Source organism: Marinobacter daepoensis DSM 16072, from assembly GCF_000421165.1.
Classification (GTDB): domain Bacteria; phylum Pseudomonadota; class Gammaproteobacteria; order Pseudomonadales; family Oleiphilaceae; genus Marinobacter; species Marinobacter daepoensis.
This window is the reverse complement of record NZ_ATWI01000009.1, coordinates 1-57,671: the sequence shown is the minus strand read 5'-3', so window position 1 is coordinate 57,671 and position 57,671 is coordinate 1. Positions and strand designations below refer to the sequence as shown.

The window sequence follows — 57,671 nt, the reverse complement described above, 5'->3', positions numbered from 1 at the left end:
GATTCCCCCGATGAAATCACAGAGCTTACTGAGCTTCGCCAAGCCAACAGCCGTGCGAATAACTATGGCACTCTGATTCGAGGCTTTATTGAGCCACCGCAAACAGGCGAATACACCTTCCAGATCAGCGGGGATGACCAGACCTTATTCCTGTTGTCCGACTCCGAAAGCCCCGAAGGCGCTATTCAGATCGCCGCTACCATGTCGACTCCGCTTGACAACTTTACCCGCTACGCCTCACAAACATCGGGGGTACAGTACCTGGAAGCCGGTAAAAGATACTACTTCGAACTCCGACACAAGGAGGGCGGATGGGACGATCATTTCACTGTAGCTTGGTCTGGCCCTGGCTTTTCGCGCCGGGTGATCGGAGGAAATGCGCTTCATAGCTGGGCTACGCAAGCCACCGGCACAACACCTGAACTGACATCCGAAGAGGCCTACCACCTCGGGTACCGGATTGGCTTCTTCGACGCCGAACAGGGGCTCTCATTCAGCAGTACCTATCCCCCACTGGATGTGGATGGGGACAAACTCTACGACAATTGGGAAATCGTCTACGGTCTGGACCCGTCAAACCCTGGCGACGCGGCCTCCGACAGTGACAATGATTTATTAACGGCACTGGATGAATTCTGGGCTCGTACAAACCCGGAAACAGACGATACCGACAATGACGGTCTGCCGGACGGCTATGAGTTCGCCTACGGCCTTGACCCCACTAACCCGGGCGATGCCAATGCGGACCCAGATGATGACGGCTACACCATGCTCCAAGAGTACGAAGCTGGGACTGACCCAACAGATCGGAACGACTTTCCGGAGCCCCAGGAAATTTACGCCTCCGGTTTTGTAGGTCAGTATTTTACCGGAACCGAATTTGACAACTTTATTTACAGCCAACGGGATGCCCAGATCGACTTTAACTGGGGCAACGGCAGCCCCTCGTCAGAGATTCCTAAGGACCGGTTCAGCGTTCGATGGCAGGGTTGGTTTACCCCACCCCATGCCAGCGGCTCACGGGAATATACGTTCTCAACAACTACGGACGATGGGGTCAGACTTCTTGTAGATAACACCGTGCTGATCAACCAATGGAAGAACCAGTCCCCCAGCAGTTATTCAGCCTCAGCCGACCTTGAGGCTGGAACTCCGGTTGCGATCACCATGGAATACTTTGAATTTGGGTGGGGCGCCACCGCCAAGCTGGACATCCTGGATTCCATAACCGGAGAAACACTCGTTACTTCGGAAGCTATCCAGCACCTGTCGCTGGACAGTGACTACGCTAACAGTTCACTAAGTGATGGGATAGACGACCTATACAAGCTGCGATATGGGCTCCCTCTGATGCAGCCCACGGCAAACCTCGTGCTCAATAGCAGCGGCGTAACGGTCCTGGAAGCGTACCAGTCCGGCTTACACCCCTATACGCTCGAAACCGTTGCAGAACCTGACTCACCAATCACCAGCCTCCCCGACGGATCAGGCGGTGACAGAGGAAGTGTCAGCTTATCCTGGACCCCTCCCGGCACCCGGGTGGACGGTAGCAGTATCTCACTGAGTGAGATCGACCGATACCGAATCAACTACGGGCAAGATGCGAACGACCTGACAGAAGTTCTGGAAGTGCCTGCAGGCACAACCTCTACCACGGTAACCGGCCTTATGACCGGATCATGGTACTTTACCATTCAGGTTATAGACATCAACGGACTGAGTAGCGAGCCTTCTGACCCAGTTGAACACAGGATTGAATAACAGAACGTTTGTCGAATTATTTTACAACGCCTCCGGACCGACAAACAAAACCACTTATTTTTCATGGAGTTAAAAGTTGGCACGATGCCTGCTTTAATATAATCGACGTAAAATAAAGACCGCTCACCGGAGGAGTGACTTAAATGAAAAAACTAACTCAAAGCCTAGCGCTGGTTGCCGCCGTAGGTTTCGCAGGCGTAGCTCAGGCAGCCTATATCGATGCAGTTGCCAACGGAAATGCCCCTGGCGCTCCTGCTGAGCAAACCGTGCCCGGCGATAACGACTATGCAACACGGATTAGTGGTACCTGGACCGCAGATGCCCCACTCTATAGTGTAGGCGATTCTGTAATGTTCGGTCACAATCTCATCTCAACAACGACTGATGCGTTCAGGCTCACTTTTACCTATTTGGGCAAGCAAGCGAACGACAACAACCAGTTCTACTGGGGCAACCAACTGGTATTTGACACCCAGAGCACCCCTGACGACCAGTTCAGTGCGGTTTTCAGTGGTGGACTCAACAGCTTGCTGGATTTCAGTTTCATCAACGGTAGCGGCGTTACCGTTAACAACGATGCCAGCAACGGCAGCCAGTTCCTGGATGTCAACAAACCAAACTCCAGCACCAACTTCAACCTGTTTTACGTCAGCGAAGACTATTTCCTGATCAGCTTTGACGACGGCTACGTTGGTGATGACAACCACGATGATATGGTTATCGCAGTTCGTGCAACAAAAGTTCCGGAGCCCGGCACTCTCGCATTGCTTGGCCTCGGCCTTGCCGGCATTGCAGTTAGAATGAAAGGCCGTAAAAAAGCCTGACACTGACCTCTGTGCTAATCTGAATAAACCCTGCATATGCAGGGTTTATTTTTACAGTTCAGGAAGAAAATGGATGTACTGATCGTTTATCCCAGCAGCGGCCGAGGGCTACAGAAAGATGCCCTCATTTTAGACACCGCACTCCAGGCACTTGGCCATCATTGCAGCCATCGCAAGTTACCGCCGACTCCTCGCTGGCGTTCCCGATTATCGGACTATCGATTCAAAGCCCTGAAACAATACGCCCCCCGGTTTCTGGAAGCACTGTACTACCGATTTCGGATAGGGCTACCCAGTCGCCTGAGAAAATCTGATCCCACAGACCTGGTCATCCATCTTGAGAATATCCGAACCTCGGAGCTAGCCTCTGGAACTCGCCACTGGCTTATCCCTAATCAGGAATGGTTTATCGAGTCCCGGCTTCCTTACCTCGCCTTCGTAGATCGCGTTCTCTGCAAAACCCGGCACGCCATCCCCATCTTCTCAGCACTCCATCCCACGTCGGCATACCTGGGTTTCACCGGTGGAGAACCCCCTCAAGACGAGCCGACAGAGAAAAAAGACTATGGTTTATTTCTGCATGTCGCCGGCAACAGCCAGTTCAAAGGAACCGATACAGTCATTGCCTGTTGGAAAAAACACCCTGAGTGGCCAAAACTCGTGGTCGTCTCTCAGCACCATGAGCTGCCACAAGAGCATTTTCCCAATATCGTTATCAAGCGTAATCTCGAAGATTCTGAACTGGAAGCTCTATGGCAGCGGGCTGGCTTTGCCCTACTCCCTTCAGAAGTAGAGGGCTACGGACAGGTAGTGGCCGAAGCCCTTGCTCACGGCTGCATTACCATCACGACCGATGCCCCCCCTATGAATGAGTTGATTCAGGAAGACCGGGGGCTCCTCGTACCCGTCAAAACACAACTGAGCTACAGACTCGGTACCCGCTACCTCATTTCCCAGCAAGACCTTGAACAAACGGTATCGTCAGCTTTAGAACTGAATATAAAGACTCTGACACAAAAGGCACAAGCCTCTTCAGAGTGGTACTTAAACAACCACCGCGAGTTTCTTCTTCGGCTGCAAGAGCAACTCAACCACCTTTCTTAAGGACCTCACGATCTATCTGCTTCAGAACCAGGGGGAAGGTTGCCTCTACAAAGCGACCCAAGGTGATGGGCACGTCACACGCATCACATGCAACACCTGAAATCAGCAGCGAAGCATCATCACGGCCACTAAAAAACCCCGAAATCTGAGCAAGTTTCGCACGCCACTGATCCGTTTCCCATTGCCCTTGAACCAAATAACTGTAACCTAAATGGACACGCTGTCCCGAAACCCGGTGCTTTAACGTGACCCCCTGCACCTGTATACCCAGCTCATTCTCAACATCAAAAAAGTTCTCCGGGATCCAATAATCAGCATCATACAACCGGTTACTGTATTGGATCAGCTCCGCTCTCGGCCGCTGAAACTCATAGGTGAATGCCCCCAAGTAATAGGTTGTACTCACTCCACTGCCGTCTCTCGCCTGTTGGCGGTCAAACATTGTTTGAGCATAGACACGGTCAGGATGGCGGATGATCGGCCTCCACCCTTCAAGCCCCGGTTTGAAAATGGGGGCGAATTGCTCACTGGCATCTAGCGCATAGATCTCCGGCTTCACGGATACCAATGAACGCTGCTCCGGGAGCGAGATCCAGGCCCCAAGCCCTAACACAACAATCAATGCTACGGCCAATGTTGCATTGCCCCCTATCGATTGCTCTGGGGAAGCGCTTACCGTTTCTCCAGAAACGATATCATCATCGCGTTTTTCAAGCTTACGGGCCAGAAAATAAAGTGGCACCAAGGTTCCTGCAAAAACCCACCAACCAAAGTTATCGTGATCCTCAATCAGACTGGACTGCATGTTGGTCTCATAGCCCATGTAGATGATCACAAACACGCGAATCCAGTTTGCGACCAAGGCAAAGGCAACACCCAGAAAGAAAAGCGTAAGGCGCGAACGCCATCGGGACAGGTACAACTCACCATAAATCAGAACCAAAGCCTGCCCTACCAGTAAGTAACGGAGCCCGGAACACCCATGAGCGACCTCAAACGTTCCTACGCCAATGAGGTAAACAAAAACCCCTTCTACCTCAAAGTCGATACTGAAGAACCCCAAAAGAAACTTATTAATGGCTACGGTGATTAACTGGAGCGTCCAGGCCAGAAAGTCCCAGACGGGAAGTGTCAGAAACACGAGCCCGGGCGGTATTAGAAACCACTTTGCCTGCCTCCACCCCATCAACGTGACGCACGCACTAAACATCAAAGGAACAAGAACCAGATGCTGAAGAGCCTGGAGCCGTATGAGCCCGCCAACCCAGTAAACCGCAAGACAAATAATAAATGGAATTACCCATAACGGGGCAAAGCCAGGTGTAACTGGGTGCTGCCGTGATACCCGCGCCGTTATAAACAGGGCCACCGCAACCAGCAGAAACCCATGAGAGTATGACTCATCAAGTTTAAACCAGCGTAGAACAATACCTTCCCATGTTGGATAGGTCACCAAGACCAATAACCCCAGAACCACCAGAAATGGCCAGAGGCGAACCATCAAAGCTTTCGAAGGCATCCCTTCCCTAGTCATGACATCACCTGCTCAAAGACGAAAAAAACGATTAATTGATGACACTAAACTTGGCGGCAAGCACCCTTTCGCACCGTAGGCAAACTTAAGGACTGGGGAGCGCACATACTCCACAGTGGTAAAGGCCACACGCTCCCCTTTGAAATGGTCTTTGTAGAAAGTATTCTTGCCGGAACCCGCTAACAGATCGTAACTGAGAACATCCGGCCGATTAAATGCCTGCTCAATGGCGTAACCCAAGTGTAAAGTACCGAGAGATACCTTGCCGTGGAGGCCTTCGGCAAAGCCAGCCTGGAGATTATAAATTCGGTTACCCGCACGAATATCGTAAAGTACAGAGACAACTTCACCCCCGGACTTCAGTACCGAAAGCCCAGCACTTTGCCCCCCCCCAAGACGCGACAGAAAAGCCTTGTGAAACCGCAAAGCATGCTCGTCAAAGCACGGCTTACCCCAGCGTTGCCCATGAAAGTGGTTCAGCCAAGCCAGAAATTCACCAGGATTCTGACAGTCTTCATAAGTTCCATTCAACGCGCTCTGGAACAAAGATCGACGGTTGTATACCTTAAGACGGGTGTTTTTACCCAAGCGAGCCAACCAATCCTGAAAGGCACCATTCACAGGCACAACCACGCCTTCCGATTCACTCCTGACCAGCCGGGACATCCCCAACTTACTACATATGCCGGACTCCACCATCATCATCGACCTGGCAGAAGCGTCAGCAAAAATCATTTCATCCCAGTCCAGCTCACCCAGATACCTGGCTAATGCCTCCAGAACGGCCTGCTGACTCCGGCGATCCACAATCATTCCAACGTACTCAGTACGCACAGTAGGACCCAATTTCCAGGCATTACCAACGACGTGTACGCGACGAACACTCCAACCCAGAGGTGTCCTGACAGCACTCAGGTAAAACGGGGCAATACCAACCAGATTATCCTCACCGTCGGTCACCGCCAAAAGCAGCAATTCAAGACTGAGCGCTTTCCCCCAGGTTTCCCACCAGGAAACCTGCCAGGCCCAACTCATAAACAGTGGATCTGCGTTACTCTGCCCCAGCAATGTATCCCAGCGCACCTGCAACGAGAAAAACTCGGCTTCAGTCATCCTGCGGACGGTGTAACTCACCCTCGCCTCCCAAAAACCGGCGACAAAATGACCTTACCGGCAAACCACCAAGGGCCCCTCCAGAACGGGTCGAGTGCCACAGAACAGAGCAGATGCTTCAACGCTGGGACACTCCGGCCAACCGAAAGTTCATACCGCCCCTTACGGACATGGAAATAACTTAGCCCCCGCCGTGCTTCATTTCTGGCCACAGCCCCGGGAAACGCTTTAAGAAAACCTCTTATGAGCTGCTCATTTGCCCAAAACCGTTTATCTTTATCGGAGGATATCTGATCCTCCATTACCCGATAGTATCCAAGAACCTCCGGCACATAGAGGAACTGATAACGAGTAGAAAAGCGCAGCCACAGCCCGTAATCCTCAGCCAACCGATCTGCCTTGTCGAACCCTCCCATCTCGGCAAAGCAGCGCTTCCTGGTCATCGTGGTGTTCATACTTACAAAGTTATCTCTAAGAAGCTGGGGGGTAATATGACCGGAATAACGCTTCATCCGGTTAACACCTAGCTCTTTTCCAGCAGCGTCAATTGCGATGTAGTCCCCGTAAACAATATCGGCATGATGGTTTTCATTGAACGCCCTGAGTGACACTTCGAGCTTGGTTTCCACCCAGGCGTTATCGGAATCCAGAAAACAGATGTATTGGCCCCGCGCCTCATCAATACCCCGGTTTCGGGCAACACTTTGCCCCTGATTTTCCTGATAAAAATACTTTACACGGGGGTCGCTGAGGTAACGCTGCATAAGCTCTTCGGTACCATCGGTGGAGCCGTCATCCACTACAATCAGCTCAAAATCGGCCATAGACTGCGCCAGTACGCTTTCCACAGCAACGGGCAAATAATCAGCCCGGTTAAAGGTAGGGGTAACAACAGACACAAGAGGATTTGAAGACATGACGGTTCTACTTCCCTGCCCCGATCATCATCGTTATTTTAATGTCACGGCCAAGAATGCACGCCAGACATTAAACTCCGTTGGAGCATACCTGAGTGCTCTCATGATTTCCCCGAGGCCGGCCCTTTTCTCTCCAACTGATCCAAGATAACGGCCCTTACGGACGTAAAAATACGCAAAACCCTGATCAAACTCCTTTGAACTCAATGCCTCTGGATAGTCTCTACGGAAATCTCGAATGATGTTTTCATTTACCTGAAAACGGCGCGTCTTATCCGACGAAATCTGGTCGTCCATTACGCGGTACCAAGCCCAGTATTCGGGCTCATAACGAAATTCATACTTTGCCGAAAATCTCAGCCACAGATCATAGTCATCCGCAACCCGACGCTTCCCACTCATTCCTCCCATTTCGTCAAAACAACGCCGTCTTGCCATCGTGGTATTCATTGCCACGCAGTTGTCCCTGATCATGCACGCGGCAATTTTTCCGGAATATCTGGTCATATTCTTTCGGCTGACCTCTTTCCCATGCTCATCGATGATCACGTTGTCGCCATACAGTATGTCTACTCCCGGATGCTCATCGAACAGACGGAGTTGGTTTTCCAGCTTATCCAAGGGCCAGTAATTGTCAGAGTCCAGGAAACAGATAAAGTCCCCCGAAGACTCGGCCAGAGCGACATTTCTAGCTACACTTTGCCCCTGGTTTTCCTGCTGAAAAAGACGAACCCGATTGTCTTCAAGAAACGGCTGCAACAACTCAACGGTATTGTCAGTAGACCCATCATCGACAATCAGGAACTCAAAGTGTGGATAGCTTTGCGCCATCACACTTTCAACCGCTTCAACAATGAACTCAGCCCTGTTAAACGTGGGCGTGATAATACTAATCAGAGGTTTTTTAACCGACATTCGCCGTCTTCCTTGTCTTTGATTCTTTCATTCCAGGTTTCCCGGGCAGACTGCAACAACTCACCATCGGAGTCGCCTCCCATAACAAACCAATCGCTGGCGCAATGTTCACAGTCCTGGGAGGAAAACTGCTCCGGAGATGCCCAAACATAAAAACGTGGCTGCTCCCTACCCTGGTAGAATCCGTAAGCCTTCATTGCCTGTTTAATCTCTCGATCAGAGGTCATCACAGAATATGACGCGGCATCCGCCCAGCCAGATAAAATTGCCTTGACCATAGCGCCCTTGAGCGCTGGCCCCTGAGCAGGGCCAAGATAATCCACCCAGCGAACCTGGTTACACTCAGCCCGAACTACACCCAGTGCTTGTAATTGTCCGTTCGAATCTCTCAGGCTGACAAACTGATATGAAGCAAAAGGGTGTTGCTGATAACGCCACTTCAGATAGGAAGCATCCCTGACCACCGTTTTTCCATATCCCTTTGCCACACTAGACCACAGCTGATCAATGTCCTCCCCCGGTGGCAGGCAAGATGATATAGAAGGAACCATAACTGCTGGCCGCACAGTCGGGTTGAACAGCTGGGTCGCCAGTTGGAGAATCATGAGTGCGCAATCGCGGCCCGTACGAGGTTTCTTGATTTTCCTGAGAAAATGCAGATCGTTGCTTGAGTGCCAGCCCATTTTTTTAAGCACAATAGCTGCAACCGGGCTAATACCAAACGACATAAATAGCGAAGAACGACGAGCTAACTCTTCCTTGATCAACCGCCCGACACCTTGCCCCCGATAATCCTCTGCAACCTTGAAATCACAGCTCCACATTGCCCGCGCAGGTTGTCCACTCCAAAGAATCGAGACGGGAACAACGCCGTTAAACCCCACAACTCGCCCGTATTCTTCTGCAATAACGGGGTTAAACCCATACTCAGAAGCCCCAGGGTTCTCGAGAAACTGGTAATTCCAGATATCACTCTTGAAAGCGACATCAGAGAATAAACTTAACACCTGCTCTCGGTGGCGTGCATCTTCATAGGGTTTGATCTCAACCACCCGTGCGCTCCAGCCAGGCCAGAAACATCAGAATGCTCCAAAGCTCAGCAGAATAATCTTCCCGCCCTGTAAGGTGCTCCTGCCAATAGGCATTCACGATTGAGCGATCCAGATAATCCTGCTTCTCAAAAACAGAAGGCTGCAATAAAGCCTCCGCCCAAGGGCGCAATGGCCCGCGTAACCATTGCCCGACGGGTACAGCAAACCCCTGCTTGGGCCTATCAACCAGCGACCGTGGAACATGGCGGTATAACACGCTACGTAACACCTGTTTGCCAACGCCGCCTTTTAGGTTATAGCTCAAGGGCAACGACAGTGCGAAGGAAACCACTTCCGGGCTTAACATCGGTATTCGGGTTTCCAGGCTGCAGGCCATCGCCGCCCGGTCTACCTTCACCAGAATGTCATCGGGCAGGTACCAATTCAGATCCCGCCACATCAACGTTTTCAGGTCATCCGCCGGAACACCAGGGGGCATCGGCTGATTCAGCCCATACATAGGTTCCTGAACACCTTGAGGAAAGCATTCTGGCTCATTCCAGAAGGAGACAGATTGCCGATAAAATTCCGACAGATCCGAAGCCGAAGCCGAAGCCAGCGCCCGCTCAGCTTTCAGACGATGACGAATCGCAAGCGTCGATCGCCCCCTCTGAGAAGGCGCCAGCGCCCGGATAGCCTGAGCCGTTGGAACCTCTGGTAACCGGGCCAGGCAGCGTCTGGCAACGCCACCAGCACTGTTTCGAGCCTGCCAACGGTTAGAAACCGAAGGATACCGTGTGTAGCCACAGAACAACTCATCACCGCCATCCCCCGACAGCGCAACCGTTACATGTTTCCGGGTCATCTGACTGACAAGAAATGTGGGCAGTTGCGACGAATCTGCGAAAGGCTCGTCGTACAGCTCCGGTAGCCGAGGCACCAGGCTCAATGCATCATCAGGCGTTACATACAGCTCGGTATGATCAGTACCTAGATGTCTAGCAACCTCGGCGGCATGCTGAGCTTCGTTGAAACCAGGTTCATCAAACCCAATGCTGAAGGTTTTGACATTCTGGTTTGCCCGGGCCTGCATGAGGGCAACCACAGTGGAGGAGTCAATCCCACCTGAGAGAAAGGCACCCAAAGGGACATCCGATACCATTTGGTCTTCAATCACGCTCCCGAGCAAAGACTCCAGCTGATCACTGGCAGCCTCAAAGCTTTCCGGAGCCCGCCCCTCCCTAAAACACTCCTCCAGGCGCCAATAACGCTGTGGTTCCGGTAGCGAGCCCGGCGTGGACTCATCCAGACAAAAGGTAACCAGTGATGCCGGAGGTAACTTGAAAATCCCTTTATGAATACTGATTGGTGCTGGTATCACATTGTGCCTTAGCAACAAAGCGAGCGCCCCCGGCTCTATACCACCATGCCACGCCGGATGTGCCCGAAGCGCCTTAAGCTCGGAACCAAACATGAGAGTGCTGTTTTGCCAACCGTAATAAAGCGGCTTTTCGCCCATTCGGTCACGGGCAAGCACCAACGTTCTTTCCCGGAGATCAACCAGAGCAAAAGCAAACATACCAGAAAATCGAGGCAAGCTAGCCTCCAGCCCCCAGCACTCTATGGCATTGAGCATCACCTCGGTATCAGAATGCCCACGGAACGAACAGCCATTGCCCTCCAGCTCAGATCTGAGCTGCCTGAAATTATAGATTTCTCCATTGAAGGCAATAACAAACCGGCCACTGGCCGAGGCCATAGGCTGAGCCCCCGCCGGCGACAAATCCTGAATAGCCAACCGCCTGTGTACCAGGCCAACACCCAGCTCGGGCCCTACCCAAACACCGGCATCGTCCGGCCCCCGGTGAATGATAGCCTCACCCATACGCTCAAGGGTTTCCTCGGGGGCTCGACCCACATCCCTGCTTACGAATCCTGCAAAGCCACACATGGACTACTTCCTTCCTGCAATGCGAGCCAGTCGATCGCCCACGTAATCCCGTTCATCCCGGTTAAGCACCAGCAACCAAAAGGCTGCCAGCCAGCCCAAGCTACCCAAGACAGCCCCAAGCATGATATGGCTATAGGAGTCGTACACTAGGTATTCACCAAGCGACAGGATAATCAGCGCCATCAAACCCGCCGGCAAGAACCCAGGCAACACAGACGCCCGCAGATATTGCCTGACTGGCAACTCCAGATGCCGACAGGTATACCGAAGATACAATGGCACAAAAATCAACCCGGGAACGACCGAAGCAAAGGCGACCCCCTCTAGTCCAAACGGATGAACCAAAACAAGGCTGAGGCCGATATTTAATGCAGCGGCCAAAGGCGTGAGGCGAGCAAAGATTCCATGCTTGTTGATAGCCGTGAGATAGCGACTGGCAAATGGGTTGATGAATGGCAATATAGTAAAGAAAACCAGAAACAGAATAAGCCACTTGGCTTTTTCACCAAACTCCGGGCCTAGCCATACCGAGATAAACGGCGCACCAAGCAACAGAGCACCAGTGCCCATAGCAAACAAAATGCTAACAACGTAACGGGATGAAATGAGGAAAACTTGCCGAATAGTCTCATTTTCTGCCTTTGCACTCAGGCCGCTGAACAGAGGCATAAAGGCATGAGTTAATGTCCACCCCAAGCCGCGTATGTGCTGAGTCAAATTAGCTGGAATGCTGTAAAAAGGCACCATCGCCGGCCCCATTATCACCCCAATAACCAAAACATCCGTGGCATTCTCCACTCGGGTGGCAATCCCCTGAATGAACGACTTAAATCCAAAAACGATCAGTTCCCGCAAGCGGCTAGAAGAAAACGTACCCATCTGTGCGCGAATAGATCCATAAGCTGGCCTTGAAAGTATCCACATAAATAAAAGGTATTTTATCGTCAGACCAATCGCATTAATCGTTGCAAGAAGAACCAAACCATTTTCCGGAGTGATAAAGCTATACAACAGGACAGAACCAACAACAGAATTTATAATCGTTACGTTATTCTTTAGGTAATATTTCTGAAATCCTTCCAAATAGCTTTCTGCAACATACCCCGGGAAAGAGATCAGTAGATAGGCACCAATAATAATAAGGAATAAAGTATATTTTTGATTGGCGTCATAATTCGGGGATAAACCGCTGGAAAACCAAACACCCCAGCAGAAAAAAAATAAAAATAATAGAACACCCACGATAGCCATGAATACAAGAGCAGACATATAAACCGACTGGAGGGCCTCCTCATCGTCTTCTGCAAGATGCTTGGCAGCGTATCGGCTAATTGCTGGACGAAGCCCTAGGTCCAAGATCCCCATATAGCCAATCACAGCACCAATCATCTCCCATAATCCATAATCGTACTTGCCAAGGTTATGGACAAAAACCGGTGTCATCACGAAAGTGATAATAAGTTTAACAAACATTACGAGAACGTTTGAGCCGGTGTTAACAAGCAGGGTACGAATCATTGATTTATGACCCTACAAGTTGATCATAAAGTGCTCGAAGTTCCTGAGCCGGCCTATCTATGCGGAACCGTTCCACGGCTATGGGTTGGTAATCGATAAATGCCTGCTTACTGCTTTGCTCAGCCTCAGCCCTAATCAGATTCGCCAACCCGCCATCGTCTCCCGGCCGGAACGTGCGGGCGGGACTACCAGCGACAACCTCCCGCAACCCGATGCAATTGGATGATAGAAGCGGGATACCGGCGGATAGGACCTCCATCGCCAATAAGCCACAGGCCTCCCACCGAGAGGGCATCGCAACCATATCGACTGCCTTAATCATCGAAGGCATATTGTCAGTGCCTGGCATTTGTATGAAATGTTCAGAAAGCCCCTTTTCTTCTATATATTGATAGTCTTCTCGGATATAGCCTCCCCAACCGAAGGTTACAACCTTTGGCAAAGGCTGAAATCCGGTTGACTTGAGTCGTTCTATTGCATCAACCAGGGTTCGGAATCCTTTCTGCCCCATGAACCTACCAAAGAATCCGATAAGACGCGTATCTTCCCCCTCGCCCAACAGTGCCCTAAGCTCCGAAGCGGGTTCGTTCGCAAAGTAATCAGTATCAACCCCGTGTAAAACCGGATAGAGTCGCTTGCCCGGTACGTTCGGAAAAAATGTCCGAAAGTTTTCTGTAGCATCCTCCGTAACAGTATGAATAGCGTCGATGCGCTGGAACAGGCGAGCCATCGCGAACTTTTTTGCTGAGCCTATTCCACCGTGGAACTGCGAATCCAAAAAAACATCATGAGCTGTCATCAAATGCCTTCGTTTTAACCCTATTCTGGAAACCTCTGTGAGCAAACCAGCTCCGAAACCATGGGAGTGGACTAAATCAGAAGACGTCTTTTTCAAAAGCTTTCTAAGCTCTCTCACGAAAGACAACGGGTCCTCAGGAGACTCGACGAGCCTGATCTTATTTTCCCCCAAGCATTTATTTAAATAATCAGACAACCCATGATCTGGCGCAAACAAGGTGAAAACACAGTCTTTATAGCACTCTTCCCCATATATATACCTGAAAAAGGTTTTTATACCTCCACCAGGCTGCAAAGCAGTCATAAGAACATCCATATCTAAACCTTCACAAGAAAACTATAAGACTCTATTTCTAACTTTATTCGCCAACCTAAATCTGGAACCATGATGGGTAACATTACTTCCAGAGCAACATCCAGACTTCCCTTCAACCTTTTCCAAAGCCAAATTATAAAAAGCTATAACTAAACCAGCAAACAAATACCAATAGTATTGAGACAAACCCCAATAATTTATACTATAAACTGCATACATCCAAAACAAAGTTATTAACGACTTATTCAATCTAGAATAAAAATCAAGACTATCCAAATTTAGCTTTGAGAAACTGGACCTTACAAAAAAAAGCTTCTTTATTATTTTCGAAAGAAAAGCCATGAAAATCAGAAAACCAACAATTCCTAGCTCTATGAGCACTTCAGCATAAAGATTATGGCTAGCCTGGCGAGCACCCAACTTATGGACTTTCGCCTCAGGTGTCGTACCAAGACCGTGACCAAAGATTGGCCTGCTCATCCCCAGCTTAAACTCATTAACCATACCTCTGATCCGACCTTCTGCTGAAGCCCCCCCTTCAGCATCTCGATCAATCAGAGATAAGTATCGCTCCTTCTGAACTGGTGTCATAACCGAAAAAGCTAGAACTGCTGCCAAGACCCCAACGATTAGTAGTCGGAACTTGCTTTTTGACTCTTTGAATACAAAAAAAGCAACGACAATAAGTGCGATAAATCCACCTCGGGACATCGTCAATATGAGGGCGTATAGTAGCATCGGCATTAGAAGCAAATAGAGTGATTTTGCTTTCCAACTAAGCGGCCAAAGCAAGTAATGAAGAAATGGAATAGCCGTCGCTATAACAAACCCTAATTCATTAGGATTAATGACATCAGCAGGAGCTCCAGCAAGTCTATTTGCAAACTCTTTTGAACTTAAGTAAGTCGAACTCCCCCAATACCCACTTGTAATATTAAGGTAAAGCGGCTCCAAAACCCGAAAAATTTGACAACCGACAAAAACAAACAAAAAAATCTTAAGACGTCTCTCGGTATCGACAAATATGGCCACGAAGAAAAGAAAAACTGATGCCTTTACGAAGGGGTCAAGATTTGTCCTAACGACACTCCCTGGCCACTCAACAAATGGAATAGATATTATAATATAACCAATAAGAACAAAAAAACCCTTAAAAACCGGGTCATCCATTTTATGCTTAAATTTATCCTTCTGAGAAAACAAAAGTACCAGAAGAATTAAAACCTCTATTAACGTAGGACGAATAACACCATAAGCAGGAAACCGTGCAGAAAATCTAATAAAAAAATCGATAACAAAATAAAGGAAGAAATAGAAAGTGAAAGCACTTACCAGCAACCCCGACACTTTACTCTTAGGAGACCACCCAAAACTGCTCCTGCTTAAGGTCATGAGATAAGCTCGCTATAAACATCCTGATGCTTCTCTAGCATTACTTTATCACTAAATCTAGCCTCAGATGATGCCAGTGCCGACGCCCCGATTTTATCTCTCAGGGCTTTATCAAGAACCAGCTTCATAAGACCATCTGAAAGCGCACTAATATTACCGCACTCATAGAGATATCCGGATACGCCGTGCTCAACTGCTTCAGGGTTTCCACCAACTGAACTACAAACCACTGGAAGGCCAGCTCGCATATACTCCACAATGGAATTAGAGAACCCCTCCGACTCCGAACAAAGCAGTCCAATGTCAAAGCCGGGTAAGCAATCGGCAACATCTGAACGACGCCCCAAGAAATGAACCCGCTCTCCCACACCCAAAGCTTCAGCCGTTTGGCTCAACCCACTATGGTCACCATCACCCACTACGACCAAATGTAGATTGCCGCTCCTTTGGACTACCGTAGCCAAAGCAGTTATCGCATCGGAGATTCTTTTTAGTGGACGAATATTTGCTACAATCACACCAAAAACAGCATCAGGATACTGTTTACGCAACAAGAGAACCTCATCAGGGATCGAGACCCGCTCAATCTTTGCCTCGTAACCATTATAAATGACGTTTATTTCATCTCGTGAAATTCTTTCACTATTGGACACTATATCCTTCACAGCGTCGCTGTTGGCAATTACGGAGGAGACAAGACGTCCCGATAAACGCAATAAGAAAAGGTACTTTCGCGTGTACCAATACCCCATATCCCTTCGCGATATAATCGCATGAATTCCAAACGGTTTAAATATAAACGGACACATGATTGACGGATCGATAAAAAATGCATGAACGATTTTCCCACCACTCTTCCGAAACTTTTTGGCTACCTTGCAAAGTGCAAACCACGCCAACGGGTTGGTGAGGCCGGAACGCCCTAAGACGGTATAATTGCAGGGAAAACCGTTCTGCTTCAGGTAAACGGAGTCCTGAAACACTAAAAGGTGGGGAGAAAACCGGCTTCGATCAAGCCCTTGAACCAACTGGTAGAGCTGTCCCTCAGTGCCGGCGTGAGGATTCTTGAAACTATCGATCACGTACAGAATAGGTACGGGCATTTCTTTGACCCTATAAAAACTGTTCTTAAATTTTGGAACCGAGCAATACCCTAGCTGCTCTTAAAGGGTCGAGGAATCCCGAAGCAGTGAGATAGCCAAGCGAACGCCACTTTTGACCACGCGTCCAGTAAACCTGGCCGAGCCTATAGTTTATCACTGCCTTGCGTTTTCGTATTGTGCATTTTTCATATGGATAACGATTTTTTGCTCGCTTAAGAATCTGCATACCAGTGCGCCAACGAGTCTCCAGACCATTTGCGCTGATTGATTCGCCGTGCTTTCGGTAAAAAAAAGCAACTTCAGGAAGGAACGCCACTTTAAATTCTTCCATGATACGCAGCGCCATGTCATGATCCTGGCCAGCTCTAAAGGACTCTTCAAACATTCCGACCCTGGTGAATACTGAGCGCCTTATCAGGGAGCCTCCCGGTAGTGCCATATAACAATCAAGAAGAAGATTATTAGGATCACTTGTTTCAGTATGGCTATCGCCGGGAACCTTGAATAGAAAACGGCCTTCGGCATCGACGGCGTGTCCTTGACCGTAGACCATACCGACATTCTTAAATTTCTCAAGAAATGCAATCTGTTGCTCTATCTTTCTTGGGGCAAAATAGTCATCACTATCTAAAATAGATACATAGTCTCCAACGCAATGTAGAATCCCCAAATTGAGCGACCTTGACTGCCCCTTATTTTCATGATCAGGATGAGTAAAAAGTCTTATTCGCCCAGAAGCCTCAAAACGGCGTAACAATGTCAGACTGTCATCCGTTGATCCATCATCTACTACAATTATCTCTATGGGCTTATAGCTCTGCAAGCAAGCGGACTCAATAGCTTGCTCAATATACTTGGCACGATTATAGGATGGAACTATAACCGACACCAGTGGCCTTTCATTCATTTAATCACCTAATTTAATCTCGAAATCTTTATTAAACAAATGGTTCTATCGCGTTTATTATTCTAGAGGTAACGGTCGACCACTGGTACTCATTATTAACAGCCTGAAAACCTGCTTGACCGAGCTTTCTAAGCTCATCTTCAGATTCAATCAACTCAATTATTAAACGAGTTAACTCCCTCGAGTCCCCCGGATTAACAACAAATCCGGCCTTATTTCCCTCAATAATTTCGGGCATGACTCCTGTTTTAGTACCGATACACGGAACACCATAGGACATCGCCTCTATGAAGACCTCACCAAAAGCTTCATTATGGGAGGGCAGTATGAATAGGGAGGCCTCCTCAAATGAGCGCTTATATATAGACAAATCGGCCTCATTTCGCTTATCGAGGAATCCCAAACATTTTATACCGGGCTCATCAACACCCCAGTCTTTCCCTATCATAGTTAAAGTTAAACCAGGAACAACCTTCCGAGCTCTTCGAAACGCATCCAAAAGCTCTCTTCCTCCTTTAGCTTCAAACGAGTGGGTTGCGACAAAAACAATATTCCTTTGACTATAATCTTTATCAATCGCCCCATTCCGAAAAAACGGGCTTCCAAACCCCGCATATACAACTTTTTCTTCAGGGAGCCCAAAATCCTCGATAAACGATTTACGCAAAGTTTTACTCATTGTAAACACTCGAGTGAGAGACTCGTAAACACCCTGTTCAAACCTGAATGCCCGCCGGAGATGATTATGCCCCACAACACCTGGCCTAACTGACCTCACATAACTAGAAAAATTATTATCATGATAAGAAAACAAAGGAATTTCATTTTTTTTTATAATCGGAGATTTGCCTATACAGAAACTAGACCCTATTTGAATTACCGAATTATATGACGCCTGAATTTCTCCAACGGCATCCCGAGCATATAGCCCCGCTAACCGATACCGACCAACATCTAGCTGGTCTTTAACATTCCATCGCTCCTTGCTGGTCGATAAATTTCTGAGGAAAAATGCCTTCCTAAGCACTTTGGGCATTTCAAAATCCGCCACATCGCACATATTTCCAGATTGGCGAAGTTGGCAAAACAAATTATAAAAAGCAGAGCCTTTTTTTTCCTGAAACTTCCAGCCTTGAATCAATCCTAGCAAATTTACTTTTGAGGACACACTTCACCCCAATCAAACGTACTATTTCGATTAAAAAGTTGAGCACCAAGCCTATCTATACCCCAGACAGACTTTTGAAACTCAAACCAACTTTCCCCTACACCGTGACGAGACATTGAAAATCTGTCAGTTACTCCACTCTTATCATAGTAGGCAGCTACAGCAGATTCGAAGCCTGCACTCTTTACCATAGCCTTAGCAGATCCAGTAATATCGGCCGGCTGACCATTAGGGAAGCAAAAGTGTCGACTTTGCTCGCCTAATTCGTGAGACAAGTGGTCGCGACATCCCAATACTTGAGATTTAACATCACCCACCGAAAGATGACCGAGACTATAATGGCTCTTAGTATGGCCACCGATCGACACTCGAGCAGCCTGCATTTCCCGCAACTCGGCCCAAGAGACCGAACAATAGTCAGCGGTCGGTGATTCAGGAATCTTAGCTTTAGTCAAAAACGATAGCTTATCTAAAATATTTTCGATTTCTTCACCCGACATCCGGAGCATAACGCTAACCAGATCCCGCCAAAGTGTATCTTTATTATTACACCAATATTCAGGAGTATATTTATGCTCTTTTATGTATAAACTTTCAGAAATAACACTATTGCTATCAATAATCCATTTCAACTTATCGTGCCACAGCCAGATACCTTGACCGACAAAATCGGTAGCGACATAGAAAGTCGCAGGGAACTCGTACTTTTTCAGCAAAGGAAAGCAAAATTCATAGAAATCTCGATACCCATCATCAATAGTCAGTGACACGATAGGTTTCTTTTTACTAATTGGGGAGTCACACTCACTAAGCGCATCACTAAGAGATAGAACGTCAAAGTTCTCCTTCAGATATGAGAACTGTCTTTCCAACATTCCTTTACTTAGTGACCCACTACCTCCCTTCATCGAAAACCTATGATACATCAGAATACGGGGATAACTTCTTGTTAGCTTTGATGCAAGCTTATATCCCCCGTATGGGCCTATCGTTCTTACTAATTCTGAGAATGACAACATCAATCGTTCCTTGAAAGCCGTATTTACTGAGCCTGGAAATCCTTCGGCGGCAACGGCGCGTTAACCTCGTTCAGTTCCCAGCCTTTCAGGTTGACGTCTCCAGTAGAGTCGAAAACATAGAGATAGACGCTATCCTTCTCTTTGCGTAGCGCCCCTAAATCAAATTCTATCGAGATTTTTCTATCATCCCAAAAAAACGGACGCTGAACCTCACAGTGAGAATCCTGCCCCCTTACATCTTCAATTGTAGGTCGGTTACACAAAAGCACCCGGTGCAAGCTTTTATCTAGATAAATATCATCTAACTCCACCGTAAACGGCACTGGCATGAAATCATCAATTCCCAAAAGAGCGATAGTTAGCCCCGTTGGATCATTCACCGAGGAGTTTTTTAACGCTTCAGCCCAATCGTTATCGCTTGCTAAATATACTCTACCATTTAACCAGGCAGTAAGACTTGGGTTTGCCCCCAGGTCAATTTCAATTTCAAACAAGTTCCATCTCCCAGGCAGAGGAGATAGGCTGCCAAAGGAATTTGCCCAAATAGATGATCCTGTCCCAGCCAGCCCCAAATTGGCGAGAGAAAAGCGATAGCCAGTTCCACTTGGATCGGACCAAAACCGAGCATATTTTCCTCTCGGAGAGAGGAAGCCATACTGATCGAACTTTCCTGAAGAAGACGATGCAGGAAACACGACTTCTGTGCCCGATTCAATCCCAACAATTCGCTTACCAACGAGTTCTTTTATTGTTACTCCCTTGGGGGGCTCTATAAACAACCAACCACTCGGAAGTGAACCCACTTTCTCATATGATATTACCTTACCTAGACCTGACACTCCCTCAATCTTTAGTGCCTCTCCGTAACTTTCGCTATCGCCACTCAGGAAAGAAGACGGGCTTTTCTCAGCCGGTATAGCGTAGTAATTGGTCAAATCAAATGGCATTTTTATCCAAAAAGCTGAATACATCCGAGAAGACTGATAGTTGTTTTTTTCTCCTCCGCTTGCTCTTGGCCAACCGAGAAAATTTACATTACCCTTTCCATAGTAGTGAAATCCGGGGTCACCATCTCTAGTCTGTCTGGAGCTTGTCACCAACATTCCGGTACTGTGCTCTTCCGGTAATGATGGTTTTGTCCAAATAGTGTTAGGGTCAGCATCTACACGCTTAACCAACGTCATGTCTCTAAACGTCGACTGATATTTATTGGCCTTACCATTTTCCCAAGTAATATCAGCATGATCATAAAGTACGGGAGCGCCCTGCTCTTTCAATCCGAAACCCGAACCAACTATTGTAATAGTTTGTCCAGACTGAAGACCACTGGCAGCTCCCGACTCAATGCCCGAAAGGGTCGGAGCTGCTAAAACACAAACGGACATCACCGACAATCCCAGCACGGCAGCAACCTTGACCCACCCCTGAGCTCGCCCCGTTGAGACCAAAAATGCGGATAAAATGTTCATTTCCATCTCCTCCGGCTATGCTACTGCATATAGCCAATGTTTCTATCTAGAAAAATCCCCAAAGTTATCAAAAAGTTGGAGGAAAAACCGGAAACCCCTTCCCCAGCCATGATCGCTCTGGTGTGTACTTTAATATTAACCATTGTCTCAGATTTTGCGACTACGAACTCTAAACAACGCCCATTTTCGTTAGTTTCTTCAATCCATTGGGCGAGATAGCTTATAATGTTTTTTGATAAGGTAGGCCCTGAAAGACAACACCACACGGATCTGAAATGGATATATTTATTCTTTACAAGGAAGACTACCCTTGGGACGTAAGGGTTGAGAAAATTGCCAAAAGCTTGAGGGACGAAGGTCATAATATCACTATCGTTGCTCGCAACCTTTCTGGCTTCAGTTCTGTCGAGGTTAGTGACGGCCTCTCTGTCATCAGACTCCCGGTTATCGGTAGCAACAACTCACTACTCCGAAAACTAGCGAACATTCCATTCTGGTTCAGTCCCCTTTGGATTCGTACACTTCGTCAAGCAATATCACAGTCTGAACAACCAATCGTTATTGTTCGGGATATCCCCTTAGTTAAAACGGCGCTGCTTGTCGCGAAGCCAAAAGGAGCAAAAGTAGTTCTGGACATGGCGGAAGTCTATCCCTACATGTATGCCTCTGCCCGAAAGTTCAGTGCGGGCAAAACGTTGGAATCGATTACCAAAAGCCCAGCTTTAGCCGAAAGGTACGAATCCCAGATTCTACCTAAGCTCGACCATACGCTCGTGATGATCGAAGAATCCCGCGACCGACTATTGAGAAAAGGCGTCAATCCGGATCGTGTAACAATCGTCAGTAACACCCCACCCACCACAAAGTTTTCTGGTACGAAACACACTCACGAAGGGCATACCCTTCGCTTGGTCTACGTAGGGTTCTTAACCAAACTACGAGGCTTGGACCTCCTCATCGAAGCAGCTTCTGAATTCATAAAAATGGGCAACGAATCCAGCTCGCTCAAAATCGACATTGTCGGCAAAGGAGCAGAGCGGGAGCACTTGATTCGTCGTGTTAAAGAGCTAAACCTGCAACAGTCAGTGACTATTCACGGATGGCTGGAACACCATCAGGTTGATGAATTAATGGCGCAAGCGAATGTTGGCGCTCTCACCTACCGAGTATGCCCCCATTGGAACCACACCATTCCGAACAAAATATTTGACTACATGCTTGCCGGTCTTCCGGTTTTGGCTACCGAGGTAGAGCCAATAAAAAGGATCGTCAACGAAACTGAATCAGGCTTGGTATGCAAGGACCTCGACATCAAAGATATTGCTGAGAAACTTCAAATGCTCAGGTGTCCTGAACTCCGTGCAACCCTCGGAAAAAATGGAGTTTGCGCAGTTCAATCGCAATACAATTGGTCTAATGATGAGAAGCGCCTTCACGCAGTCATTAATTCACTGGGCAAATAGACTTCAAGTCCCGGTAAGCCGCCTGTAAGCGGTTCTTGCCAGGGACTGAACCAGAAAGTCCGGAGGATAGCGGGTGATATTCCTAAGAAAATAACGATAGCTGGAGTACCTGAATCGTAATTCCTCAACCTTATATCTTGCCACGTATTCTTCATCCGTAGTGGGTTTATTTTCCATCTTTTCAAAACGTTCCCATGATAATAGTGAATCCACCGAGGCTTTGGTCACTTGGTCGGCGATTCTTAACCGAAAATCCTTATCAATCATAACAGGCACCCAACTGTACTTAGGGCGTTGGCCTGGCTCCAGTTCAACTTCAGCAACCAGAGTCTGTTTTGTACTTTCAGACCAGAGATCAAAAACGAAGTTGCCAAGAGAGTAAAAAATAACACCTTGCTTGTATCGCTCGACCGGCTGTACAACGTGCGAATGATGTCCAAAAACCACGTCGACCCCAGCGTCTACCAACGCCCTACCAATCTCCACTTGGGTTGGCGAAGGATAATCCAAGAATTCAAGCCCCCAGTGGATTGAACAAATCAGAAAGCCCGTACACGAAGCTCTCAACCGCCTAACCTCTGCCAAGAGCTTTTCCCGATCTTGTCGATTGCTATAGGGAAGATTTGTTTTGTCTTCGGCCCATTCCTCCGGCCTCATGGAAACATTAAAAATATGACTTTCGAGGCCTCCATGCGAAATAGTATGGACATTCGTACAGTTTTCAGATTCAAGCCCAATGACATCCATCCCGGCATTGCGAATATTAGACACCGTATCCCAGAACGCGGCTTCGCCGTGCTGCATCGCATGGTTGTTCGCAACACAGAGCACATCAATTCCGGCTTGTCGTAAAAAGCTAAGGTGCTCGGGGTTTCCACGCATCTCAAATGAGGCTAGCTTCCTTGGTCTTAGCCCCAAATCAGAGGTTACTGTCTCTAGATTGGCAATCACTGTATCTGCATTTTCGAAACACCGTGAAATGTCGTCCAGGACACGAAATCCACGCTTGGAAAACGTGCTGCGCATACCGTGGCCGACACAGACAGGATGATCCCCAAGGGAGATATCTCCCACTGCTGAGATTCGTAGGGCTTTATTATCCATTGACATGAACGTCCAGATCCTGAAAAAAGTAGGTATGCTTACCGCTACGCATCAGATCCTCACCGGCGTTGACGGTCGTAATTAAATCCTGCTGCTCGTTAAGCTGAGCTCTTAGCTCCAGATTGACCCAATTCTTTAGATGATCAGCGCCACGCAAAGGGTTTGACGAAACATAGAGTTGGAACTCCCCCATTTCTGTCTGCGATACGGTGAACTTGAAGCACTCATGAAACTCATTCATATAGGCATCAAGCGCCCTACCGAATACCACTGCATGGAACTTGTGCTCTGGGGTTAAATACGCAAATTGTTGAGCTGTCCGCCCCTGTAGCTCCTCTATCACCCTTGCATCCCCTAATAATTCACAACTACTCTCAAGAGCTTTGAAGGTATCTCCCAGTTTGTAACGGACGAGGCTTTGAGAATTACGCGAGACATCGGTAATCAAGGCAGAGTCATATTCTGACTCCACCCAGAGCCAAGGATTCACGAAGTGCAAATGTCCCTTTTTGCATTCGAAAGCGATAATATCGAACTCTGTAGATCCATATTCTTCGAGCACCGGGGCACCAAACGCGGAACTAATAAACCTTTTTTGTGCTGGCAGTATTGATTCCGCCGTGCATATCACTGCTTTCACTCCGTCTGGCTTGAATCCGTTCTCTTCAATAATCTGGGCAGCCTCCAGAATTAGGGAGGTATAACCGTAAACATACTGGGGTTTCCAGCTAACAAGTTCTGAAACTGTATCCTTTGCATTACACTCGGCTGGATAAAAAACTTTTCGGTTGAGCAGGAAATCACGAACTTTTGATCCAAAGGTGTTTGCTGCCCTACCCCAGATACGCGCCTCTCGTTGCCCCAAGCGTATGCCATGGTGACGATAGCAATACGAGCGTACGGCAAGCATTTGTGCCAACTCGTCTTTCGAGAGAAGAATATGCGTTGGATCCCCCGTCGTACCCGCAGTGTGGCGAGAGTATCCCGATGCCGTCTTCGGAGCATTGCTAGCACTATCGCGAAACGTGCTCTTGGTTAAGGGCCTTTGGTCAACTACTTGAGCAACACTACTAACGCATTGTCCATTCTCGCCCCTTGGACGAATCGATTTTAGCGTCTCGTCTAAACGTTTTTTTCTTTGCTCCGGAGCCAAGCGCCACAACTCAGATACTTCTCTTTCTAACCTGGAGACAGGCAAACGCAGAGCGAAAAATGTCAGCCGAGCAATCAGATAACGAAGGAAACACCAAAGCCTCATGATGCCAAAGCTCTTTCATAAACGACTGAATACTGCTCGGCCATTGCTAGCGCAGAGAGTTCACGCGCCAGTTTTTTGCTTGCTCGTTCGGATCTTTCACGAGCAGCATTGCTATCAGCCAATGCGTTTTCCATCGCATCAACAAGTTCCTCTTCAACATTCGTTATGAGGACCCCGTTTGCACCATTCTCAAGAACTTCGGGAATCTCACCCACAGACGTGGAAACAACTGGAAGTCGAAGGGCCATTGCTTCAAGTAAGGTAATTGGAAGCCCCTCGGTTGCAGATGAGATAGCTAAGATATTTGATCTAGCCATGATTGCGGGAATATTCGGGCAATATCCGGCCAACAGAACATGTTTATCCAATGCACGCCCAGAAATATGCTGTTCCAGCGAGTCTCTCAGATAACCATCACCCGCTATAACTAAACCCGCGCTTGGAAAACGCTGTCTGAGTTCTTCAAAAGACAAAATGAGCTTCGCGAACTGCTTTTCTGATGACAGACGCCCCACACCCAGAATGACCCGGTCATGGCCCAAAATGAACGCATCGACCTCTCCGGGGATAGGGTCTTTCGCTTTTTGAAGAACACTTTCAACTTTCAAGCCGTTCCGAATTACGGCAACTTTTTCGGAGTAACGAAGGGCCCTCGGAAGCTCCTTTCTCATTGCTTCCCCCACCACTACGACCGCACTCATTCGTCTTAAAAAGAGCCTATCCAGTTTCTCGTAAACCCACATGCGAGTGAACAACGGAGCATGAACATAGCCATGTAGCGTTGCGACAAACGGAATCTCTTTTTTAAAGCGACCAAACAACCCCAACAAAATATTGAATTTATACCCATGGGAATGAACCAACGCCGCACCCCAGTCGTCCGCCCATCGACAGATACGAAGAGTCTCATCTCTGTTCAAGCCGGGCTTCATACGCCATGTTTTCAATGGAAGCCCCAAGCGATCAGCTTCCTTCTCAATTGCTTTTGCCTCAATACCCGGCTCACCGACGCTTAGAATCATAGGCTCGAGCCCAAACTCCCGCTGCGCTTCAACGAGGGCCAAGAGCATTCGCTCAGCTCCATATAGCCCGCCACTATCGATAAGGTGTAGCACCCGAATACTCACTTCAGCCCTTCCTTGGATTCCAGACAACCTTCTTTTCGCCCTTGGAGAAGGCGACGAATGCCTTAAAAGACGCAAGGTTTAACAACACAAAGTAGTAAGGCAAGGCGTAAACTATAGAAAGCGACTGCCCCTGGCTCTCTTTTTGATAGCCCGCCCACGCGAAATAGAGAAACAGCGCGTAACCGATAGCGGCTAATGCATACAGCCCTTTCGCTGGAGCGAGGTAGAGCGCCGCAAACGCAAGGGTTACCATGGGCGCAAAGGCGGCGTAGCGAAGTAGCTTGTGGGAGATAAGCTGCCAGGCAAAACGCGGATAGTTGGCCGGGTTCATCAGCTGCTTCATATCTTTTAGCGCCCACAGCGCGCGCAGGCTTACCCGCACACGCATGCTAAACTCACTTCCTCCGTCACTCAACGCTTCTTCCTTGAGCAACGCTTCGGGTTCGTAAACAACCCGGTATCCCTGTTCAACCACTTTTAGCGGCTGAACAAAGTCCGGTAACTGATCAGCACGCAGCTCGGTATGCAGTTCTTTACGCATGGCATCAATGCCACCGTCCACACCCACCACGGAACCCACCTGAGTTTCCTGCGCTCTCAGCCAGTTCTCATACTTCATATAAGCACTACAACCGTCACCGATCAACGCGCCTTCAGGGTTCACGTAAACCATCTTTCCAGTTACGTAACCCACTGACGGATCGTTGAAATTACTCACCAGCGCTGTTAAGGCCCTGGAATCCCACTCGGAATTTGCATCCGAGAACGCCAGGATATCCCCCTCCGCATGCTGTTTGAGCAGGTTGAGCCCCGCAGTTTTACCTTGGCGCGGTACCTGACGGAATAATTTGACCGGGCAAGACGCATCATGAGCAATCGACTGGACAATCTCATCTGTTCCATCGTCCGATTCATCGGAAACCACAAGAATTTCCAGCTGGTCCATCGGGTAGTCCAGCGCAAGCTTGTTCCGGAGCGTAGCCTCAATATCCTTGGCCTCGTTGTAAGCCGCAACAAGGATAGAAACCTTGGGCTGATAATTACTATCTTTTTTAACCGGGGCGGCGCCAACGCCGGCCAGAAGTTTGATGAGCACGGGGTAGCCAAAATAAATGTAGGCCAGTAAAAGAAAAGATACCCAGAAAACAACAACCATCATGCAACACCTACAGCAGAGCCAGAACCAAGCTGGTCAGAGCCAGACGCAAGAATGCCCTCATTCTTAAGCACCCGGCTCATGGTCGTGAACCGGAAATGTGCCAACAAACGGGAGAGCCTTTGTTCACATATATCAAGATTGTTGTAGTGTCTGAACCGGGATAGCCATTTCACATCAAGACGCGGCTGACCTGGATCGACTTCCCATGGATGCAGATAGAACACAAACGGGCGATCCTGGCGATTAATAGAGCCAAGCCCGAAACGGCTGAACCAGTATGGGAACAAACGAAAATAGCCACCGCCTGCGATTGGCAGTGTATAACCAGGCAATTTAAAGGTGCTCAACGGGAACTCCGCCAGTTCATAGCCTCTGTCTGTTTTCAGGCGGTGTGGCCACCGGGGAGTTCCCGGCATTCCATAACGGTCGTGTCGCACAGGGAATATTGATGAATCCCATGTGAAACCCTGCTCAGCCAGGATATCAAGCGCCCACCTGGATCGATTGGTAATGGAATAACTCGCAGCCCTGTAACCCGTTATAGGTGTACCAAGGATGTCCTCGAGAATACCTTTGGAGCGACGGGTTTCTTCCTCGAATACGTCGGGCGTCTGATTATAAATCAACTGATGACTGTATCCATGACTCGCCACCTCGTGCCCATGAGCAGCTATCCTCCGCACCAATTCGGGAGAACGCTCTGCGACCCACCCCAAGGTAAAAAAGGTCGCTTTAACCCCGGCCTGGTCAAATACAGCAAGAATACGGTCTGTATTCGCCTCAACCCGATATTCCATGGAAGACCAGTCGTCATAGCGGACAGCCTCGGCAAGCGCAGCCACCTGAAAATAGTCTTCGACATCAATGGTCAGGGCATTTTCTATCATTTCGTTAGTGGCCATAGCCTTGCACTTCCTGTGTTGATCAGCGCAGTCGGTATTCCAGCCCAACCAAAACCCAGTTCTCATCGTATTCCCGGTTACGCTCATCACTGCGCTTCGTGTCACGCCCTGCTCTGGCCATCAGGTTAAGGTCACGGGTCGCCTGATGCTCCACACCGAATGAAAGCCGGGCTACGTCGTCTGCTGTATCGTCACTGTCATAGCTCTGCTGGTCAAAACCAAGAGAAACGAACCCCGAAGTCAGTTCTGCCAGTCGCCTGGAATAACGAATATTCACCCCAATCTTATCTTCCGTTTCTTCGCTATCCAGATAGTCCGAACGATAGGCGTACACTCCGGCATTCAAGGAAGAAACATCAGAAAATCGTTTATTAAGGCCTGTTTTCAGTGCCGTATTCTCAACGGTAATACTTTCCCGAAGGTTAAATTCAAAGTCGCCAAACCGCAGATCTAGCGTTGAGGTTCGATCGGTTAGCTCCCGGGACGCATTGAGATACCACTCAAGGCTCGGGTTTATCGTGCGGGTAAGATCCAGCTGCCCAACCAATCCATCGCTCGATTGCTGACTGTTTGCATAATCCGTCTCAATCTCGCTAACCCCGATCGACCCAGACACCGATGTGCTAATCCATCTGTTTTCAAACGTTAACTGGACACTGGTAACGTCAACTTCTGCACCATAATCAAACTCCGTTCGACTGTGAGAAGCACTCACACCTCCGGTAAAGGTAGGACTGAACAGGTGATTCCACGCTACAGAACCTGTGTATCGCTCACTGTCTGTTTCTTCCGGATCGTCATACGACGTATTCGCGTATCGTGCAGACAGGTTTAGCCAGTTAGTATCGTTCAACCGCCACAGATACCGTGGGCCTGTACTAAATACGTTTTTCCGGGTTCGATTGTCAGGCGTATCGCTTTCGCGTGAATCCGGGTTGACCTCCCGCAGATTGTTAGCGACTTCCCAATACAATTGATTAGCCAATTCACAATCACCCAGGAAATCCATCTCGGCAAAGCTTTCACTTTCAAAGCTATCATCCTGCCAATAGGAATAACCAAGCGTGCCCTTAAAGTCGGCGTTGCAACGCCCCGGATCCATTTTGTATCCAGCGGTAAGATAGGTTCTGGCTTCAAGATCACTGGATTCGTCGCGGTATGATTTGCGGGCGTTATCCGTAAAACGGCTATCCATTCCGATCGTGACTTCCGTCTGCGCCTGGGCCGGGAGCGAACATACGCCAACCGCAACAGCCAGGGGAAGCAACCTTATAGCATGGGGTGTCCTTTGCCCCCACGGCTTAACCATTAATCACTGCTCCTACGAATTTATCGGGATTGAAAGCAGTAGCCGCCTGCTCTGCTGTAGCCCCCGTAATCCTGCCGTGAGGCACAACCAGCATGGCATAGTCACACAACTCGGTCAGGATTCGCGCATCCGGTGATTCCGAAATGGGAGCAGTGTCTAGCACGATAAATCTATCGGGATACCGACGTCGAATAGCCTGTAAAAACTGTTTCATCCGGAATGAGGTAAAGAACTCAGATGGCGTTTCCCGCCGACTACCGGCTGGAATAAGACGTAATCGAGGGATGCCCGTTGGGTAAAGAATCCGGGCGATTTCGTAATCCGGGTCGTCCAGAAAATCAGTCAACCCTGTGTCTGACATAACATCCAGAGTGGAATGCAGGGAAGGTTCCCGAAGATTACAATCGATAACGAGGGCGGTTTTGGCCTGGTCGAAAGCAAACGAAGCAGCCAGATTCAATGCGACAAATGAAGACCCTGCACCGGAACAGGCTCCGCTCACCACGAGGGTAAAGTTATTACCACCCGAAACCTCCAAAAGCTTAGTCCTCAGATCACGAAACCGGTTAACCAACTCACGATTAGGAGATTCAGGATAAATGATCCGCCGCTCATCAAGATCGTCGTGATTGAGCTTTCGGGGCTCTTGCATCCGTACGATCTGTTTGCTGATGACGTACTTATCAACGGCGCCCGGCCCCAGCTCCAGAGAACTTGGCACCAGCATCCGGGAATCTTCATCATCCCGGAAATCCATATCCTGCCTCAAGCGTTCCTTACGCTTGAGCCAGAAGGAACTCTCTTCTGCGTTTTTGTCGTTGCCAGGGATCTCTGAGTCCGTTTCCTGTGGGTTTACAGATTCAAACCCGGGCCGGTCATTTCGTTGCTCTGGCATCAGATTACTCCCATTTGAGCTAGCACAACGATGGTCACGTACACCGCTGTGGTGAGCACTGCAAAAACCCCGACCAGCAGGGTTAACCTGCGATCCCGGCGTTTTTCGTAGGGTGTTCGTACTTCCGGAATTTCAATCAGAACGGGCAACCCAATGTCTTCCTCCAGCTGTTTTCTCGCGCGAATCCGTGGGTCGATCTGCAAAAGGCCTGCGATAGCTCCGAAGGGAGCGGCTAATCCAAGAAACAATCCAGCCGCTGCAAACATGGAAAATTTCGGCCCGGAAGGCTGACGAGGAAACTGAGCCGCTTCATTAATTCGGTAATTCAGCCCCTGCCCTTCAATATCGAGGTGCATGGAAACCCTCGCTTTTTCGCGGCGCTTGAGTAAGTCATCATAGATTTCACGGTTCACTTCCATGTCTCGGGTAAGCTCAGAATACTGGGCTTTATTGGCCTGAATGCGCTCCATACGAGCTGCTTGCTGTTCCATCAGGTGGGACAGCGACTGAATCCTGGTTTCAACCGTTGCCATATCAGCACGAGCAGTGGAAAGATTGGCCCGCATTTCCTGATAAAGCGGGTTCACCGTTTCTTCACCTTCCAACGAACGGATATCCGTAGGCCTTGCCGTGGCCAGATCCCTTTGCTTCCGCAATTCCGCCAACTGTTCCCGAAGGATTACGATATCGGGATAGGTATCATGATACTGGAGCCTGAGGCTATCAAGGCGCTCTTCAAGCACTCGTATCCGTTCACGATAAGTATCTTCTGTTCGCCCCTGTCGGATGGTTGGGCGAATGCTACCCAGCTGTCCCTGTAAAGAAGTGGTCCGGGTTTCCAGCTCTTTTTTCTCAAGCTCCGCGAGCTCCAGCTGATTTCTCAGCTGGGCCATCCGGGCATTGGCTTCCTGCTCAGTGCCATCGGTGTTTTCTGACAGAAACAGCTTCAACCGTTCTTCCACCTGACCCAACTGCTGCTCGTAACTCTTAACCTGCTTGTCTATGAAATCATAGGCGTTGCGGCTTTCCGCGCGCTTGCGATCTTTCGTTTCTTCAATAAAAACCTGCCCAAGGCGCTGCGCTACGCGGAACGCTTCCATCTGAGAAGTCGATGAAAAGCCAATACTGAAATAGCTGTCGCCCCGGGGCCGGACAGATAAACCGGACCGAATAGTGGCAATACGGTATTCTAGTGCCTCCGGGCCCCCAGGTGGCTCCGGATAGATTTCAGGATCTAAGGCAACTTTTTCGATCAGGCTGCGGCTCATCAACAGCTCTTTAGCCGCTGATGTGCGATCGCTGATCTCAGTTGCAACAGCACGTCCTTCCATCAATGGCGCAATGATGTTGCGGTCGTCAACAAAAACAATCGTGTCTGACTGGTATTTATAGGGCCATACAAAACCAGCACCGAGGACTGCAAAACTCACAATCACGAAAACGAGTAAAGCGAGGCCTTTACGGCCCCGCACCTCACGAATGATTTCCTTCGGTAACTGGGATAACGGTAATGCCATAACCTAACCCGCCTTCAGGCCTGTAAGCTTAAGACCAAATCAGAAGCTGCGCTCCGGAATGGTCAGAATATCACCAGGACGCATACTATAATTTGTTTCAACTCGGCCTTTATTGAGAATGTCATCCAGCTTCACCGGAATCGCTACAACTTCGCTTTCGAGCTTCCGATAGAGCATTGAGTTATTGAGTGCCGCAAATTCATTGGCACCGCCAGCATTTAAAAAGATGTCCAGTACGGTCATACCACTCTGATGAGGCACTGAAATTGGCTGACGCACCGCACCAGTTACCCGGACACGATCAGTAAATTCATGACTGCCCATGGACGTTACAACGATACTGACCTGCGGCTCCCGGATGTACTCCGTCAGTGAGGTTCGGATAGAGCCGGCCAGCTCTTCTGGCGTGCGACCGCTAGCCTGAACATCCCCCACCAGGGGAACAGAAATCTTCCCATCTGGCCGCACAGGCACGGATATACTGAGATCTTCATTGCGCCATACTGACACCCTCACGACATCGGTTGCACCAAGGATGTATTGTTTGACGCTATCGCGGGTATCAACGGCCAATGCGCGTTGAATCTTTTCAGAGGAGGAGGCGGACGGGCCGGCACACCCCGTTGCAAACGCTACCGCTATGAGGGACACCAAAATCCCTTGGATGAGATACTTCCGTGACATCTTTTATCCTCGCTTGTGAGGTCCGTGCTGTGTTCCACATCCCGTTAACAGCGTGATCCCGGGACTACCTTGATCCTTTTTTAAACAATACCACTTCTACTGTCTGTATTATAACCAACAGATCAAGAAGCAAACTCTGGTTCTTAATGTAATAGAGATCATAGCGCAGCTTTTCCCGGGTATCTTCCTCATTGTCCGCATACGCAAAACACAGCTGCGCCCATCCCGTCAGGCCCGGTTTTACCCGATGTCTTTCGGCGTAGAAGGGAATCGTTTCAGATAACCGTTCCACAAAAACCGGCCGTTCCGGCCTTGGGCCTACAAACGCCATGGTGCCATTAAGTACATTAAAAATCTGTGGCAGTTCGTCGATTCTGACTTTGCGGATAAACTCACCAACGCGCGTCACCCGGGCGTCATTTTTCTTGGCCCAGACAGCACCATTCTTTTCGGCATCGGTAATCATGGATCGGAACTTATGCACCTTGAACACCTGATTGTTCAGCCCCACACGTTCCTGGCTGTATATCACCGGCGCCTTGATTCCATCTTCAAGCTTGATCGCAATCACCGTCAGGATCATGATCGGAAAGGTTGCCAGAAGAAGCGTGCCAGAGGCCAGAATATCCAGAGCCCGCTTACCGAAGCCATAAACCGACGAGACAGTAAAACCATCAGAGAACACCAGCCAGCCGCGGGTAATCATTTCTAATGCGACTTTTCGCGACTCTCGCTCATAGAAATTCGCGCCATCAATGATGTATACGCCTTCCATCTTGCACTCCAGAAGGTCTTCCATCGGCAAACCGCGCCGCCGGTCATCCACGGCAACCACAATTTCCCTGACCGGATGGCGGAGAACGTAATCATGCAGCGTTGTTGGCAGATTCAGCAGGTACTGTTCGTCTACCTCGACGGTGTCATCCGGCATTGGGACAAAGCCATCCAGAGAAAAACCTTTCCGATTAAACGGCGTGGTCAGATCTTCAAACATCTGCTTTGCCCGGCGTCCCGCCCCGAGCACCAATACGCGGCGCTTAAACCGATCCTTGCCCACCAAGGCAAAAAACAACACCCGGACAATCCCTAAAGAAAAGATCGAAAAGACGGTCGCAGATGTGAGGAGCCCGAAGCTCCCGAGATACCACAGCCAGTCATTTGCTAAAAAGTAGGCAAAACCGTGCATCGGGATGGCGAGAATCACGGACATGATCGTCCGCAGCATCATGCCAGACATCCCCTCTTCCACCCGGGACTGATGCACCCCAAGAGCGATCATCACCACCAGGTTCAGAAGCGCGAAAACGGCAATCGAGGGAAGAACATAGAGAAGATTATCGAGAAAAAAGCCTGGCGCACCGAAAAAACGAAAAAAAACCGCAAACGCGAAGGCAAGCCCCATAACGATTAAATCGATAAGGCCAAGAATGACAAAAGGTAGATGTATATAGTGTCTGAACAACCTGACGTGGGCCACGTCGACTCCTTGTGCGGCTCATACTGTACTGTACTGCAAGCATCATCCTTTGCTACACACTGTAACAAACCGTCACAGGATTGTACTTCAATTCATTGAAACTTCAATCGGAATTCCCACTCCATTGTATTCAATTTTACAAAAAATTTATAATCAACCAAGAATTCCAGCTCATTTTCCATGCACCAATGTCGCACATGGAAAATGACATCTCTCAGATTTACGGTGTCAAAACACAACGCCAGACAGCTTTAAAGGCTATCTCCGGGAACCCGGACCCACCCCTCCATAATAATACGGGCACTGCGACTCATAATGGCCTTGGTCGCCGTCCACTGGCCATTTACAGCTTTTGCTTCCGCCCCGACCCTCAAGGTACCCGACGGGTGACCAAAGGTAACCTGGGTACGATCTCCCCCGCCTGCGGCGAGGTTCACCAGTGTGCCAGGAATCGCTGACGCCGTGGCAATGGCCACCGCTGCGGTGCCCATCATCGCGTGATGCAGCTTGCCCATAGACAAAGCGCGGACCAGCACATCAATGTCAGCTGCGCTGATCGACTTACCGCTGGACGAGACGTAATCCGATGACTTAGCGACAAACGCGACCTTCGGTGTGTGTTGACGACTTACCGCCTCCGCAACATCGGAGATTAACCCCATCTTCACCGCGCCATGCGCACGAATGGCTTCAAACATGGCCAGGGCTTCCGGGTCGCTGTTGATGTCGCTCTGCAGCTCAGTTCCCTTGTAGCCAACCTCTTCGGCATTGATAAAGATCGTCGGGATACCGGCATTAATCATGGTGGCTTTCAAAGTGCCGACACCCGGTACGTCCAGATCGTCGACCAGGTTTCCGGTGGGGAACATGGCCCCTTCACCATCGGCGGGGTCCATAAACTCGATCTGCACTTCGGCGGCCGGAAAAGTAACGCCGTCCAGTTCGAAATCGCCAGTTTCCTGTACTTCACCGTTGGTGATGGGAATATGGGCGACAATAGTTTTCCGGATATTGGCTTGCCAGATACGAACCGTGCAGATGCCGTTCTCGGGAATACGCTCTTTTGCGACGAAACCACTGTTGATGGCGAAGGCCCCTACGGCCGCCGTAAGGTTACCGCAGTTACCACTCCAATCCACAAAAGGCTTATCGATGGAAACCTGGCCGAACAGATAATCGACATCATGGTCCGGCTGAGTAGCCTCCGCCAGGATCACCGTTTTACTGGTGCTGGAGGTAGCATTGCCCAGGCCATCGATCTGCTTCTCGTAGGGATCGGGACTTCCAATGACCCGAAGCAACAGCCTGTCACGCGCCTCTCCGGGCACCTGGCAGGCTTCCGGCAAATCTTGCAGGCGGAAAAACACACCCTTACTGGTGCCACCACGCATGTAGGTAGCGGGTATACGAACTTGGGGAGCAAAACTCATGGAGCGAGCCTCACTTGAATGAATGATCCAGGCGGGGTGCCTCAGACAAACACCCCGCCTGCTAATACGCGCTGTTGATCAGGCCACGCTTTCAGACGCCAGGAAGTCCTGGGCGAAACGCTGCAAAACACCGCCAGCCGAGTACACCGTGACCTCCTCCGCCGTATCCAGGCGGCAAATGACCGGTACGCGGTCCACCTCTCCGCTCTTCCGGTGAATCACCAGCTCGAGCTTCGCTCCGGGAGCGGGCTTGCCTTCCACATCGTAGGTTTCTGTACCATCCAGTTGAAGCGTCTGGCGCGTTGTGCCTTCTTCAAACTGAAGCGGCATGACCCCCATGCCGATCAGGTTGGTGCGGTGAATCCGCTCGAAGCCCTCAGCCACTATGGTTTCCACGCCAGCCAAGGCTACACCCTTCGCAGCCCAGTCACGGGAAGAGCCTTGCCCGTAGTCTGCGCCTGCAATGATGATGAGAGGCTGCTTGCGCTCCATGTAGGTTTCAATGGCTTCCCACATCCGCATGTTTTTACCTTCCGGCTCTACCCGAGCCAGAGAGCCCTGAACCACTTCGCCGCTTTCGTCCCGCACCATTTCGTTGAACAGTTTCGGGTTGGCCAGGGTGGCACGCTGGGCGGTCAGGTGGTCGCCACGGTGGGTCGCGTAGGAGTTAAAGTCTTCCTCCGGAAGGCCCATCTTGTGCAAATACTCACCAGCCGCCGAATCCATCATGATCGCATTTGAGGGCGACAGATGGTCGGTGGTGATGTTGTCCGGCAGAATGGCCAGCGGGCGCATGCCCTTGAGCGCGCGCTCGGCGGCCATGGTGCCTTCCCAGTACGGCGGGCGACGGATGTAGGTAGACTGCGGGCGCCACTCGTAAAGCGGGCTCTTGGCCTGCTCAGCCTCATCCAGATTGAACATCGGGATGTACACCTGCTTGAACTGCTCCGGCTTTACGTATTCACCGACAATGCGGTCAATTTCTTCATCAGACGGCCACAGGTCTTTCAGGGTGACGGGATTGCCATCCTTGTCGTAACCCAGGGCGTCTTGTTCGATATCGAAACGCACAGTACCGGCAATGGCGTAGGCCACGACCAGCGGCGGCGAGGCCAGGAAGGCCTGCTTGGCGTAGGGGTGAATCCGGCCGTCGAAGTTACGGTTACCAGACAGCACCGCCGTGGAATACAGATCCCGATCGATGATCTCCTGCTGGATTTTCGGGTCCAGGGCGCCAGACATGCCGTTACAGGTGGTGCACGCATAAGCCACAATACCGAAGCCCAGTTTTTCCAGCTCTGGCAGGAGGCCGGCTTCTTCCAGATACAGGCGAGCCACCTTGGAGCCCGGCGCGAAAGATGACTTCACCCACGGTTTGCGAATCAGGCCCAGTTCGTTGGCTTTCTTGGCCAGCAGGCCAGCCGCCACCACGTTGCGGGGGTTGGAGGTGTTGGTACAGGAGGTAATGGCCGCGATAATCACCGCACCATCGGGCATCAGGCCCTTCTTCTCTTCTTCCAGCGCCTTGTCCAGGTTCACCGCAATGCCGCGTTCGTGCAACTCGGAGGTTGCCACACGGCGATGCGGGTTAGACGGGCCAGCCACGTTACGCACCACGGTAGAGAGATCAAACTCCAGCACGCGCTCGTAATCGGCCTCAGTCATCTCGGTGGCCCAAAGCCCGGTCTCTTTCGCGTATTTCTCAACCAGATCCACCTGCTCCGGCTCGCGACCGGTCAGTTTCAGGTAGTCGATGGTCTGCTCGTCGATGTAGAACATCGCGGCGGTGGCACCGTACTCCGGCGTCATGTTGGAGATGGTCGCCCGGTCACCGATGGTCAGACTGGAGGCGCCTTCCCCGAAGAATTCCAGATAAGCACCCACCACGCGCTCTTTTCGCAGGAACTCAGTGATGGCCAATACGATGTCCGTGGCGGTAATACCCGGCTGGCGCTTACCAGTGAGCTTCACACCGACAATATCCGGCAGACGCATCATGGAGGGACGGCCGAGCATGACGGTTTCTGCTTCCAGACCACCCACGCCAACAGCAATTACACCCAACGCATCGATGTGCGGGGTATGGCTGTCGGTACCCACACAGGTATCCGGGAAGGCAATCGGGTGACCGTCTTCGTCCGGACGGTTCTGGATCACCGGAGACATCTTCTCCAGGTTGATCTGGTGCATGATGCCGTTACCCGCCGGAATCACATCCACGTTCTTGAACGCAGTGCGGGTCCAGTTGATGAAGTGGAAACGGTCTTCGTTGCGACGGTCTTCAATGGCCCGGTTCTTTTCGAACGCATCCGGGTCAAAGCCCGGCGCTTCCACCGCCAGCGAATGGTCAACAATCAGCTGGGTGGGTACCACCGGGTTCACCTTGGCAGGGTCACCACCCTTCTCCGCGATGGCATCGCGCAGACCAGCCAGATCAACCAGGGCCGTCTGGCCAAGAATGTCATGACACACAACCCGGGCCGGATACCACGGAAAGTCGAGGTCGCGCTTACGTTCAATCAATTGCCTGAGGGAGTCCGTCAGGGACTCCGCATCACACTTACGCACCAACTGCTCGGCCAGAATCCTGGACGTGTACGGAAGTTTGGCGTAGGAACCCGGCTGGATTTCTTCCACGGCCTGGCGGGTGTCGTAATATTCCAGATCCGTGCCCGGCAGGGCTTTGCGGTATTGGGTATTCATAGTCTCTCTCAGCTCCGCTTCTCGATCGGCAACCATTCCTGATGCTCAGGACCGGTGTACTCGGCGCTTGGGCGAATGATGCGGTTATTGGCACGCTGCTCTTTCACATGGGCCGTCCAGCCGGACACACGGGACATCACGAAAATCGGCGTGAACAGTTCCGTTGGGATGCCCATGAAGTGATAGGCAGAGGCGTGGAAAAAGTCGGCGTTACAGAACAGCTTCTTCTCGCGCCACATCACCTCTTCACAACGCACAGACACCGGGTACAGAACCGTGTCTCCCACCTCTTCGGCCAGCTTTTCAGACCACTTCTTGATGATCACGTTACGCGGGTCAGAAGTGCTATAGATCGCGTGACCAAAGCCCATGATCTTTTCTTTACGCTCAAGCATGCCCATCAGCCCGGCCTCGGCTTCGTCCGGGGTCTGGAACTTCTGGATCAGCTCCATGGCGGCTTCATTGGCACCACCGTGCAGCGGGCCACGCAGAGATCCGATCGCACCGGTTACACAGCTGTGAATGTCCGACAACGTAGACGCACACACGCGGGCAGTGAAGGTGGATGCGTTGAATTCGTGCTCGGCGTACAGGATCAGGGAAACATTCATCACCTGTTCGTGCAATTCACTCGGCTTCTTGCCGTGCAGCAGCTCCAGGAACACACCACCAATGGAGTCGCACTCAGTGTTCGCAGTATCAATGCGAACACCTTCGTGGGCGAAACGGTACCAGTACGTGATGATCGCCGGGAACACCGCCAGCATACGATCAATCTTGTCGTCCTGCTCGCTGAAGTCCTGCTCGGTTTCCAGGTTGCCCAGTACAGAACAACCCGTACGCATGACGTCCATCGGGTGAGCATTCTTCGGAATCTGCTCCAGAACCAGCTTCAAGGCATCTGGCAGACTGCGCTGGCTCTTCAGTTTGGCCTTATATTCCGTCAGTTCCTGCTGGTTGGGCAGCTTGCCCCGCAATAGCAGGTAAGCCACCTCTTCAAACTGGGCGTTATCGGCCAGATCAGAAACATCGTATCCACGATAGGTCAGGCCGGTACCTGTTTTACCAACGGTGCACAGAGCGGTTTCGCCAGCTACCTGGCCACGCAGTCCCGCACCACCGAGTTTCTTTGCTTCAGCCATGTTGGTCTCCCTTGATATTCTGGTTCTTGGTTTAGATTGTTTTAATGAATGTCAGTCTTTTTTCTGGGCAAACAGCTGGTCCAGCTTCTGCTCGAAATCGTGGTAGTTCAGGTAATCGTACAGTTCCATACGGGTCTGCATCAGATCTACCACGTCTTTCTGGTCACCCTTCTCGAGAATGCTCTGATAAACAGTTACCGCTGCCTTGTTCATGGCGCGGAAGGCACTCAGCGGATACAGCACCATACCAGCTCCGGCCTCGGCCAACTCATTCTTGTTGTAGAGCGGGGTTGCACCGAACTCAGTGATGTTCGCCAGCAGCGGAACATCAATGGCATCGGCAAACGCACGGTAGTCGGACAGCTCGTGTACCGCTTCTGCGAAGATACCGTCTGCACCGGCTTCAATGCATGCCTTGGCCCGGTCGATCGCGGCTTCCAGGCCTTCTTTCTGGAAAGCATCGGTGCGGGCCATGATAAAGAAGTCTTTGTCTACACGGGCATCGGCAGCAGCCTTGATGCGGTCGACCATTTCTTCTTTGGAAACAATTTCCTTGTTCGGGCGATGACCACAACGCTTCTGGGCCACCTGATCCTCAATGTGGACAGCCGCAGCACCAGCTCGCTCCATCTCGCGAATAGTGCGGGCAATGTTGAACGCGCCACCCCAACCGGTATCGATATCTACCAGCAGCGGCAGTTCGCAGGCAGCAGTAATCCGGCGCACGTCTTCCACCACATCGTTCATGCTGGTCATACCCAGATCCGGCAGACCGTAAGACGCGTTGGCAACACCACCACCAGACAGGTAGATCGCCTGATGCCCTACCCGCTCGGCCATCATGGCAGCGTAAGCATTGATGGTGCCAACAATCTGCAACGGCTTGTTTTCTTTGAGGGCTTTGCGGAAACGGGCGCCCGGGGAGAGTTGGTTAGCCATTAATATTTCCTCTCTAGTCAGATGGTTAGAACGCCTTCATCGATCTTCTTCTCGATATTCTGGCGTGCTGCATTGATGTGTCGCTTCATCAGGAATTCTGCGAGCTCACCATCGCGCTGAGCAATGGCCTCGACGATACGGCGGTGTTCGCCAAGCGCCAGATGGGGGCGCCCGGCGGAGGTACTTAACCGGTAACGGTACATTCGCACCATGTAGTAAAGGTCGCCCAGAAGCATTTGGGCAAGCTTCGTGTTGCGGCTTCCGGTTGCAATCCGGTGGTGAAAATCGTAATCGCCCTCAGCCTGATAATACGCCTGGCCCTGGGCTTCTTCGATCATCCTCTCGTGGGTATCCAAGGTAGCAAGAAGGTCGCGAATTTCTTCATCCGGCATACGCTCTGCCGCCTGACGGGCCGCCAGCCCTTCCATCACTTCCCGGATTCGGTACAACTCCAGAAGTTCTGCCGCACTGACCGACACCACCTTAACGCCGGCGTGAGGCCTGCGGACGAGAAGCCCCCGGGATTCGAGGCGCCCCAGCGCCTCACGCAGAGGCCCACGGGTGAGATTAAAGCGGGAACAGAGTTCAACTTCGCCGATCTTCTCGCCAGGAGCCAGATCGCCTTTTACAATCGCTGTTTGCAGACAATCAAACGCCTCGTCTGCACGAGTTTGGGCTTGCAAAGGTGCCTGAATCATACTTTGTTAACAATCCAGAGGTTATTTAGCCTGAAACTACGCCTACCTCAAACGATTGTCAACAATTCAGCCTACGCTTTAAGTATGATTGTCGACATGCATGCTCAATCCGGCCAGTGGCGCACCAGGCATTGAACCTTTGCCCCCCAAAACGTACCCGGTGGTGAGCGCCACGCCAGCCGGTGCAGCTCTTCCAGAGAAGCCCTATCTTCAAGCACCAGAGACAAGGCCTCCCGGTCCAGCCCGACACAACCATCCCTGAGACATGCCTTAACGGCTTCAGCAATCACCGCCCGACGGTGCCCCTTTCTTTTATCCCGTGCCAGATGACGATGCAATCGGTTTTCAACCGGTAAAAGAATCGCCTTCTCCACCGGCGTCAACAAGGGCTCTTCCCTCACCCGGCAACGATAATGCCGGGCATCCACCAGGACCGGCACCGGAGACCGCTCCTCCGGCGTAAGCAATAAGCCGGAATCCGCGAGCCTCTGACCATTCCGGAGCCGACTTAACCACACCGTGGTCGGCGCTGCCAGCATGAGAGGCACTGAGACCGGCAATGACCAGTAAAAGAACATTGGGTCCAGCGTCCAGGCAAAGGCAGACCACACAGCCCCCAGAATCATTCCGGGCAGATGCCTGATCACGGCCTCGCGCCACCCGGTTTCTTCCGTCCGGTTTTGCCCCGCCCAACTCAGACGGACATTCAGTAACGCCGACAAAACAGCATGACTGTGAGCCAGCATACGTATTGGTGCCAGCAGAACGGAGACAACGATCTCAAACAGTACGCTTCCAAGCAGTCGCATGCCCCCGCCAAAAGCGCGGACCTGTCGTCGAAACACCGCATCGACTATCGCCAACAGTTTTGGCAGGAACAGCAGCGCCATCGTGCTCACCACAAGACTGACCGCCCACGCCGGGCGCCACTCGGGCCAGAGCGGCATAAGGCTGTCGTGGCCGTCTGGAAAATAATCAATCGGGGTGATCGTGAGCTGCACTGCGGCGATGGTGGTCAGTACCAGAAACAACAACCACAAGAGCGATGACAGATAGGCCATAATGCCGTTAAGAAAGGCGAACCGGTGCGCCAGCCTCAACCCCGGCTCAAAGAACATCAGAGCGGCATGCTGAATATTACCCTTTGACCATCGCTGGTCTCTTGCCAACTCATCATCCAGCGTGGGTGGGGACTCCTCGTAACTGGTCCGCAGGGACGGCTCCAGCCATACCTCATAACCGGCCCGACCCAGAAATGCCGCTTCCACAAAATCATGACTCATGATCGGACCACGCCAAATTCCCGCCCCCTGTAACTTTCGCAGACCACAATGAGCCATGAAGGGTGCGACCCGAATGATCGCATTATGCCCCCAGAAGGCCGCATCGCCCATCTGGACCGCGGCCAATCCGGTGGCAAACAGGGGGGAATAGAGCCGACTTGAAAACTGCTGAATACGAGCAAATGCCGACCGGCCGTTTATCACTGTTGGGGCGGTTTGCAGGATTCCGACCCTGGGCTCCCGGTTCATCACCCTCACCATGGTCTGTATGGTCTCACCCGACAACAGGCTATCGGCATCCAGAACCACCATATACTGGTAATCCTTTCCCCAACGCCGGAGAAAATCCGCAACATTGCCACTTTTAAAATTCAGGTTGACCCGGCGCCGACGGTAAAACATCCTCCCTTCTGCCCCAAGCTCTTCCACCATCCGGCCCCAGGCTTGCTGCTCCTCCACCCAGACATCGGGATCCTGACTGTCGGAAAGGACAAAGAAATCGAAGTCGTCAAGGCGCCCCTCGCGCTCAATATCCCGATAGATAGCTTTGAGACCATCCAGCGTCCACTTCACCGGCTCATGGTACACAGGCATCACGATGGCGGTTTTCGACAATGCGGTTGCCTCCAACTCTGCCTGAGAATGCCGCCTCATGAGGGACTGCCGGTCACCACCTGCGAGCCGAAGACCAAACCCGTAAACGGCGATCCAGAACCCAAATGAGATCCAGAGATAAAGCACGGCGAAAACCGCCACAATCGCCAGTTCAACCATCGTGCCGCCGTGATAAGGCAGCACCTGAAGCAGGAAATAACTGGCCACCACGGTCTGGCTTACCACAAACATCGTGATCAGAGATCGCCGAATAAAAGCCCGCATACGCCAGGGTGCCCGGGAATCGTATGTTTCAGTCATCAGAAAAATACCCGATACTGCCACGACACAGAGGAGGCGCAACCGTCGGCAAAGGGCCCGCCAGCCGCTGGTGCCGGGCGGAAAACCAGTCCAGTACAGGCTCGACGACTCCAGGCGCTTCGCACTCCTCTGGCTCTCCGGAAATCATGGCTACAGCAGCCTCGAACGCCTCCCGGTCAACTTCGGCACCGCTGGCCCGAAGATAAGCCAGCAAACGACCTAAATGCTGGTAAGAGGTTAACGCATCCATACACCACCTCGCTGCTCAGAGCTCTTTTCTCAGACCAGTGCCCGTCGGCAAGGAATAACTCCAGGTCTCTGTCGCAACGTCGTCGTCCACTGTCAGGAACCCGCGTAACTGAAGCGCACGGCCGGGCTCGGGCCTAGCCAGCACCGACATTCGCCAGAGGTTTTCCGGCTCGACCCATTCTACAAAGTGCTCCAGCACTTCCACCCCTTCGCCCCCGCTTACCTTGCTGACCACCGGCGCCTCAGCACCCAGTTCCGACAAAGCCCCGCCGGCAAAGTCCACCAGAACCCGGTAGGCACCTTCCTGATCTCCACCGCCAATGCGATCGCCAGCCCCTACAAAGGTATTCACCACCTTGCCACCGGGATGATCCGCCACATCCAGCCCCCCAAAACGAACCGAATAATCGAACTCCCTCGTCGTGCCAGCGTTCACCGGGCGCCCCGGGCTCCAGAAGGCAACGATATTGTCGTTGGTCTCATCGTCGGTCGGGATTTCAACAAGCACAACATGCCCTTCACCCCAGTCTCCGCCCGCACTCACCCAGGCACTCGGACGACGTTCATAACGCGCTTCAAGATCTTCAAAATGGCGGAACTCAGTATCCCGCTGAATCAGACCAAAACCACCAACCCGCCCGGTCTGATGGTAGCTGGTTGCCAACCGCTCCGGGTTGATCAAGGGCCGCCACAGCCACTCACCAGATTGCTCGTCATGAATAAGCAGTCCGTCTGAGTCATGAACCTGGGGTCGCCACTCACCCAAAGGGCGCGGGGTGTTCTCACCGTAGTAGAACATCGAGGTGAGCGGGGCCAGACCTAGCAATTCCGTTGAGTCCCGGAAGAAAAGCCGGGCTTTGACATCCATTCGGGTCTGACCTCCCGGGTATACCGTAAATTGATAGGCTCCCGTTACACTTGGGCCATCGAGCAGTGCGTAGATGCGCATGTGGTCGCTGTCCGGAGCCGGACGCTCAAGCCAGAATTCGGTGAAGTCTGGAAATTCCTCGCCTGAAGGCAAGCCTGTATCCACCGCAATTCCCCTGCCCGACAAACCGAAGGCCGTCTCTTTGCTCACGCCACGGAAGTAGCTGGCGCCAGCAAAAACCAGAAACTGATTGGCGACCCCTGGGCCATCAAACGGAAACGTCAGTTTCAGACCGGCGTAGCCGAGGTCTGCCGGTATTCGTTTTCCAAGCGCGTCGTCAGAAACGTTGAACCGTTTTTTCTCGAAAGGAAGGCTCTGAACCCCCTCGCCATCCACCACGTGGAGGCTAATCGGGCGGGTATAGAATTTACCGGCTGGAATGAGCATAACCTGAAATCTGGAGCCGGCGTCACGCCACAAGCTCTGACCTGGGTCAAAACGAATAGACTGATATTCGTCGTAACTCAGGTTTGCCATGAAATCAGGTATGGTCGCAGGAGCCTCGTAAGCGGACTTGGCGCTTGCTCTGGCTTTCTCAACCACATCCTGAAACTGAAAAGCCTGAGCCTGAAGGGGAAACCATGACAAGAGCCCCAGAACCACCAGCCATACTGTCCCTGAACGCATCGTTCCTTCCTCGGTTTGCGGTGTGTGCATTCAATGTAGCACCGCGCCCGAGGGCCTCTACAAGTGACAACTTTGTAAGCGTGTCGACACTATATTTGCAGGCTCATAGAGAACCGTACGTCTGGGTGATCTGGAACAACAATGGCGTCAGTTGTGGCGTTCAACACCCGCCCGACACTGACATCCGCGCTGAACTGACGTGCTGAGAGCCCCCATGACAGCTCGCCGGAGGTGACCCTGCCAGCATCCTCCTGCTGGAACGATTCGTCGGGCACCCAGCCACGGAGCACCGAAACCCGCACACTGGATAACAGACGCGGGAGAAAGGGCACGCTAAACTCCGGGCTGCGACTGCCCAGGCGCAACCAGCCACCTTCTGCCACCCTGAGAGACTGGCCGTTAAAGCCGGAGGTAAGAGCCGCCCCCGCCACACGCAGACGCTGAGAACCGGGAATATCGGACGAAGCCATCTGATACTGACCATCCAGCCCCCACTGCCAGGCAAGCAGTTCACGGCCAAGGGACGCATTGAGCACCACCCGCCCGAACTGCTCGTCGCGCCATTCCCGACCCCGTTCGGCGGCACCTTCTACCTCGGTTTCAACCCCGGTAACAGCTTTCAGGCCACTGTTCAGACTAAAGCCTCCCAGCAAGTCATGCCGCCCGCGAGCTTCGAGCCCGAGCGTAGAAAGCTGATAACTGGACCGATGAACCTCATCGGTTCTACGGGTCCAGTACTGGTTCACGGAGGAATAATTTGCACGCCCAAGAAACTGGTAACCGTATGTAGAGAACAAAGTTCGACGCCCCGTAAACATCACGTTCCGGGTACGCCCCTCCTTCTGAAAACGGGAGCCATCGGACCGTGACACCTCTTCATACTCAGTATTCTTAACCTCGAAATCCAGATGATTGCTGCCCACTGGCAGGCCATAGCTGAACCCCAATACCTTACGCTCATTACCTGCCCGATAGGCCCTGGCATCGCTATAACGCACATCAGCCCGATGATTCGCCCAGAACAAACCGTTCAGGCCCAGATTGAGCGCACCATCCAGCTGATCCGCATCCCGGTTGGTTCGGCCTGAAAACTGCATTTTTGAGCGCAACCAATGCTGGCGAGTTGCCTTCAGACTGTCCTCAGGCAACAGGGCCTGCTGAGAAGTCAGATTCGGGTAGGCAGTCATTACAGGACCCGAAGCCGCACCAGTAGCGGGGCACAGAGCGACTGCGCACAAAAAAAGTGTGGTAAAAAGGGCGCGTTGATGTGCTGGCTTAGCGATCAATGTATGCACCTGGCAAGATCCGGGACCGTTTCCAAATAATGTAAAGGCGTTAACCCGGCGCTACTTTAAAAGATGCACGCGCCCCCGACCACCCCTGAGCACAACAACTTTACAAATTTAATGTTCAAAATAATCATGTAGTTAAATACGGTACTGAATCAAATTTCTAGAGTTATCATAGATTCACAAGCGTGCGGCACTCGTCCACAGAATTACCATAAATCAACACTCCGCAATATAAGCCTCCAACTCCCGATACAACTTGGTTACACTTGGCACACTTTGTGGCTACGTTGAACAAACAAACAGATTAAGGACGAACATCATGATCAGAAAGTGCCTCTTCCCGGTCGCCGGATACGGCACCCGCTTCCTGCCGGCCACGAAGGCCATGCCCAAGGAAATTCTACCCATCGTTAACAAGCCTCTGGTCCAGTACGGGGTGGAAGAAGCATCCGATGCAGGCATTCATGAGTTCGGGTTTGTAACCGGGCGCGGCAAGCGTGCCATCGAGGACCATTTCGATATCAGCTACGAGCTGGAGCACCAGATTGCCGGCACAGGAAAGGAAGGTTTGCTAACGTCCATCCGCGATCTGATCAACAACAACTCTTTTGCCTTTACCAGGCAGAATGAGATGAAAGGGCTCGGGCACGCGATCCTGACCGGGCGAAATCTTGTTGGCGACAACCCGTTTGCAGTTGTGCTGGCTGACGATTTTTGCGTAGGCCCTGAAGATGGCGATGGCGTTCTGACCCAGATGGTCAAACTCTATAACCAGTTCCGGTGCTCTATCGTTGCCATCGAAGAAGTTCCGGCCGACGAAACCCACAAATATGGTGTGATTGCAGGTGAGTCCATGAAAGATGGCCTCTTCCGGATCACTGACATGGTGGAAAAACCGGCTCCGGAGGATGCGCCAAGCAACCTCGCAATCATTGGCCGCTACATTCTGACACCCGACATCTTCGATATTATCGAGCGCACGCCGCCGGGCAAAAATGGCGAAGTGCAGATTACCGATGCGTTGCTGGAACAGGCCAAAAATGGCTGCGTGCTGGCGTATCAGTTCAAAGGCCAGCGCTTTGACTGTGGCAGCATCGATGGGTTTGTAGACGCAACCAACTACGTGTACGAAAACATCTACAAGAAAGGCAAATAACAGCAACCTCAGCCGCCCAGCAATTGCACCACCATGCGCCGGTTATCCGCATTCGTCTTGCGGAACCGGCGCAGCAGCTCCGCTTCTTCATCACTAAGCTGAACCCGGCTGAGTTCCTCTTCCAGCGCATTCAGCGCCACAGACAGATCATCGCTGGTACTGAAGGTCAGCCCAGGTAACTCAAGCTGACCGTCTTCGCCATCGTCCATATCCAGCAAGCGCTCAAGTGGCGTCTCTGTTTTAAAACAGAGATCCAGCAACTCACTGACACCAGGATAGCTTCGCTGTCGGGCCTCTGTGGCTTCCCAGCTGCGCACACAAGCTTCACTTACCCCGCACATGTCGGCCACATCCATAAGGGACAACTGATCCTGCTCACGGATACGACGCAGACGACGGTTAAAAGATTGCAGGTACCGCATGGCTCCGTGCCCCTGAAAAAGTTTGCGACGGTGAATCAAACCGGAAATGTATCGTATATAGCGCTTTGTACACAATCTGCCTATCCCGAAGCCGTGCCTTGTATGACAACGTGGCAGTTGAGCCGGCACGGACAACCCACGACAGACAGAGCGGCGCACCCTCTACGAACCAGAGCTCAGATCCCGGCATGGTAGCTGGCCCATGCCACGTGAGATTCGCTGAGCGTTACTTTGAGACTGACCACCCCCTCACCGCCTTTACCCAACCGCCCGGCATGGATGGCAGTTGCCACGCTATCAAAAACCGCTTTGGCCATGAATGCCGTCGTCGTATTCCTGCTGGCAAACTCTGGAATGTCATCAAGGTTTTTCATGTTGAACTCAGACAACACCTCCTTCAGCAATTCCGAAGCCTGGCCGATGTCTACGATCAGATCGTTGTCATCCAGAACGTGACGCTCGAAGCTCACATCCACCACGTAGGTCGCACCATGCAGACCTTGGGCCAAGCCAAACACCGCGCCCCTGAAGCTATGGGCAATCTTCATGTGGTCTCGAACAGTCAGGCCAAACATACCGCTTCCTCTCAGTAAGCAATGCGATCACAGAGTGAGCCCACCCCTCCCTCGGTTTTCGCTGCTATCTTTTTTAGTTCGCAAACTATAGATTGGACCCTCAGCTTATTCCCTGATCCCGGTTCAATCATGTCTGATGCTCATAAATCCGATCTGTATCTGGTCCTGGTCACGCTATTGGCGGCCATTGGCTGGGTACTCTCCAAAGAAGCTGTGCTGATGATGCCGCCGCTTATGTTCATGGCTGGCCGCTTTCTCATCGCCGGGGCTTTTCTCGCCGTACTGGCCCTGCCCTCCCTGCTGAAACTCAGTATGGACCAGGTACTGCGTAGCCTGGGCGTCGGCTTCGTGTTCGGTATCGCCATGACCTGCTGGATCATGGGGTTGTACCATACCGAAAGCATGGGCGAAGGCGCCTTCCTGACCAGCCTTGGCGTGGTAATCGTGCCCGTCATCGCCCGCATTGTGTTTGGCGAGCCACAACCTCTGAGCACCTGGATGGCTATCCCCATTGCGGTGGCCGGCCTTGCTCTGCTGTCGCTCGAAAATGGTTTCCGCCCGGACCCGGGCCAGATCAACTTCGTGCTGGCCGCGACCATTTTCGCCCTCTATTTCACCCTGAATACCCGGGCTGCCAATCAACGATCCTTCGTGGACAAAAATGGCCAAACCGTCGAAAAAAAGAAGGTACCCGCGCTACCTCTCACGGCGATTGCGCTTCTGACCGTTGGCACGGTTACCTTCGCGGAATCTGCCATCAGTGAACCCTGGGTACCAACACTGACAAACACCGACCCCATGCTCTATTTCTGGGTATTGGCCAGCGCCCTGATCGCTACCGCCGGGCGCTTCCTGTTACAGACCTATGCCCAGAGCCTCTCCATCCATAGCCATGGGGTCGTTATTCTTATACTCGAACCCGTGTGGGTGGCGGTGTTTGCCGTCCTCTGGTTCGGAGAAACCATGGCGCCGCTACAGGTGGCCGGCTGCGCTCTGATCTTCGCCGCTCTTCTCGTTAATCGCTGGAACGCGTTGAGCCGGGCCATCAAAGCTTTACTGAAAGCAAAAAATCCATCGCAAAGAGGTTGACCATGGGGTCTGAAATCCGTATATTTCCTCCCCGTTGCAGGACAGGACCATAGCTCAGTTGGTTAGAGCGCTACCTTGACATGGTAGAGGTCCCCAGTTCGAATCTGGGTGGTCCTACCAATCCTGCGAAGAAAGTCAGTTACTTACGGCCCTCGTGAGAACTGGCTTTTTTGTTTCTGGACAAAAACACTTCTACACCTCATCCTGGCAACCCACCGACAAAGTATGTGAGCCTCTCGGTAAAACGTCGATCTGCAGCCATCGTCAACTCCAGACAGGAAGAGCAGCGTTTAGCTGAGATCGAACCTGTCCTGGCCTCACTGCCACGCGCCATGCGCAACAGCGAGACCTCCAGCAACGTTAGTCTTCAGGCATGGGGCCATAGCTGGCACGTGACTGCCGGCCAAATTCGGCAATTACGTTCAGAGCCACATTCAGCCCCCGCCGCACATCTTCGTCCTGATTCAGCCGGCGCAGGCTCTTCCAGACCGATGGCGGCGTATCTTCCTGCGCCGCCTGGGCTGAGGCGTACCTTAACGTGTTGCTCAACGCCCACACACTGCTGACCCCGTCCTCGTACAAGGCCATCAGTTTCTGAACCATGGCCTCATCCGCCATTTCGACCACGTCGGAGGTGGCGGCCAGCAGATCAATAATATTGTGAAGCCGCCCACCCTGAATGAGCGGCGCAGCTTTCGTGATCAGGTCAGCAAGCCCATCAACCGTAGCCGGGTCCTGCAGTGCTGGTACGCTTTCCAATGCCTGACCAAGCGACCGGGGCGCCGTCGTTGTATTCGATTCATTGCTCATGTTCGAACTCCTTATCAGTCAGATCACCAAACCAGAATGTCATACCAACCCCCGGGCCACAGACCAGTAAACACCCCGGTTAAAGCCTTTACGCATCAAACCGCCAATTTTCGTGGGTGGCGTTGGGATCACGTCAACATCGTAGTCGTACCAGAGCGGCATACCCGCCTCCATGCCCATCTGGGCAATGGCCTGCACCTTGCCGTCGTACTCTGCCGGAGTTTCGCCATACCGCATGAGCCCAGCAATGTTGTCACACACCACCGGTGACTGGTTGTGGCAACTTCCTCCGGCCTTACTGATGGGCAGATCCACCGTATCCCCCATCACAAACACGTTCTCAAAGCCCTCGAGTTGCATTGTCTGCCGATCAGTTGGCAACCAACCCTCATTGTTAGGCGCCTCAGAAACACCAGAGTTGAGCACCGCATCCACGGCCCGGATCGGTGGCGTCTGAATCAGGATGTCAAAGTCTTCTTCCGCGCCTTCCTCGGAAATCGCCACTTTGCGCGCCGGATCGACACTCGCCAAAGTGAATCCGCGCTTATAGCGAATATCTTTTGAATCAAAGATAGACGGCAGAACTTCACCGGTATTTTTTTGTAAAAACAGACAGTTGCGTATCAGCTGAGAGATGGTGGGGTAAGTGTAAACAATCTCCACCTGCTCCCGAACCCCGCGCCGACGCAGGAACTCGTCAATCATCAGCGTGGTTTCCATCGGTGCAATGCCACACTGGTGCGGAACGTTTGGGGTTGTGGGGAAAGTCACACCAATGAAGATGCGCCCTTTCTCGATCGTGGACAGTTTTTTGTAGAGTTGGCGGGCAGGGTCGTGCTGATAGAAATGGTCGCCAGCTTCCTTAAGACCATCAATGCGCTCCGGCGAAGGAATGCAACCAGTTGAGACCACAAGGTAATCGTAGTCATACGTCTTACCCGAGGACATTCTCAGGCGACTGCTTTTGAACTCGAACCCCTCAACCTCATCAAGCACAAAATTCACCTCGGGCCGTAGCAGTGAGGCTTGTGGGCGGCGCAGTTCGTTTTTGTAAAACGCCCCAAATGCCACATACATGAAAGCCGGCTTATAGTAATGCCAGGGACTGTTGGATATAAGGGTCACCCGGGCTTTGCCCCGGACAATTTCAGGATAGAGCTTCGAAACCAGATTATTGGCGGTCATTGTGCCGCCAATACCGCCCCCCACCACAATAATATTCTGAACCATAACAGACCTTCTCCTGGATATAGATGTTTCGTTTTCTCACTTCCAGAACGTTCTTATTACTCCTCGGTTACAAAGAGTTCTTGTAGTGCCCTGAAGGGCAGTAAGGCGGAATCATGTCGCGCGGGCATAAATGCCGCATGTTGGAAAATGGCCAGTTCAGGCCAGATCAAAGCGTCTCTGGTGGGGAGGTTGTTTTTCAGGATCTGAATAAGTTGGGAATGAACTGCCTCCAACTCATCGGCAGTCATTCCGGGAGCGCGGCTATAAACGATGGCCGTTGTGGCCTGACCTAACGAGCAGGCCCGGACCCTGTAACCCAACTCCTGAACCCTGCCATTCTCAAACATTGCGTCGAGAGTCAGGCGGCTACCACACAGTTGCCGACTATGTACTGTGGTTGTTCGCACCCACCCGCCCTTTAACCGGCGGTCACGGCGAACCAGCGCGGTATAGCGCTTCAGGCTCAACACGAACTCCTCGGCACTGAGCGCGCTTTTCACACTCTCCACACCCAAGGGACAACCTCGCTTTTTCTATTTATTAGTTATTAACACAGTACCAGATGGAATTAAAAAGACAAACCGCGCTCCGGATTCAGGCACAACGATATACTTATCGCCCCAAACGTGGCGCTCAGGGAAGCGAGTGCATTCCGAAAACACATTGCATGGTTGGCCAAGCCAGAAATTTCCTGCCGCCTCCGAAGTCCAGCTTCGCCCCTCGGATTTAACATGCCTTACCGTATCTCACCCGGTTATCCAGTCTTTGCCACCAGCATCTCTGTGGCGCCCTTCTGAAAACGGTAGCTCACAGGCCGTAGCGATACATCAATCCCCTCTGCGGATAGTGCCGTCACAACCGAACTCAAGTGCTTCGATACAGTGCCATCCAGAGAGATAACGGGGAAGACGCGAACTTCAGAAGCCACTCTGCAAAGCTCCCGCATTGATTCCAGATGAACAGATTCGCCGACGTGGTCACTGTAAAGGAAGAGGTAGTGAGAGCAGAGGGCCAGATCAAAGCCAGCGTCCGGGAAAGGGAGCGAAGGCAAAGACGCCGCTACATACCGTCTTTCGCGATACCCAGCATCGAAGTCAGATAGAAACGAGAACATGGCTTTCATACGAACTCGCCCAAGTTCTTCGACACTGCCCAATGAATCCCAGATATACTGGCCTTTCCCCTGCCTCATCTTATCCATGATATCTGGATACACGTCATCAATACGGCGACGTATCTCCTTTGCCCTGAATCGATACACTGGGTCGCATGATATAGCTTTGCTCCCTCGCTTGGTCGCCTCTGCATTGAAGCTTGCAGGCCCATCGCCACAACCAAGAATTCGCTTGTTCAGATCCTGTTCCGACAGTTCGAACATTGCCCGGTATTCTTCGAATGAGCGGCCCCATGGGACAATGTTTGCTAACTCCACCTTTGACCCTCCCTGGTCCTTATAGCGTTTTATACTATTTATTACCCTGCATAACCAAAGTAATCGTCGTAGTACATGCCTTCACTTGATTCGATGTCATCATCCTGAAATGCATCCATTCGTTCACTCTCAGAAGCCAGTCCCGCTGATCCAATTTTTGGAATGACACTATTGATGAAGGATTCAAGGGCTGACTTCACTAACCTATTTGCTTCATCAGAAAACATACCAAACTCATCTGGAAGCTCATACGAACCCACTGGTTCGATAAATGTACGATGAATGGCTTTACTCATTTTCTCCCTGACATCGGTATCCCCAATTTCTTCGTTGATTTTCCCAATTTTATCAAGGCTATTTAGTAACTGGCTAAGTTCATTCCCAATTGGATTCACTGGTGCTCCTTTGGTCACTTGGTTGGTCCTACTCACGAAAACTAAAGACACGGTATGCGCACATGGACTTCCAGTGCATTCTGTTGCGCCGTGCTACGAAGAGTACTCCATGATGAGCTCAGAGTGTCCGGTGTGTTCATCAATTTGCTCTCCAAGCAAAGTGAATCCGTGTTTCCCATAGAACTCAATGCTTGGAGTGTTTTCTTTGTAAACAGCAAGCTGCAAGCGCTCTCGCCTATTCTTAGCATCATCAATCAGGTCCGAACCCAGCCCCTTGCCCTGTAAGCCAGGCACTATGAAGATCGCAGCAAGGTTGTTCTCATAGAGGCTATAGAAGCCAACGACTTCTCCCTCAACCTCATACAAAAACGTCTCCGATGCAGGAATATACACTTCACGCATCTCACTAACCTTCGATGTCCAAAACGAAGAGTCTATGAAGTGATGGGCTTTAATCGATGCAGATAGCCAGATTTCCAAGACTTGATCAATATCGGCTGCCCGATAACCGCGAATCATTTGGTTACTCCCTGGTACTCATAACAGGAAGCAGACCTGGGGCCTGCTGTGTACTTCAGAATTAAGCGTCAGAGGGGTAGTTGGGATCCCTGACCACATTGTTAGACGTTGACCGAGTATTTGAGATCGCGCGCCTCATCTCCGGTCATTCCACGAAAACCCCAACAGTGGGATGGTTGCTCCTTGATAGTGACCTCAATATCCACGGGTGATATACCAACCGCGGACTCAATCTTGTTGAAGAGCTCCCTGATCAGAGCTTTTTGGGTCTCGGGAGTTCGCCCCTGCATCATATTGATCTCGATGGCCGTGTAGGCGGGTGTCCTGCCACCAGGGTAATAAAAATCCTCGGCTTCCATAGGGATAAAACGGTGAGCCCGTTTGTCTTCCGGCATACCCAGCACGGATTGCATACATCCGTGAATAACCTCAGAGAGCTGAGCCTTGATCGGGTTAAGGTGTTCTTTGATTCCATAGATGACTATCACGATGCCTCCTGCAATGTGTGACGCTAATAAATCGGTGTTCAACCAGAGCGTCCAGTAGAGGACAGGGGCCAGAGCGAACTTGATTGACTGGTCACAAATCAAGTACCTCCGTTTACTCCCGATGCTCTGTTATGAACTGACGCTCTATGACCTCATAGTGCTGCACCGAGAGGTCAGGCTCAAGCTGATAAACTTCATCTTCAGGATACAAGCGCGCTACCGAAATATCGTTGCCAGCAAAGGCCTCTATTGATTCGAGCTTGTCCCAGTATGTAATCAAAGTGAGCTCAACTTTATCATCAAAGGAGCGGCGAAAAATCTGTGCGCCGAGAAATCCGGGAGTCGCGGAAGAATCTTTGATCCCAGTTTCATAAAGATAGTCTGTAAACCCTTTACTGTGGACTTCTGGCACTCGGCATTTCCATTCTCTGGCGATAATTTGCATACACTATCCTTTAATTTGTAACGCTGAGCGCACTGGTGGCCTTGACGTAGCGAAGCGGAGGCAAGGAAATAACGTAATCGATTGATTTTATTGATTTTTATAGAAACTAGCTGCCAGCTTATCAGGAATATATGGCCAAAACACCTCCCAACCTTCTGACTTCGGGTAACGCCGTTGGTACAACTCCCTCTCTCCGCCACTAAGATGACCAAACCAATCCACAAAACTATACCAATAGTCTTCGCCTGGCCCCATTCGCCAGCCGATTGACCCCGGAGGAATCTCAGGATATTTCAGCCATGGCGGCAACATTTCACACTCCATTGCCCTACCCCTTTGTTCCCGAAAAACTCCGCATAACGCCCGCAGCATGCGCGCCCATGGAATGGAGGCGAAGGCACAATGTAATAGACGTCGCCGTGACTGTGATTGTTATATTCCCACCTCGGACACGTCTATGGTTTCAGGCTCATCGTGAGCTTGGCTAACCCACTCCCTCATTTGTTCATGGTCGAGGACAAACTGCATATATTCTGTAGATACCGGCGAGACCTTGACCCCGTAGGTTTTAAATCGCGACGCAACTGGAGCGAACATGCAATCTGCAATAGAGAACTCACCGAACAACCACGGGCCCGCACTCAAATAGGTTTCTCGGTACTGCGACCAGATTCGGTCTATCCGAGCTGTCTCTCGTTCAAGGGCTGCATTAAGAGGAAGTTTGCGTCCGATTGCGCGACAATTCATTGGCAATTGGCCTCGAATTTCTGTGAAACCCGAGTGCATTTCTGCGCAGCAAGATCTTGCTTCTGCTCGCGCACGAACGGAACTCGGCCATCCGCGGCCGTCCAGGTACTGCTCGGAAATATACTCACAAATTGCCAGCGAATCCCAGATGACCAGATCATTGTCTTTGAGAACCGGGACTTTCCCTGCATCGGTATGCTGGGCAAGCGCAGTGTATGTGTCGTCTTGATTCAGCGGAATCCGCACTTCCCTAAAAGGTAACTTGTGGACTGACAAAAGTAGCCAAGGCCTTAACGACCATGACGAGTAATTTTTATTTCCTATTACGAGCTCCAAAGTTCACTCCTTGAAATATAACGCTGGGCTTTGCGGCGGCTTTGTAGGAGCGAAGCGACGGAAAAACCGTCCGACAACAGCCCCTGGTTAGCTGATGAGCTTGGCCATTGCACGGTTTTGCGCTCCATCTCCGGTCTCGAGAGCATCTTTGACACCGGCCCGATTCCGCTCTGGTTGGTTCTGACTTGCTTTCAGCTTGCCCGTCAGAGCTTCAATTTTAATCTCTACGCCGACAATAGCCTGCACCAGACGTTCAGTGAAATCCGTTGGTGCATCATCCACGGACCAAGGAGCTACCATTTGCGACTCATGCTGGTTTGTTAGCTGCTCTAGATGATGTTTTAACCAGCTTAGATCCTCAATTATCCGAGCGCTACCTTGCACGTGGACAGCCAGGTAGTTCCATGTTGGGACAACCCGACCTGTCTCAACCTTGGTTGGGTACCATGAGGGTGAAACGTAAGCGTCTGGCCCCTGAAAAACTGCGAGCACTTGAGCTCCGCCCTGCATGCGTTTCCAGACTGGATTACTGCGGGCCAGATGACACTGAAGATATCTATGAGAATAGTTTGCCCCAGAGGTCAGATGAAAAGGTACGTGATTGGCCTCGATCCCTTCATCGTCTGCGATAACGAGTAGCCCAAATCCATAATCGCGAATGTACTGTTGAAGCTTCTCTTGGTCTTCTTCTTTGAAGTGATTCGGGACATACATCCTTTTATGCTCCTGAGTAGAGTCCTTGCGCAGCTACGCCGCGCTTTGCGGCTGGTTTGTAGCGCAGCGGAAAAGCAGTCCGACAACAGCGCTTGTTATGCATTTACAGTCCTTGCCAGTCCATGTAAGCGACAATAGCTCTTTCGTCTTTGGGGTATTTTGACGCAGCTTGGTTCCAATGGCGGATTAGGTCGATATCGTAAGCTGCTTTTGCGACCGCTATGGCGTAGTTTGCGCAGAATTCAGAAAAATCCGGATCACAAAGCCGCAGTAATTCAAGGGCGTCAAAATCTCGATGCAAGTCCAAAAGCACGGCTGCATAGTTATTGATAAGTAGAGAGCTGGTATCTCCAGATTCATAAGCTTGCTTGAGCAGCCCTGCCGCCTGCTCCAAACATTCAGTGAATCTGCTCTGGTCACTCCACGCCTGACTGTGCAGTTTTGCGGACTCTGCGATTACGTCCATGCTGGTACTCAATTTAGTGCATAACGCCTGCGTAAACGGCGGCTTTTACGCAGCGAAGCGGAGAGAAAGCCGTCCGGTGGAGGGCCTTCGGCCCGGAACGTATTTGACGCACTTGTTAAGTATTGCTCTCCGGACAACTACCCAAGAGATCAAATTCAAAGAATTTAGTATCGGGCGTTGGGTTGAAAAAATACGGCTCAGTTTCCCGAAACCCCATTAGCTCATACAGTTCTTGAGCTTTTTTCGTGGGCGGCACAGCATCCAGCACAACTCTGATATACCCAAGGCTTTTCAGCTTAATCAAAAGGTTATCCATGAGCTGACGCCCAAGCCCCCTACCCTGATACTCGCGCCGTACGTAAAGGCGCTTCACCTCTGCGGTGTGCTCATCAAGTTGCCGAAAACCAACCCCGCCGGCCACCTGCGATTGCACAATGGCAAACGTATATTGGCCACTGGGAAGCGAGAACAAAGCCTCGAGTGAGGCCATCTCGCCCTCAAAATCCTGATACGAAAGATCGATATTTAACCAATCCGCATACTCTAGAATGAGCGCTTTCAACTCTTCACTATCCGCGGGGAAGATCACATCCCTGATCATGATCACTGGTTCCATATTTTCGATTGCTGCTTAACGAAGCTGTAGAAAAACCCGATTCCGAGTCATTCCCAACGACTGATTCCTGTCATTTTTATCGCAGCCATCAAGTGGCCGATTACCGTGATTTCGATGCTCAGTCATTCGCTTCGGCCTTTTGGGGCTTCTGGAGCCGGCATTGCTGGTTTCCAGCCGGTACTTTTCCGGGACTTCCACTCTCGGCATTACGCCGCCATCCGCCCGTAATTCGCCAGCTTCTCAATATTGTGCACCAGGCAGTATAGCTGCCACTGGCCCTGCACCTTCTT

At 51.2% G+C, this 57,671-nt stretch carries 53 protein-coding genes and 1 tRNA gene (1 of these 54 running past the window's edge); 7 read left to right on the top strand and 47 right to left on the bottom strand.

Translation table 11 applies throughout. The features are described 5' to 3' along the window. The 3 genes from K325_RS0105755 to K325_RS0105745 all read left to right on the top strand — a co-directional run. On the top strand, positions 1-1,761 hold the 3' portion of the coding sequence (locus K325_RS0105755; protein WP_029653315.1) for a PA14 domain-containing protein. It extends 204 nt beyond the left edge of the window; only the last 1,761 of its 1,965 coding nucleotides appear in the window; the start codon falls outside the window, past its left edge; the stop codon is at positions 1,759-1,761. A gap of 143 nt (positions 1,762-1,904) precedes the next feature. Then, positions 1,905-2,585: a PEP-CTERM sorting domain-containing protein gene (locus K325_RS18785; RefSeq protein WP_029653314.1), complete on the top strand. Its 681-nt coding sequence runs from the start codon at positions 1,905-1,907 to the stop codon at positions 2,583-2,585. Positions 2,586-2,654: 69 nt separating this feature from the next. Then, complete coding sequence (locus tag K325_RS0105745) at positions 2,655-3,689, top strand: glycosyltransferase (RefSeq protein WP_029653313.1); 1,035 nt, start codon at positions 2,655-2,657, stop codon at positions 3,687-3,689. Here the strand turns inward: K325_RS0105745 and K325_RS0105740 are convergent. The 14 genes from K325_RS0105740 to K325_RS0105680 form a co-directional block, all read right to left on the bottom strand. Then, entirely contained in the window at positions 3,673-5,223 is a 1,551-nt protein-coding gene (locus K325_RS0105740; RefSeq protein WP_029653312.1) for an exosortase/archaeosortase family protein, read from the bottom strand. The two genes, K325_RS0105745 and K325_RS0105740, sit on opposite strands and share 17 nt — an antisense overlap. A 12-nt stretch (positions 5,224-5,235) precedes the next feature. Further along, positions 5,236-6,357: a GNAT family N-acetyltransferase gene (locus tag K325_RS0105735; protein ID WP_029653311.1), complete on the bottom strand. Its 1,122-nt coding sequence runs from the start codon at positions 6,355-6,357 to the stop codon at positions 5,236-5,238. Continuing rightward, the gene (locus tag K325_RS0105730; protein ID WP_036193133.1) at positions 6,354-7,253 is read right to left on the bottom strand and encodes a glycosyltransferase family 2 protein; all 900 of its coding nucleotides are present in this window, start codon (positions 7,251-7,253) and stop codon (positions 6,354-6,356) included. The genes K325_RS0105735 and K325_RS0105730 overlap by 4 nt, the downstream gene beginning before the upstream one ends. 33 nt (positions 7,254-7,286) lie before the next feature. Next, positions 7,287-8,168, bottom strand: a complete 882-nt coding sequence (locus K325_RS0105725) for a glycosyltransferase (RefSeq protein WP_029653309.1) — start codon at positions 8,166-8,168, stop codon at positions 7,287-7,289. After that, the gene (locus K325_RS18555) at positions 8,147-9,220 is read right to left on the bottom strand and encodes a GNAT family N-acetyltransferase (RefSeq protein ID WP_156836573.1); all 1,074 of its coding nucleotides are present in this window, start codon (positions 9,218-9,220) and stop codon (positions 8,147-8,149) included. The genes K325_RS0105725 and K325_RS18555 overlap by 22 nt, the downstream gene beginning before the upstream one ends. Next, positions 9,213-11,150, bottom strand: coding sequence for an asparagine synthase (glutamine-hydrolyzing) (asnB, locus tag K325_RS0105720; RefSeq protein ID WP_029653308.1), 1,938 nt, complete (start codon positions 11,148-11,150; stop codon positions 9,213-9,215). The genes K325_RS18555 and asnB overlap by 8 nt, the downstream gene beginning before the upstream one ends. A 3-nt stretch (positions 11,151-11,153) precedes the next feature. Beyond that, positions 11,154-12,668: an oligosaccharide flippase family protein gene (locus K325_RS0105715; protein ID WP_029653307.1), complete on the bottom strand. Its 1,515-nt coding sequence runs from the start codon at positions 12,666-12,668 to the stop codon at positions 11,154-11,156. A 4-nt stretch (positions 12,669-12,672) separates the two neighbouring features. Beyond that, positions 12,673-13,782, bottom strand: coding sequence for a glycosyltransferase family 4 protein (locus tag K325_RS0105710; protein ID WP_029653306.1), 1,110 nt, complete (start codon positions 13,780-13,782; stop codon positions 12,673-12,675). 21 nt (positions 13,783-13,803) lie between these two features. Further along, positions 13,804-15,129, bottom strand: coding sequence for an O-antigen ligase family protein (locus tag K325_RS0105705; RefSeq protein WP_228128396.1), 1,326 nt, complete (start codon positions 15,127-15,129; stop codon positions 13,804-13,806). Positions 15,130-15,170: 41 nt separating this feature from the next. Further along, the gene (locus tag K325_RS0105700) at positions 15,171-16,277 is read right to left on the bottom strand and encodes a glycosyltransferase (protein ID WP_029653304.1); all 1,107 of its coding nucleotides are present in this window, start codon (positions 16,275-16,277) and stop codon (positions 15,171-15,173) included. Between the two features lie 25 nt (positions 16,278-16,302). Then, positions 16,303-17,184 carry a glycosyltransferase family 2 protein gene (locus tag K325_RS0105695; RefSeq protein WP_029653303.1) on the bottom strand — a complete coding sequence of 294 codons (882 nt, stop codon included), beginning with the start codon at positions 17,182-17,184 and terminating at the stop codon, positions 16,303-16,305. 31 nt (positions 17,185-17,215) lie between these two features. Beyond that, entirely contained in the window at positions 17,216-18,352 is a 1,137-nt protein-coding gene (locus tag K325_RS0105690) for a glycosyltransferase family 4 protein (RefSeq protein ID WP_156836572.1), read from the bottom strand. Continuing rightward, entirely contained in the window at positions 18,337-19,227 is an 891-nt protein-coding gene (locus K325_RS0105685; RefSeq protein WP_036193131.1) for a polysaccharide deacetylase family protein, read from the bottom strand. The genes K325_RS0105690 and K325_RS0105685 overlap by 16 nt, the downstream gene beginning before the upstream one ends. 167 nt (positions 19,228-19,394) lie before the next feature. Then, positions 19,395-20,840, bottom strand: a complete 1,446-nt coding sequence (locus K325_RS0105680; RefSeq protein WP_029653300.1) for a hypothetical protein — start codon at positions 20,838-20,840, stop codon at positions 19,395-19,397. Positions 20,841-21,115: 275 nt separating this feature from the next. On the opposite strand from K325_RS0105680, the gene K325_RS0105675 reads away from it, so the two are divergent. Continuing rightward, the gene (locus tag K325_RS0105675) at positions 21,116-22,303 is read left to right on the top strand and encodes a glycosyltransferase family 4 protein (protein ID WP_029653299.1); all 1,188 of its coding nucleotides are present in this window, start codon (positions 21,116-21,118) and stop codon (positions 22,301-22,303) included. 3 nt (positions 22,304-22,306) lie between these two features. Here K325_RS0105675 and K325_RS18230 read toward each other — a convergent pair whose 3' ends face one another. The 19 genes from K325_RS18230 to K325_RS0105575 form a co-directional block, all read right to left on the bottom strand. Continuing rightward, on the bottom strand, positions 22,307-23,413 hold the full coding sequence (locus K325_RS18230) for a CapA family protein (RefSeq protein WP_051146577.1): 1,107 nt from the start codon (positions 23,411-23,413) through the stop codon (positions 22,307-22,309). Then, a complete protein-coding gene (locus K325_RS0105665; RefSeq protein WP_029653297.1) occupies positions 23,400-24,665 on the bottom strand; it encodes a phenylacetate--CoA ligase family protein in 1,266 nt (421 codons plus the stop codon). The genes K325_RS18230 and K325_RS0105665 overlap by 14 nt, the downstream gene beginning before the upstream one ends. Further along, a complete protein-coding gene (locus K325_RS0105660; protein ID WP_228128395.1) occupies positions 24,662-25,735 on the bottom strand; it encodes a glycosyltransferase in 1,074 nt (357 codons plus the stop codon). The genes K325_RS0105665 and K325_RS0105660 overlap by 4 nt, the downstream gene beginning before the upstream one ends. Before the next feature lie 58 nt (positions 25,736-25,793). Then, a complete protein-coding gene (locus tag K325_RS0105655) occupies positions 25,794-26,951 on the bottom strand; it encodes a glycosyltransferase family 2 protein (protein WP_029653295.1) in 1,158 nt (385 codons plus the stop codon). Next, on the bottom strand, positions 26,948-27,853 hold the full coding sequence (locus K325_RS0105650; RefSeq protein ID WP_036193129.1) for an XrtA system polysaccharide deacetylase: 906 nt from the start codon (positions 27,851-27,853) through the stop codon (positions 26,948-26,950). Before K325_RS0105650 ends, K325_RS0105655 begins: the two co-directional genes overlap by 4 nt. Positions 27,854-27,875: 22 nt before the next feature. Further along, positions 27,876-29,048 (bottom strand): porin family protein, encoded by a 1,173-nt coding sequence (locus K325_RS0105645; protein WP_228128394.1) that lies wholly within the window; start codon positions 29,046-29,048, stop codon positions 27,876-27,878. A 106-nt stretch (positions 29,049-29,154) separates the two neighbouring features. Next, positions 29,155-30,057, bottom strand: a complete 903-nt coding sequence (locus tag K325_RS18010; RefSeq protein WP_029653292.1) for a P-loop NTPase family protein — start codon at positions 30,055-30,057, stop codon at positions 29,155-29,157. Beyond that, entirely contained in the window at positions 30,057-31,574 is a 1,518-nt protein-coding gene (locus tag K325_RS0105635) for an XrtA system polysaccharide chain length determinant (RefSeq protein ID WP_029653291.1), read from the bottom strand. Before K325_RS0105635 ends, K325_RS18010 begins: the two co-directional genes overlap by 1 nt. Positions 31,575-31,613: 39 nt before the next feature. Next, positions 31,614-32,258, bottom strand: coding sequence for an XrtA/PEP-CTERM system exopolysaccharide export protein (locus tag K325_RS0105630; RefSeq protein WP_029653290.1), 645 nt, complete (start codon positions 32,256-32,258; stop codon positions 31,614-31,616). 64 nt (positions 32,259-32,322) lie between these two features. Further along, complete coding sequence (locus K325_RS0105625) at positions 32,323-33,735, bottom strand: TIGR03013 family XrtA/PEP-CTERM system glycosyltransferase (RefSeq protein ID WP_029653289.1); 1,413 nt, start codon at positions 33,733-33,735, stop codon at positions 32,323-32,325. Positions 33,736-33,986: 251 nt separating this feature from the next. Further along, positions 33,987-35,165, bottom strand: a complete 1,179-nt coding sequence (gene prpF / locus K325_RS0105615; protein ID WP_029653288.1) for a 2-methylaconitate cis-trans isomerase PrpF — start codon at positions 35,163-35,165, stop codon at positions 33,987-33,989. Between the two features lie 78 nt (positions 35,166-35,243). Further along, positions 35,244-37,868, bottom strand: coding sequence for a Fe/S-dependent 2-methylisocitrate dehydratase AcnD (gene acnD / locus K325_RS0105610; protein ID WP_029653287.1), 2,625 nt, complete (start codon positions 37,866-37,868; stop codon positions 35,244-35,246). A gap of 8 nt (positions 37,869-37,876) precedes the next feature. Then, on the bottom strand, positions 37,877-39,010 hold the full coding sequence (prpC, locus tag K325_RS0105605) for a bifunctional 2-methylcitrate synthase/citrate synthase (RefSeq protein ID WP_029653286.1): 1,134 nt from the start codon (positions 39,008-39,010) through the stop codon (positions 37,877-37,879). 51 nt (positions 39,011-39,061) lie between these two features. Next, entirely contained in the window at positions 39,062-39,949 is an 888-nt protein-coding gene (gene prpB / locus K325_RS0105600; protein WP_029653285.1) for a methylisocitrate lyase, read from the bottom strand. Between the two features lie 17 nt (positions 39,950-39,966). After that, positions 39,967-40,647 carry a GntR family transcriptional regulator gene (locus K325_RS0105595; RefSeq protein WP_029653284.1) on the bottom strand — a complete coding sequence of 227 codons (681 nt, stop codon included), beginning with the start codon at positions 40,645-40,647 and terminating at the stop codon, positions 39,967-39,969. Between the two features lie 104 nt (positions 40,648-40,751). After that, positions 40,752-42,845 carry a glucans biosynthesis glucosyltransferase MdoH gene (gene mdoH, locus K325_RS0105590; RefSeq protein ID WP_029653283.1) on the bottom strand — a complete coding sequence of 698 codons (2,094 nt, stop codon included), beginning with the start codon at positions 42,843-42,845 and terminating at the stop codon, positions 40,752-40,754. Continuing rightward, entirely contained in the window at positions 42,838-43,095 is a 258-nt protein-coding gene (locus K325_RS0105585; protein ID WP_029653282.1) for a hypothetical protein, read from the bottom strand. Before K325_RS0105585 ends, mdoH begins: the two co-directional genes overlap by 8 nt. Before the next feature lie 15 nt (positions 43,096-43,110). Continuing rightward, positions 43,111-44,649: a glucan biosynthesis protein G gene (locus K325_RS0105580; RefSeq protein ID WP_029653281.1), complete on the bottom strand. Its 1,539-nt coding sequence runs from the start codon at positions 44,647-44,649 to the stop codon at positions 43,111-43,113. Positions 44,650-44,738: 89 nt separating this feature from the next. Continuing rightward, positions 44,739-45,836 (bottom strand): ShlB/FhaC/HecB family hemolysin secretion/activation protein, encoded by a 1,098-nt coding sequence (locus K325_RS0105575; RefSeq protein WP_169441762.1) that lies wholly within the window; start codon positions 45,834-45,836, stop codon positions 44,739-44,741. Positions 45,837-46,260: 424 nt separating this feature from the next. Here K325_RS0105575 and galU point away from each other — a divergent pair, with 424 nt between their 5' ends. Next, the gene (gene galU / locus K325_RS0105570; protein WP_029653279.1) at positions 46,261-47,097 is read left to right on the top strand and encodes a UTP--glucose-1-phosphate uridylyltransferase GalU; all 837 of its coding nucleotides are present in this window, start codon (positions 46,261-46,263) and stop codon (positions 47,095-47,097) included. 8 nt (positions 47,098-47,105) lie between these two features. Here galU and K325_RS0105565 read toward each other — a convergent pair whose 3' ends face one another. Further along, the gene (locus K325_RS0105565; protein WP_029653278.1) at positions 47,106-47,519 is read right to left on the bottom strand and encodes a helix-turn-helix domain-containing protein; all 414 of its coding nucleotides are present in this window, start codon (positions 47,517-47,519) and stop codon (positions 47,106-47,108) included. Positions 47,520-47,695: 176 nt separating this feature from the next. After that, a complete protein-coding gene (locus K325_RS0105560) occupies positions 47,696-48,094 on the bottom strand; it encodes a 6-pyruvoyl trahydropterin synthase family protein (protein WP_029653277.1) in 399 nt (132 codons plus the stop codon). A gap of 129 nt (positions 48,095-48,223) precedes the next feature. Here K325_RS0105560 and K325_RS0105555 point away from each other — a divergent pair, with 129 nt between their 5' ends. Both K325_RS0105555 and K325_RS0105550 read left to right on the top strand, forming a co-directional pair. Beyond that, complete coding sequence (locus K325_RS0105555; protein WP_029653276.1) at positions 48,224-49,183, top strand: DMT family transporter; 960 nt, start codon at positions 48,224-48,226, stop codon at positions 49,181-49,183. Positions 49,184-49,226: 43 nt separating this feature from the next. After that, positions 49,227-49,303: transfer RNA gene (locus K325_RS0105550), tRNA-Val, on the top strand. A gap of 240 nt (positions 49,304-49,543) precedes the next feature. Here K325_RS0105550 and K325_RS0105545 read toward each other — a convergent pair. The 12 genes from K325_RS0105545 to K325_RS0105490 all read right to left on the bottom strand — a co-directional run bounded on the left by K325_RS0105545 (position 49,544) and on the right by K325_RS0105490 (position 57,366). Then, entirely contained in the window at positions 49,544-49,993 is a 450-nt protein-coding gene (locus K325_RS0105545) for a DUF1641 domain-containing protein (RefSeq protein ID WP_211218139.1), read from the bottom strand. Between the two features lie 39 nt (positions 49,994-50,032). Continuing rightward, complete coding sequence (locus tag K325_RS0105540) at positions 50,033-51,223, bottom strand: NAD(P)/FAD-dependent oxidoreductase (RefSeq protein WP_029653274.1); 1,191 nt, start codon at positions 51,221-51,223, stop codon at positions 50,033-50,035. 56 nt (positions 51,224-51,279) lie between these two features. After that, complete coding sequence (locus K325_RS0105535) at positions 51,280-51,690, bottom strand: iron-sulfur cluster assembly scaffold protein (protein WP_156836571.1); 411 nt, start codon at positions 51,688-51,690, stop codon at positions 51,280-51,282. Positions 51,691-51,977: 287 nt separating this feature from the next. Then, positions 51,978-52,655, bottom strand: coding sequence for a class I SAM-dependent methyltransferase (locus tag K325_RS0105530; protein ID WP_029653272.1), 678 nt, complete (start codon positions 52,653-52,655; stop codon positions 51,978-51,980). Positions 52,656-52,696: 41 nt separating this feature from the next. Then, positions 52,697-53,068 (bottom strand): hypothetical protein, encoded by a 372-nt coding sequence (locus K325_RS0105525; RefSeq protein ID WP_156836570.1) that lies wholly within the window; start codon positions 53,066-53,068, stop codon positions 52,697-52,699. A gap of 75 nt (positions 53,069-53,143) precedes the next feature. After that, positions 53,144-53,569 (bottom strand): GNAT family N-acetyltransferase, encoded by a 426-nt coding sequence (locus K325_RS0105520; protein WP_029653270.1) that lies wholly within the window; start codon positions 53,567-53,569, stop codon positions 53,144-53,146. Positions 53,570-53,670: 101 nt separating this feature from the next. Next, on the bottom strand, positions 53,671-54,057 hold the full coding sequence (locus K325_RS0105515; RefSeq protein ID WP_029653269.1) for a tautomerase family protein: 387 nt from the start codon (positions 54,055-54,057) through the stop codon (positions 53,671-53,673). 112 nt (positions 54,058-54,169) lie between these two features. Continuing rightward, positions 54,170-54,502 (bottom strand): antibiotic biosynthesis monooxygenase family protein, encoded by a 333-nt coding sequence (locus K325_RS0105510; protein WP_228128393.1) that lies wholly within the window; start codon positions 54,500-54,502, stop codon positions 54,170-54,172. Positions 54,503-54,934: 432 nt separating this feature from the next. Beyond that, positions 54,935-55,585 (bottom strand): glutathione S-transferase family protein, encoded by a 651-nt coding sequence (locus K325_RS0105505; protein WP_029653267.1) that lies wholly within the window; start codon positions 55,583-55,585, stop codon positions 54,935-54,937. An 87-nt stretch (positions 55,586-55,672) separates the two neighbouring features. Further along, entirely contained in the window at positions 55,673-56,299 is a 627-nt protein-coding gene (locus tag K325_RS0105500) for an FMN-binding negative transcriptional regulator (protein WP_029653266.1), read from the bottom strand. A 103-nt stretch (positions 56,300-56,402) separates the two neighbouring features. Continuing rightward, positions 56,403-56,765: a hypothetical protein gene (locus tag K325_RS0105495; protein WP_029653265.1), complete on the bottom strand. Its 363-nt coding sequence runs from the start codon at positions 56,763-56,765 to the stop codon at positions 56,403-56,405. Between the two features lie 115 nt (positions 56,766-56,880). Next, entirely contained in the window at positions 56,881-57,366 is a 486-nt protein-coding gene (locus tag K325_RS0105490; RefSeq protein ID WP_211218138.1) for a GNAT family N-acetyltransferase, read from the bottom strand. Positions 57,367-57,671 lie beyond the last annotated feature (305 nt).

What these genes read in the sequence shown, in the direction of transcription:
- K325_RS18785 (WP_029653314.1), top strand. Translation starts at nt 1,905, where the DNA reads ATGAAAAAACTAACTCAAAGCCTAGCGCTGGTTGCCGCCGTAGGTTTC.
- K325_RS0105745 (WP_029653313.1), top strand. Translation starts at nt 2,655, where the DNA reads ATGGATGTACTGATCGTTTATCCCAGCAGCGGCCGAGGGCTACAGAAA.
- K325_RS0105740 (WP_029653312.1), bottom strand. Translation starts at nt 5,223, where the DNA reads ATGACTAGGGAAGGGATGCCTTCGAAAGCTTTGATGGTTCGCCTCTGG.
- K325_RS0105730 (WP_036193133.1), bottom strand. Translation starts at nt 7,253, where the DNA reads ATGTCTTCAAATCCTCTTGTGTCTGTTGTTACCCCTACCTTTAACCGG.
- K325_RS0105725 (WP_029653309.1), bottom strand. Translation starts at nt 8,168, where the DNA reads ATGTCGGTTAAAAAACCTCTGATTAGTATTATCACGCCCACGTTTAAC.
- asnB (WP_029653308.1), bottom strand. Translation starts at nt 11,150, where the DNA reads ATGTGTGGCTTTGCAGGATTCGTAAGCAGGGATGTGGGTCGAGCCCCC.
- K325_RS0105715 (WP_029653307.1), bottom strand. Translation starts at nt 12,668, where the DNA reads ATGATTCGTACCCTGCTTGTTAACACCGGCTCAAACGTTCTCGTAATG.
- K325_RS0105710 (WP_029653306.1), bottom strand. Translation starts at nt 13,782, where the DNA reads ATGGATGTTCTTATGACTGCTTTGCAGCCTGGTGGAGGTATAAAAACC.
- K325_RS0105700 (WP_029653304.1), bottom strand. Translation starts at nt 16,277, where the DNA reads ATGCCCGTACCTATTCTGTACGTGATCGATAGTTTCAAGAATCCTCAC.
- K325_RS0105695 (WP_029653303.1), bottom strand. Translation starts at nt 17,184, where the DNA reads ATGAATGAAAGGCCACTGGTGTCGGTTATAGTTCCATCCTATAATCGT.
- K325_RS0105685 (WP_036193131.1), bottom strand. Translation starts at nt 19,227, where the DNA reads ATGTTGGAAAGACAGTTCTCATATCTGAAGGAGAACTTTGACGTTCTA.
- K325_RS0105680 (WP_029653300.1), bottom strand. Translation starts at nt 20,840, where the DNA reads ATGAACATTTTATCCGCATTTTTGGTCTCAACGGGGCGAGCTCAGGGG.
- K325_RS0105675 (WP_029653299.1), top strand. Translation starts at nt 21,116, where the DNA reads ATGGATATATTTATTCTTTACAAGGAAGACTACCCTTGGGACGTAAGG.
- K325_RS18230 (WP_051146577.1), bottom strand. Translation starts at nt 23,413, where the DNA reads ATGTCAATGGATAATAAAGCCCTACGAATCTCAGCAGTGGGAGATATC.
- K325_RS0105665 (WP_029653297.1), bottom strand. Translation starts at nt 24,665, where the DNA reads ATGAGGCTTTGGTGTTTCCTTCGTTATCTGATTGCTCGGCTGACATTT.
- K325_RS0105660 (WP_228128395.1), bottom strand. Translation starts at nt 25,735, where the DNA reads ATGCTCTTGGCCCTCGTTGAAGCGCAGCGGGAGTTTGGGCTCGAGCCT.
- K325_RS0105655 (WP_029653295.1), bottom strand. Translation starts at nt 26,951, where the DNA reads ATGATGGTTGTTGTTTTCTGGGTATCTTTTCTTTTACTGGCCTACATT.
- K325_RS0105650 (WP_036193129.1), bottom strand. Translation starts at nt 27,853, where the DNA reads ATGGCCACTAACGAAATGATAGAAAATGCCCTGACCATTGATGTCGAA.
- K325_RS0105645 (WP_228128394.1), bottom strand. Translation starts at nt 29,048, where the DNA reads ATGGATAGCCGTTTTACGGATAACGCCCGCAAATCATACCGCGACGAA.
- K325_RS18010 (WP_029653292.1), bottom strand. Translation starts at nt 30,057, where the DNA reads ATGCCAGAGCAACGAAATGACCGGCCCGGGTTTGAATCTGTAAACCCA.
- K325_RS0105635 (WP_029653291.1), bottom strand. Translation starts at nt 31,574, where the DNA reads ATGGCATTACCGTTATCCCAGTTACCGAAGGAAATCATTCGTGAGGTG.
- K325_RS0105630 (WP_029653290.1), bottom strand. Translation starts at nt 32,258, where the DNA reads ATGTCACGGAAGTATCTCATCCAAGGGATTTTGGTGTCCCTCATAGCG.
- prpF (WP_029653288.1), bottom strand. Translation starts at nt 35,165, where the DNA reads ATGAGTTTTGCTCCCCAAGTTCGTATACCCGCTACCTACATGCGTGGT.
- acnD (WP_029653287.1), bottom strand. Translation starts at nt 37,868, where the DNA reads ATGAATACCCAATACCGCAAAGCCCTGCCGGGCACGGATCTGGAATAT.
- prpC (WP_029653286.1), bottom strand. Translation starts at nt 39,010, where the DNA reads ATGGCTGAAGCAAAGAAACTCGGTGGTGCGGGACTGCGTGGCCAGGTA.
- prpB (WP_029653285.1), bottom strand. Translation starts at nt 39,949, where the DNA reads ATGGCTAACCAACTCTCCCCGGGCGCCCGTTTCCGCAAAGCCCTCAAA.
- K325_RS0105595 (WP_029653284.1), bottom strand. Translation starts at nt 40,647, where the DNA reads ATGATTCAGGCACCTTTGCAAGCCCAAACTCGTGCAGACGAGGCGTTT.
- mdoH (WP_029653283.1), bottom strand. Translation starts at nt 42,845, where the DNA reads ATGACTGAAACATACGATTCCCGGGCACCCTGGCGTATGCGGGCTTTT.
- K325_RS0105585 (WP_029653282.1), bottom strand. Translation starts at nt 43,095, where the DNA reads ATGGATGCGTTAACCTCTTACCAGCATTTAGGTCGTTTGCTGGCTTAT.
- K325_RS0105580 (WP_029653281.1), bottom strand. Translation starts at nt 44,649, where the DNA reads ATGCGTTCAGGGACAGTATGGCTGGTGGTTCTGGGGCTCTTGTCATGG.
- K325_RS0105575 (WP_169441762.1), bottom strand. Translation starts at nt 45,836, where the DNA reads ATGACTGCCTACCCGAATCTGACTTCTCAGCAGGCCCTGTTGCCTGAG.
- galU (WP_029653279.1), top strand. Translation starts at nt 46,261, where the DNA reads ATGATCAGAAAGTGCCTCTTCCCGGTCGCCGGATACGGCACCCGCTTC.
- K325_RS0105565 (WP_029653278.1), bottom strand. Translation starts at nt 47,519, where the DNA reads ATGCGGTACCTGCAATCTTTTAACCGTCGTCTGCGTCGTATCCGTGAG.
- K325_RS0105560 (WP_029653277.1), bottom strand. Translation starts at nt 48,094, where the DNA reads ATGTTTGGCCTGACTGTTCGAGACCACATGAAGATTGCCCATAGCTTC.
- K325_RS0105555 (WP_029653276.1), top strand. Translation starts at nt 48,224, where the DNA reads ATGTCTGATGCTCATAAATCCGATCTGTATCTGGTCCTGGTCACGCTA.
- K325_RS0105545 (WP_211218139.1), bottom strand. Translation starts at nt 49,993, where the DNA reads ATGAGCAATGAATCGAATACAACGACGGCGCCCCGGTCGCTTGGTCAG.
- K325_RS0105540 (WP_029653274.1), bottom strand. Translation starts at nt 51,223, where the DNA reads ATGGTTCAGAATATTATTGTGGTGGGGGGCGGTATTGGCGGCACAATG.
- K325_RS0105520 (WP_029653270.1), bottom strand. Translation starts at nt 53,569, where the DNA reads ATGATTCGCGGTTATCGGGCAGCCGATATTGATCAAGTCTTGGAAATC.
- K325_RS0105510 (WP_228128393.1), bottom strand. Translation starts at nt 54,502, where the DNA reads ATGCAAATTATCGCCAGAGAATGGAAATGCCGAGTGCCAGAAGTCCAC.
- K325_RS0105500 (WP_029653266.1), bottom strand. Translation starts at nt 56,299, where the DNA reads ATGTATGTCCCGAATCACTTCAAAGAAGAAGACCAAGAGAAGCTTCAA.
- K325_RS0105495 (WP_029653265.1), bottom strand. Translation starts at nt 56,765, where the DNA reads ATGGACGTAATCGCAGAGTCCGCAAAACTGCACAGTCAGGCGTGGAGT.
- K325_RS0105490 (WP_211218138.1), bottom strand. Translation starts at nt 57,366, where the DNA reads ATGATCAGGGATGTGATCTTCCCCGCGGATAGTGAAGAGTTGAAAGCG.